This window comes from Spongiibacter marinus, assembly GCF_016906995.1.
Taxonomy (GTDB): domain Bacteria; phylum Pseudomonadota; class Gammaproteobacteria; order Pseudomonadales; family Spongiibacteraceae; genus Spongiibacter; species Spongiibacter marinus.
In genome coordinates this window covers 57,672-115,342 of sequence record NZ_JAFBBD010000007.1, presented here as the reverse complement: position 1 = coordinate 115,342, position 57,671 = coordinate 57,672, and the positions used below count along the sequence as shown (strand labels likewise).

Annotated in this window: 47 protein-coding genes and 1 tRNA gene (2 of these 48 cut by a window edge); 26 read left to right on the top strand and 22 right to left on the bottom strand. The window is 54.5% G+C overall.

The window, feature by feature from the left end:
- The 4 genes in view from rsmA to HNR64_RS11900 are tightly spaced (at most 45 nt apart) and all read left to right on the top strand, a layout consistent with a single transcriptional unit that may run on beyond the window.
- On the top strand, positions 1 to 636 hold the 3' portion of the coding sequence (gene rsmA, locus HNR64_RS11915; RefSeq protein ID WP_204996674.1) for a 16S rRNA (adenine(1518)-N(6)/adenine(1519)-N(6))-dimethyltransferase RsmA. It extends 153 nt beyond the left edge of the window; only the last 636 of its 789 coding nucleotides appear in the window; its start codon lies beyond the left edge, outside the window; the stop codon is at positions 634 to 636.
- 11 nt (positions 637 to 647) lie between these two features.
- Positions 648 to 1,025 carry a Co2+/Mg2+ efflux protein ApaG gene (gene apaG / locus HNR64_RS11910; RefSeq protein WP_027874255.1) on the top strand — a complete coding sequence of 126 codons (378 nt, stop codon included), beginning with the start codon at positions 648 to 650 and terminating at the stop codon, positions 1,023 to 1,025.
- A 7-nt stretch (positions 1,026 to 1,032) separates the two neighbouring features.
- Positions 1,033 to 1,848 (top strand): symmetrical bis(5'-nucleosyl)-tetraphosphatase, encoded by an 816-nt coding sequence (locus HNR64_RS11905; protein ID WP_204996673.1) that lies wholly within the window; start codon positions 1,033 to 1,035, stop codon positions 1,846 to 1,848.
- A 45-nt stretch (positions 1,849 to 1,893) separates the two neighbouring features.
- Positions 1,894 to 3,000 (top strand): tRNA nucleotidyltransferase/poly(A) polymerase-related protein, encoded by a 1,107-nt coding sequence (locus HNR64_RS11900; protein ID WP_204996672.1) that lies wholly within the window; start codon positions 1,894 to 1,896, stop codon positions 2,998 to 3,000.
- Here HNR64_RS11900 and folB read toward each other — a convergent pair whose 3' ends face one another.
- Together folB and tsaD are read right to left on the bottom strand one after the other, a co-directional pair.
- The gene (folB, locus tag HNR64_RS11895; protein ID WP_204996671.1) at positions 3,001 to 3,357 is read right to left on the bottom strand and encodes a dihydroneopterin aldolase; all 357 of its coding nucleotides are present in this window, start codon (positions 3,355 to 3,357) and stop codon (positions 3,001 to 3,003) included.
- A 5-nt stretch (positions 3,358 to 3,362) separates the two neighbouring features.
- Entirely contained in the window at positions 3,363 to 4,394 is a 1,032-nt protein-coding gene (gene tsaD / locus HNR64_RS11890; protein ID WP_204996670.1) for a tRNA (adenosine(37)-N6)-threonylcarbamoyltransferase complex transferase subunit TsaD, read from the bottom strand.
- A gap of 193 nt (positions 4,395 to 4,587) precedes the next feature.
- Here tsaD and rpsU point away from each other — a divergent pair, with 193 nt between their 5' ends.
- The 5 genes from rpsU (at position 4,588) to HNR64_RS11865 (ending at position 9,838) form a co-directional block, all read left to right on the top strand.
- Entirely contained in the window at positions 4,588 to 4,803 is a 216-nt protein-coding gene (rpsU, locus tag HNR64_RS11885) for a 30S ribosomal protein S21 (RefSeq protein WP_027874250.1), read from the top strand.
- Positions 4,804 to 4,934: 131 nt separating this feature from the next.
- Positions 4,935 to 5,381: a GatB/YqeY domain-containing protein gene (locus HNR64_RS11880; protein WP_204996669.1), complete on the top strand. Its 447-nt coding sequence runs from the start codon at positions 4,935 to 4,937 to the stop codon at positions 5,379 to 5,381.
- Positions 5,382 to 5,445: 64 nt separating this feature from the next.
- Positions 5,446 to 7,335, top strand: coding sequence for a DNA primase (gene dnaG, locus HNR64_RS11875; protein WP_204996668.1), 1,890 nt, complete (start codon positions 5,446 to 5,448; stop codon positions 7,333 to 7,335).
- A 123-nt stretch (positions 7,336 to 7,458) separates the two neighbouring features.
- On the top strand, positions 7,459 to 9,246 hold the full coding sequence (gene rpoD / locus HNR64_RS11870; protein ID WP_204996667.1) for an RNA polymerase sigma factor RpoD: 1,788 nt from the start codon (positions 7,459 to 7,461) through the stop codon (positions 9,244 to 9,246).
- Positions 9,247 to 9,307: 61 nt separating this feature from the next.
- On the top strand, positions 9,308 to 9,838 hold the full coding sequence (locus tag HNR64_RS11865; protein ID WP_204996666.1) for a hypothetical protein: 531 nt from the start codon (positions 9,308 to 9,310) through the stop codon (positions 9,836 to 9,838).
- Positions 9,839 to 9,842: 4 nt separating this feature from the next.
- Here HNR64_RS11865 and HNR64_RS11860 read toward each other — a convergent pair whose 3' ends face one another.
- The 3 genes from HNR64_RS11860 to HNR64_RS11850 are packed head-to-tail and all read right to left on the bottom strand — an operon-like array spanning position 9,843 to position 14,328.
- Positions 9,843 to 12,071, bottom strand: a complete 2,229-nt coding sequence (locus HNR64_RS11860; protein WP_204996665.1) for an ATP-binding protein — start codon at positions 12,069 to 12,071, stop codon at positions 9,843 to 9,845.
- Entirely contained in the window at positions 12,068 to 12,439 is a 372-nt protein-coding gene (locus HNR64_RS11855; RefSeq protein WP_204996664.1) for a response regulator, read from the bottom strand. The genes HNR64_RS11860 and HNR64_RS11855 overlap by 4 nt, the downstream gene beginning before the upstream one ends.
- Before the next feature lie 20 nt (positions 12,440 to 12,459).
- Positions 12,460 to 14,328 (bottom strand): adenylate/guanylate cyclase domain-containing protein, encoded by a 1,869-nt coding sequence (locus HNR64_RS11850; protein ID WP_204996663.1) that lies wholly within the window; start codon positions 14,326 to 14,328, stop codon positions 12,460 to 12,462.
- A gap of 169 nt (positions 14,329 to 14,497) precedes the next feature.
- Here HNR64_RS11850 and HNR64_RS11845 point away from each other — a divergent pair.
- The 7 genes from HNR64_RS11845 to HNR64_RS11815 all read left to right on the top strand — a co-directional run bounded on the left by HNR64_RS11845 (position 14,498) and on the right by HNR64_RS11815 (position 24,345).
- Positions 14,498 to 14,574, top strand: a tRNA-Ile gene (locus HNR64_RS11845).
- A 426-nt stretch (positions 14,575 to 15,000) separates the two neighbouring features.
- On the top strand, positions 15,001 to 15,219 hold the full coding sequence (locus tag HNR64_RS11840) for a helix-turn-helix domain-containing protein (protein WP_204996662.1): 219 nt from the start codon (positions 15,001 to 15,003) through the stop codon (positions 15,217 to 15,219).
- Positions 15,220 to 15,233: 14 nt separating this feature from the next.
- A complete protein-coding gene (gene hsdR, locus HNR64_RS11835) occupies positions 15,234 to 17,621 on the top strand; it encodes an EcoAI/FtnUII family type I restriction enzme subunit R (protein ID WP_204996661.1) in 2,388 nt (795 codons plus the stop codon).
- Positions 17,622 to 17,646: 25 nt separating this feature from the next.
- A complete protein-coding gene (locus HNR64_RS11830) occupies positions 17,647 to 19,626 on the top strand; it encodes an N-6 DNA methylase (RefSeq protein WP_204996660.1) in 1,980 nt (659 codons plus the stop codon).
- A complete protein-coding gene (locus HNR64_RS11825; RefSeq protein WP_204996659.1) occupies positions 19,619 to 20,188 on the top strand; it encodes a hypothetical protein in 570 nt (189 codons plus the stop codon). The genes HNR64_RS11830 and HNR64_RS11825 overlap by 8 nt, the downstream gene beginning before the upstream one ends.
- The gene (locus HNR64_RS11820; RefSeq protein ID WP_204996658.1) at positions 20,178 to 21,086 is read left to right on the top strand and encodes a Kiwa anti-phage protein KwaB-like domain-containing protein; all 909 of its coding nucleotides are present in this window, start codon (positions 20,178 to 20,180) and stop codon (positions 21,084 to 21,086) included. The genes HNR64_RS11825 and HNR64_RS11820 overlap by 11 nt, the downstream gene beginning before the upstream one ends.
- 55 nt (positions 21,087 to 21,141) lie before the next feature.
- A complete protein-coding gene (locus tag HNR64_RS11815) occupies positions 21,142 to 24,345 on the top strand; it encodes an RNA-dependent RNA polymerase family protein (RefSeq protein ID WP_204996657.1) in 3,204 nt (1,067 codons plus the stop codon).
- 16 nt (positions 24,346 to 24,361) lie between these two features.
- Here the strand turns inward: HNR64_RS11815 and HNR64_RS11810 are convergent, their stop codons facing one another.
- The 8 genes from HNR64_RS11810 to HNR64_RS11775 form a co-directional block, all read right to left on the bottom strand.
- Positions 24,362 to 25,525 (bottom strand): helix-turn-helix domain-containing protein, encoded by a 1,164-nt coding sequence (locus tag HNR64_RS11810; protein WP_204996656.1) that lies wholly within the window; start codon positions 25,523 to 25,525, stop codon positions 24,362 to 24,364.
- A gap of 1 nt (position 25,526) precedes the next feature.
- Entirely contained in the window at positions 25,527 to 26,150 is a 624-nt protein-coding gene (locus HNR64_RS11805) for a hypothetical protein (protein ID WP_204996655.1), read from the bottom strand.
- Between the two features lie 104 nt (positions 26,151 to 26,254).
- Positions 26,255 to 27,553: a TniQ family protein gene (locus HNR64_RS11800; protein WP_204996654.1), complete on the bottom strand. Its 1,299-nt coding sequence runs from the start codon at positions 27,551 to 27,553 to the stop codon at positions 26,255 to 26,257.
- 9 nt (positions 27,554 to 27,562) lie between these two features.
- Positions 27,563 to 28,636 (bottom strand): ATP-binding protein, encoded by a 1,074-nt coding sequence (locus HNR64_RS11795; RefSeq protein ID WP_204996653.1) that lies wholly within the window; start codon positions 28,634 to 28,636, stop codon positions 27,563 to 27,565.
- A gap of 2 nt (positions 28,637 to 28,638) precedes the next feature.
- The gene (locus HNR64_RS11790) at positions 28,639 to 31,044 is read right to left on the bottom strand and encodes a Mu transposase C-terminal domain-containing protein (protein ID WP_204996652.1); all 2,406 of its coding nucleotides are present in this window, start codon (positions 31,042 to 31,044) and stop codon (positions 28,639 to 28,641) included.
- 218 nt (positions 31,045 to 31,262) lie between these two features.
- Entirely contained in the window at positions 31,263 to 31,625 is a 363-nt protein-coding gene (locus HNR64_RS11785) for a helix-turn-helix domain-containing protein (protein ID WP_239547827.1), read from the bottom strand.
- A gap of 246 nt (positions 31,626 to 31,871) precedes the next feature.
- Positions 31,872 to 32,600: a hypothetical protein gene (locus HNR64_RS11780; RefSeq protein WP_204996650.1), complete on the bottom strand. Its 729-nt coding sequence runs from the start codon at positions 32,598 to 32,600 to the stop codon at positions 31,872 to 31,874.
- Positions 32,601 to 32,674: 74 nt separating this feature from the next.
- Positions 32,675 to 33,268 (bottom strand): hypothetical protein, encoded by a 594-nt coding sequence (locus tag HNR64_RS11775; protein ID WP_204996649.1) that lies wholly within the window; start codon positions 33,266 to 33,268, stop codon positions 32,675 to 32,677.
- Positions 33,269 to 33,393: 125 nt separating this feature from the next.
- Between HNR64_RS11775 and HNR64_RS11770 the strand changes: the two genes are divergently transcribed.
- The 7 genes from HNR64_RS11770 to HNR64_RS11740 all read left to right on the top strand — a co-directional run bounded on the left by HNR64_RS11770 (position 33,394) and on the right by HNR64_RS11740 (position 42,705).
- Positions 33,394 to 35,007, top strand: a complete 1,614-nt coding sequence (locus tag HNR64_RS11770; protein ID WP_204996648.1) for a sensor histidine kinase — start codon at positions 33,394 to 33,396, stop codon at positions 35,005 to 35,007.
- Entirely contained in the window at positions 35,004 to 35,681 is a 678-nt protein-coding gene (locus tag HNR64_RS11765) for a response regulator transcription factor (RefSeq protein ID WP_204996647.1), read from the top strand. The genes HNR64_RS11770 and HNR64_RS11765 overlap by 4 nt, the downstream gene beginning before the upstream one ends.
- A gap of 181 nt (positions 35,682 to 35,862) precedes the next feature.
- Positions 35,863 to 36,378, top strand: coding sequence for a DUF2939 domain-containing protein (locus HNR64_RS11760; RefSeq protein WP_204996646.1), 516 nt, complete (start codon positions 35,863 to 35,865; stop codon positions 36,376 to 36,378).
- A gap of 238 nt (positions 36,379 to 36,616) precedes the next feature.
- Entirely contained in the window at positions 36,617 to 37,900 is a 1,284-nt protein-coding gene (locus tag HNR64_RS11755) for a YncE family protein (protein ID WP_204996645.1), read from the top strand.
- A gap of 188 nt (positions 37,901 to 38,088) precedes the next feature.
- Positions 38,089 to 39,162 carry an efflux RND transporter periplasmic adaptor subunit gene (locus HNR64_RS11750; protein WP_204996644.1) on the top strand — a complete coding sequence of 358 codons (1,074 nt, stop codon included), beginning with the start codon at positions 38,089 to 38,091 and terminating at the stop codon, positions 39,160 to 39,162.
- On the top strand, positions 39,159 to 42,296 hold the full coding sequence (locus HNR64_RS11745) for an efflux RND transporter permease subunit (protein WP_204996643.1): 3,138 nt from the start codon (positions 39,159 to 39,161) through the stop codon (positions 42,294 to 42,296). Before HNR64_RS11750 ends, HNR64_RS11745 begins: the two co-directional genes overlap by 4 nt.
- A gap of 130 nt (positions 42,297 to 42,426) precedes the next feature.
- On the top strand, positions 42,427 to 42,705 hold the full coding sequence (locus HNR64_RS11740) for a DUF3081 family protein (RefSeq protein ID WP_204996642.1): 279 nt from the start codon (positions 42,427 to 42,429) through the stop codon (positions 42,703 to 42,705).
- A 71-nt stretch (positions 42,706 to 42,776) separates the two neighbouring features.
- On the opposite strand, the gene HNR64_RS11735 is transcribed toward HNR64_RS11740, so the two are convergent.
- The 8 genes from HNR64_RS11735 to HNR64_RS11700 form a co-directional block, all read right to left on the bottom strand.
- Positions 42,777 to 43,172 (bottom strand): PaaI family thioesterase, encoded by a 396-nt coding sequence (locus HNR64_RS11735; protein WP_027874239.1) that lies wholly within the window; start codon positions 43,170 to 43,172, stop codon positions 42,777 to 42,779.
- Positions 43,173 to 43,670 carry a PaaI family thioesterase gene (locus HNR64_RS11730; RefSeq protein WP_051171204.1) on the bottom strand — a complete coding sequence of 166 codons (498 nt, stop codon included), beginning with the start codon at positions 43,668 to 43,670 and terminating at the stop codon, positions 43,173 to 43,175.
- 31 nt (positions 43,671 to 43,701) lie between these two features.
- Positions 43,702 to 44,346 carry an exonuclease domain-containing protein gene (locus HNR64_RS11725; protein WP_204996641.1) on the bottom strand — a complete coding sequence of 215 codons (645 nt, stop codon included), beginning with the start codon at positions 44,344 to 44,346 and terminating at the stop codon, positions 43,702 to 43,704.
- 1 nt (position 44,347) lies between these two features.
- Entirely contained in the window at positions 44,348 to 46,198 is a 1,851-nt protein-coding gene (locus HNR64_RS11720; protein WP_204996640.1) for a putative nucleotidyltransferase substrate binding domain-containing protein, read from the bottom strand.
- A 23-nt stretch (positions 46,199 to 46,221) separates the two neighbouring features.
- On the bottom strand, positions 46,222 to 46,740 hold the full coding sequence (locus HNR64_RS11715) for a hypothetical protein (RefSeq protein WP_051171202.1): 519 nt from the start codon (positions 46,738 to 46,740) through the stop codon (positions 46,222 to 46,224).
- Between the two features lie 131 nt (positions 46,741 to 46,871).
- Positions 46,872 to 48,605 carry a sodium:solute symporter family protein gene (locus HNR64_RS11710; protein ID WP_204996639.1) on the bottom strand — a complete coding sequence of 578 codons (1,734 nt, stop codon included), beginning with the start codon at positions 48,603 to 48,605 and terminating at the stop codon, positions 46,872 to 46,874.
- Between the two features lie 15 nt (positions 48,606 to 48,620).
- Entirely contained in the window at positions 48,621 to 48,890 is a 270-nt protein-coding gene (locus HNR64_RS11705) for a DUF4212 domain-containing protein (protein WP_204996638.1), read from the bottom strand.
- Positions 48,891 to 48,986: 96 nt separating this feature from the next.
- A complete protein-coding gene (locus tag HNR64_RS11700) occupies positions 48,987 to 50,282 on the bottom strand; it encodes a DcaP family trimeric outer membrane transporter (RefSeq protein ID WP_204996637.1) in 1,296 nt (431 codons plus the stop codon).
- A gap of 206 nt (positions 50,283 to 50,488) precedes the next feature.
- Here HNR64_RS11700 and acs point away from each other — a divergent pair, with 206 nt between their 5' ends.
- Positions 50,489 to 52,450, top strand: a complete 1,962-nt coding sequence (acs, locus tag HNR64_RS11695) for an acetate--CoA ligase (RefSeq protein WP_204996636.1) — start codon at positions 50,489 to 50,491, stop codon at positions 52,448 to 52,450.
- Between the two features lie 149 nt (positions 52,451 to 52,599).
- Positions 52,600 to 53,250: a response regulator gene (locus HNR64_RS11690; RefSeq protein ID WP_204996635.1), complete on the top strand. Its 651-nt coding sequence runs from the start codon at positions 52,600 to 52,602 to the stop codon at positions 53,248 to 53,250.
- Positions 53,251 to 53,343: 93 nt separating this feature from the next.
- On the opposite strand, the gene HNR64_RS11685 is transcribed toward HNR64_RS11690, so the two are convergent.
- The gene (locus HNR64_RS11685) at positions 53,344 to 56,892 is read right to left on the bottom strand and encodes a NahK/ErcS family hybrid sensor histidine kinase/response regulator (RefSeq protein ID WP_204996634.1); all 3,549 of its coding nucleotides are present in this window, start codon (positions 56,890 to 56,892) and stop codon (positions 53,344 to 53,346) included.
- A 197-nt stretch (positions 56,893 to 57,089) separates the two neighbouring features.
- Here HNR64_RS11685 and rapA point away from each other — a divergent pair, with 197 nt between their 5' ends.
- Positions 57,090 to 57,671: the beginning of an RNA polymerase-associated protein RapA gene (gene rapA / locus HNR64_RS11680; protein WP_204996633.1), read on the top strand. The gene runs 2,292 nt beyond the window's last position; 582 of the gene's 2,874 nt are visible here — the first part of the coding sequence; it begins with the start codon at positions 57,090 to 57,092; the stop codon falls past the right edge of the window.

Below are 57,671 nucleotides of genomic sequence, written 5' to 3'. Positions count from 1 at the left end.
GCCAGCGGCTGCCAACTGCATGTTATTGAGCTGGACCGGGATTTGATCCCGATTCTGGAAGAGAAGTTCGCAACCCGCGACAATTTCCACCTGCACGAAGGCGACGCACTCAAGTTTGATATTGCCGCGCTGGCTGGCGATGAACCGCTACGGGTGGTCGGCAACCTCCCCTACAATATTTCAACGCCGCTGATCTTCCACCTGCTCAGCGCCCAGCACCGCATTACCGACATGCACTTCATGCTGCAAAAAGAGGTTGTTGACCGCCTGGCCGCGCAGCCGGGTAGCAAGGCCTACGGACGGCTCGGTATCATGGCGCAGTATTACTGCGAGGTAGAGGCCCTGTTTGATGTGCCCCCCGAGTCGTTTTCGCCGCGCCCCAAGGTGATGTCCTCCATTGTTCGGCTCACCCCACACAAAACCCTGCCCTGCCCGGCAGACGACGTTAACGTCTTGCAGCGGGTGCTCAGAGAGGCCTTTACCATGCGCCGCAAGACGCTGCGCAACAACCTCAAGAACACCCTCAATGACGAGCAACTGCAAGCGCTGGGTCTCAACCCCGGCGCTCGCCCCGAGACACTCCAGTTGGCAGACTTCGTCGCCATTGCCAATTACATTAGTCGCAACCCCGTTTAATCAGGACCCGCATGCCAGACAGCAACCCCGTACACATTCAGGTTGAAAGCGAGTTTCTCGCCGACCAATCCGCACCGGAAGAATCGCGCTACGCCTTCGCCTATACCATTACCATCAACAATACCGGCGACGAGGCCGTGCGCCTGCTCAACCGCCACTGGATTATCACCGATGGCGACAATCAGGTTCAGGAAGTGCAGGGCGAGGGCGTGGTCGGCAAACAACCACTCATCGAGCCAGGCGAGTCCTTCAGCTACACCTCGGGCGCGGTTATCGACACCGCTGTCGGCACGATGGAAGGCAGTTACGAGATGATCAGCGCCTCTGGTCGGCGTTTTATTGCCCCCATCGGCATCTTCTCCCTCGCCCAGCGCTCGGCGCTGCACTAAGTCCCCCGTGGCGCGCTACGCAGTTGGAGACTTGCAGGGTTGCCTACAGCCACTGCTGTGCCTGCTCGATGAAGTTGCCTTTAACCCTGCCCGCGACGAGCTTTGGCTCGTTGGCGATCTGGTCAACCGCGGCCCCGACTCGCTAGACACCCTGCGCTATCTGTACCGCATTCAAGACAGCGTAAAGGTCACCCTTGGGAATCACGACCTCCACTGCCTGGCGCTGGCCCGCGGCTTCACTCAAAAAGGGCGTCACCCCAGCCTGGAGGCCTTACTCAAGGCTCCAGAACTCGCCACGCTGATGGACTGGCTACAACAGCAGGCGCTGGTGCTGCGCAGCGATGACGGGCGCTATGTCATGAGTCATGCCGGGATACCGCCGCTATGGAGCACACAGCAGGCACTTGCGCTGTCGGCAGAGCTGGAAAGCACCTTGCGCAACCCCACTGAAGCGGCCCGGTTTTTCCACCACATGTACGGCAACGCACCCGCCCTCTGGCACGACGACCTACAGGGCCATGACAGACTGCGCTGCATTACCAATTACCTGACCCGCATGCGAATTTGTAGCGAGCAGGGTGAACTGGAACTGACATTCAAAGGCGCGAGGCAGGACATCCCGCCGCCCTACCGCCCCTGGTTTGAATGGCCGCAACCGGCGCGCACCGAAATACAACTATTCGGCCACTGGGCCGCGCTGGAAGGCCGCACCCACAACCCTAACATCATTGCCTTAGACAGCGGTTGCGTCTGGGGACGGCACATGACGCTGCTGAATATGGAGAGCGGCGAGTATCACCGCTGCGACTGCCCCAGCCATTAAGCCCCCACTTCCCAGCAGCCAAGAAATAGCGGAGTATGCCACCCTATGGACATCTATTTAGTCGGCGGCGCAGTCCGCGACGAACTGCTGGGTTACCCCTTCCATGAACGCGACTGGTTGGTGGTCGGTGCGACGCCCGAATCCTTGCTCAAACAGGGTTATGAGCAAGTTGGCAAAGACTTTCCGGTGTTTCTACACCCCGAAACCAAAGAGGAGTATGCGCTGGCGCGCCGAGAGCGCAAAACCGCCGCGGGCTATCATGGCTTTCAGTGTGAATTTGGCCCGGAAGTCTCCCTTGAAGACGACTTATTGCGCCGCGACCTGACCATTAACGCCATCGCCAAAAGCGCTGCCGGCGACATTATCGACCCCTACAATGGCCGCGAGGATATTGAGCGTCGCCTGCTTCGACATGTTTCACCGGCCTTCAAAGAAGACCCCCTGCGTATCTTTCGCGTAGCGCGCTTTACCGCCCGCTACGCCCACCTGGGCTTCACAATCGCCGATGAAACCCGCGCGCTAATGCGCGAAATGTCGACGCCGCAAGAGCTGCAGGCCTTAAGCCCGGAACGCATACTGGTAGAGATCAACAAGGCGTTAAGTGAACGCACACCCTCCGCCTTCTTTAACGCTCTACTGGACTGCCAGGCACTACCTACCTTGTACCCCCAATGGGCCTCCAGCCTGGACCGCGACCTGCTCGATGCCCTGGACACATCCGCCGGCGCCTCACTCCAGGGCCCTGAGGTCCGCTTTGCGCTGAGCTGCAGCAGGCTCGACACCACCGCCTGTACTCAATTGTGCAAACAGCTCCACGCCAGCAAAGCGGCCAGCCAATTGGCACAGCTCGGCGCGAGCTTGCTGCCACTCTCTACGGCACTGGGCAGTCAGCCCAGCGCAGAGTGTATGTTGGCGATACTGGAGAAGCTGGACTATCTGCGACGCCCACAGATATTGATGGAATTTTGCCAGCTTGCCGACCTGCGCGGCGAAAACGGTGACTACCTGAATTTACTGACTCAAGCGGCTGATAGGTTGGCGAAAATTAACGCTCAAGACTTTATCGCTAAGGGGATAACCGGCGCCGCATTGGGCAACGCCCTGAGAAACGCCCGACTGGACCAGTTGCAGCAGCTTCTCAACGAGGCTTAATCAGGCGCGATCACCGCGCTCGATCACAATGCCAACTTCCTCGGCGTAGTGCAGCGCGTCGGGCTTGGCTAACCGCAAGCGCAACCACGGCACACCAAATTCTTCGCGCACCAGCGCGGCGCAGCGCTCAGCGAGGGTTTCCACAAGTTTGAATTCACTGCCGCGAATAAACTCGCACAGACGTTCGCTTATGGCCTGATAGTCCAGCGTCAAGGCAATATCTTCGGAGGCCGCGGCAGCGCGGATGTCATAGCCCAGCTCAAGATCCAGAATCACGGTCTGACGGTGCGCGCGCTCGTAGTCGTGGATGCCGATAATGGTATCCACCTGCAACCCACGCACATACACAGTATCCATGACGACTAGCGCTCCAAACCCGGCAATTCATTCATTGGCCAACGCGGCTTAACCTGCACCGCCAGCGTTTCGCTCTGCCCCGCCAACAGGCGACAACAACCGGCATAAGCGATCATTGCACCATTATCGGTACAGTAAGCAGGGCGCGGATAATACACAGCTGCGCCAATTGTCGCCAGCCGCCCTTCTAAACGCTCACGCAACGCGGTGTTGGCACTCACTCCGCCGGCAATCACCAGGCGCTTCAAGCCCTCCTGCTTCAGTGCACGCAGGCATTTAATCGTCAGCGTGTCGACCACAGCCTCCTGAAAAGCGGCAGCAATATCGTTGCGATCGCCGTCGCTTAGCTGCCCATCGGCACAGCACTCGGCCACGGTATTTAAGGTGTAGGTTTTCAGGCCACTAAAGCTGAAATCTAAACCGGGGCGATTGACCATTGGCCGGGGAAAGGTAAAGCGGGACACATCACCTTGAGCAGCGGCCTTCGCCAACTGGGGGCCACCGGGATAGGGAAGGCCGAGCATCTTCGCGGCCTTGTCGAATGCTTCGCCGGCGGCATCGTCCAGCGACTCGCCTAACAAGCGATAGTTACCAATGCCATCCACACGAACAAGTTGCGTGTGACCACCAGACACCAATAAGGCAATAAAAGGAAACTCCGGCGCGGTGTCCTCTAGCATGGGCGCCAATAAATGCCCTTCCATATGGTGTACCGCCAATGCCGGCACGCCCCAGGCGTACGCCATTGCGCGCCCGGCGCAGGCGCCCACCATCAGTGCGCCGGCAAGCCCTGGGCCAGCGGTATACGCCACAGCATCGATATCGCTGCCACGCAAATTGGCGCTATCCAGCACCTGTCGCACCAGCGGCAGCAATTTGCGAACATGGTCTCGGGACGCCAATTCGGGGACGACACCCCCAAATTCCGCATGCAGCGTAATCTGGCTATAGAGCGCATCGGCCAACAAGCCCCGCTCACTGTCGTAAATCGCCACACCTGTTTCATCACAGGAGCTTTCTAGTCCCAGTACCCGCACAGCCTACCTATTTGCTCCACCGATTGAGCGCGCATGATACTGATTTCCACACAATGGCACCAGATAAGGCGCTTTTTACTTTGCATTTTCACAAATGAGCGTTTAGAATTCTGCGCCCTTGGAGTGCTACCTTTAGTTATTGGGTGGACCGATTAGAATTCATTGCCAAATATTATCAGGACAGGTTTAACGAATGCCTTCAGTCAAGATCAAAGAAAACGAGCCCTTTGATATCGCTCTGCGCCGCTTCAAGCGCTCTTGCGAAAAAGCCGGTGTACTCGCTGAGGTTCGCCGTCGCGAATTCTACGAGAAGCCCACAGCGGTTCGTAAGCGTCAGGCTGCGGCGGCGGTTAAACGCCACGCGAAGAAAGTCTCTCGCGAAATGAAAAAACAGCAACGCCTCTACTAAGTTGCTCAGCGGGTGCGGCAAGCACCTGCTTTCAGTGCGACAACGCGCTACCATAAATGGGCGGCTAAAAGCCGCCCGTTTTTGTGCCTGACACATTTACCTATTCCGCCCCACTGCAGAGGACTGACACCATGAGCCTTAAGCAATCGCTGACTGACGCCATGAAAGCGGCTATGCGGGCGAAAGAGAAAGAGCGCCTGGGCGCTATTCGCTTGGTACTCGCTGAATTCAAGCGTATAGAGGTGGATGAGCGCATTGAGGTCGACGACGCGCGCGGCCTGGCCGTGCTCGACAAAATGTGCAAACAGCGTCGCGACTCCATCAGCCAGTATGAAGAAGCCGGGCGCACAGAGCTTGCCGAGCAAGAGCGCTTTGAAATGGCCATCATCCAGGAATTCATGCCCGCGCCGCTCAGCGACGAAGAGCTGGACGCACTGATCGATAAGGCTATTGCCGACAGCGGCGCGGACTCCGTCAAAGCCATGGGCCAGGTGGTCGCACTGGTCAAGCCCGCCGCCCAAGGCCGCGCAGACATGGGCAGCGTGAGCCGCAAAATCAAAGAGCGGCTCAGCCAGTAATCGCCAGCTGGCTAGCCGAGCACGTGCCTGCTAGGCTAGCCATTCCGCCTTCGGAATAACGCCAGTGGCCGCAAAAGGACGCATCCCGCAATCTTTTATCGACGACCTGTTGTCGCGGGTGGATATTGTCGATGTTATTAATCGGCGCGTATCGCTAAAGAAGACAGGCCGCAACTACACTGCCCGCTGCCCGTTTCACGAAGAGAAAACCCCCTCTTTCAGCGTTAACCCCGACAAGCAGTTCTACTACTGCTTTGGCTGCGGCGCGGCCGGCAACGCCATTGGCTTTATCATGGACTACGACCGCCAGGACTTCCCCTCGGCGATCGACAGCCTCGCCCACAGTGCAGGCCTGGAAGTCCCCCGCGAAGAGCTTAGCCCCCAGCAGGCACAGCGCCAGCAGCGCCGTAAAACGATTTACGACGCCATGGAACAGCTGGCCGCGTTCTACCAAAACCAGCTGCGCCAGCACCCTCAAGCCCAACGCGCCGTCGACTACCTAAAACAACGCGGCCTCAGCGGGCAAATCGCCCGCGACTTTGGCATCGGCTTCGCACCGCCGGGCTGGGACAATGTACTAAAGAGCTTTGGCAGCAACGACGAGTCACGCCAACAACTGCTGGATGCCGGCATGCTGGTGGAAAAAGAGGACAGCGACAAAGTCTACGACCGCTTCCGCGACCGCATTATGTTCCCGATCCGCGACAACCGGGGCCGCGTCGTCGCCTTCGGTGGTCGCGTACTGGGCGACGACAAACCCAAGTACCTGAACTCTCCGGAAACCGACATCTTCCACAAAGGCCGCGAGCTCTATGGCCTCTATGAAGCCAGGCAGTACAACCGCCAGCTCGAGCGGGTGATCATTGTCGAAGGCTATATGGATGTGGTCGCCCTCGCGCAGTACGGCATTCGCTGTGGCGTGGCGACCCTGGGCACCGCCAGCAATAGCGACCATTTGCGCACCGCCTTCCGCTACTGCAGTGAAATCGTGTTTTGCTTCGACGGCGACGACGCCGGCCGCCGAGCGGCGTCGCGCGCGCTGGAAAATGCACTGCCCACTATGGAAGACGGCCGCCGCATTCGCTTTTTATTCCTCGCCGAGGGCGAAGACCCCGACGACACCGTCAGACGCGTCGGCGGCCCCGGCTTTGAAGCACTGATCGCCCGCGCCGCACCGCTGGAGGAGTACTTTTTTGACGCCTTCAACGACCGCCTCGACCCCGCCACCCTCGAGGGCAAAGCGGCACTCGCCAAGCTCGCCACACCGCTGCTGGTTCAATTGCCAGACGGCGTGTTTCGCGAGCTTATGTTCGATGAGCTGGCCAAACGCAGCGGTCTGAGCCGCGCCGCACTCGACAAATTGCGCGAGCGCAGCGAGGCAGAGGCCCAGAGCACCGCGCAACCCGGTACCGCTGACGAAACGCCCTCCCCCGAACAGCGCCAACCGAAAAACACGGACACTGAGCGCCTGCTCGGCAGCCTGCCAGACAATAAGCGCGACCCGGCGCTGTTCGCACTGGCTATGCTGCTGTACGCCCCAGGAACCATCGCCGCCTCCACCACCGCACTGAAGGCCGCGCCGCCCTCGCGCACGAGCGAGCTGCTGGAAGAAATATTATCCCTGCTGCAAAAACGCCCGGAGTCCTCCACGGCCATGCTGCTCGGCCACTGGCACGGCCAGCCGCAATATTTACTGCTGACCGAAGCACTAAAAACCATCGAACTGCTGGGCGCCACCCTGGATGACCAGCGCGCCAAAACGGCTTTTTTTGACACCCTCAACTACTTCGAGGAGCGCCAGCGCGATCGCGACCTAAAAGCCCGCCTGGAGAGCCTTCGCGAGCGCGACGAAGTCGACAAAGGCCCCGACGGCAACTACGCTGAACTCAGTGATGACACCAAAGCTCAGCTCAAACACGTACAGCAACTGCTGGCCAATAAACACCAGCGCTAAGCAACGGCGGTAGAAATAGACAGGCAATTCTGAACAGAGCCTGTTTTTGCTGGTCGTAGACCATACAGCTGAGGTATAATACGCGGCTGTTTTTTCACCTGCACCTACGAGTATTTTGCAAGAATGAATGATTCCACTCATCAATCGCGCCTCAAACAACTCATTGCCAAAGGCAAGGAGCAGGGATACCTGACCTATTCCGAGGTTAATGACCACCTTCCCGAGGACATCTCCGATCCGGATCAGGTTGAAGAAATCATCCAGATGATCAACGACATGGGCATCCAGGTCTTTGAGCATGCGCCGGATGAAGACACACTGATCATGACCGGCGGCGACTCCTCTGACGACATCGCCGCCGCCGAAGCTGCCGCCGCACTGGCCGCGGTGGAAACCGAAACGGGGCGCACCACCGACCCTGTTCGCATGTACATGCGCGAAATGGGCACCGTCGAGCTGCTGACGCGCGAAGGCGAGATCGTTATCGCCAAGCGCATCGAAGAAGGCATCCGCGATGTGATGGCCGCACTGGCCTACTACCCAGGCATCGTCCCAAGCGTACTGGCTGAGTACGACAAAGTTGCCGCCGAAGAGCGCCGCTTGGGCGATATCATGAGCGGCTACCTCGACCCCGCTGACAACGTGCCCTCGCCGCAGGCGCAGGCCGCTGCCGCAGCAGAGTCCAGCGATGACGATGAAGAAACCAGCTCTGGCCCCGACCCAGAAGAGGCTCGCGTCCGCTTCACTGCCTTGCAAAAACAGCAAGACAAAGTCGAGAAGAGCATCGCCAAACACGGTCGCTACAGCAAGCAAACCGCGAAAGAGCTGGCGGCACTGGGCGAACTGTTTAAGTTCTTCAAACTGACGCCCTCCATGTTCGACCCGCTGATTGAAGAAGTGCGCACCACGCTCAGCTCAATTCGCGCGCTCGAAAAAGAAATTATGCTGATCTGCGTGAAAAACGTCGGCATGGATCGCAAGGAGTTTATCCGCAGCTTCCAAGGCAACGAAGCCAATGCTGACTGGGTGGACGAGCACAGCAGCAAATACCCGGCACTGGCCGACTACAAGCCGACGCTGGCGCGCATCCAGTCGCGCATTGCGGCCATTGAAGAGCGCCAGGACCTGACAATTTCCGACATTAAAGAGATCAACCGTCGCATCTCTATCGGCGAGGCGCGAGCGCGTCGCGCGAAGAAAGAGATGGTTGAGGCAAACCTGCGTTTGGTTATCTCTATCGCGAAGAAATACACCAATCGCGGACTGCAATTCCTTGATCTGATTCAGGAAGGCAATATCGGCTTGATGAAGGCCGTAGATAAATTCGAATACCGCCGCGGCTATAAGTTCTCAACTTACGCCACCTGGTGGATTCGCCAGGCGATTACCCGTTCAATCGCCGACCAAGCGCGCACTATCCGTATTCCTGTGCACATGATCGAGACCATCAACAAGCTAAACCGTATTTCTCGGCAGATGCTGCAAGAGATGGGCCGTGAGCCGACCCCAGAAGAGCTGGGCGAGCGCATGGAAATGCCTGAGGATAAAGTTCGCAAAGTGCTCAAGATCGCCAAAGAGCCGATCTCCATGGAAACGCCAATTGGCGACGATGAAGACTCGCATCTGGGCGATTTCATTGAGGACACCACGATCTCCTCGCCGGTAGACTCGGCCACGGGTGAAGGCCTGCGCGAAGCAACCAAAGATGTATTGGCAGGGCTTACCGCCCGCGAAGCCAAGGTGCTGCGCATGCGTTTCGGTATCGATATGAACACCGACCACACTCTGGAAGAGGTTGGCAAACAATTCGATGTTACCCGTGAGCGGATTCGTCAGATTGAAGCCAAGGCACTGCGTAAACTGCGTCACCCTACGCGCTCAGATCATCTGCGCAGCTTCCTCGACGAGTAAAGCTCTGTAGCGGCGGCTCCTGCGAGCCGCCCTTGTCAGCCCCGAAAACAGCGGAAGAACGATGTTAGCTCGCACATTACGCCATGTTACCGTTTGCCTGACGCTCGCTATTACCGCTTGCGGATCAACGCCGGAAGAAGCACCCGCTCCGCCAGTTATGGATGAGCATGCAGTGCAAGTAAAGCAGCTGGAAGAGGCCCTGCAAACCGCAATCAACTTCGTCAACAAAGGTCATTTTTACGTGGCCGAAGACCAACTCAGCACCCTCGCACATGAGCCGCGTAACGCCACCCGCATCCGCCAGCAAGCACTGAGTTATCTAACTCTGCTTTACCTGAACAAAGACAACCCACGCGCCAGCACCTCGCGCGCCACCCGCAGCCTCGATCAGCTCAATGTGTTGCATAACGGGCGTCAGAACGAACAGACCGTGTTGTTTGAAGCACTGGGCTATGCCCTTGAAGCTCGAATTTTGCTGGAGCAGGCCCAGCGGCAGGCAGACATTTCTCAGCAGCGCCAGCAACAGCTTGAGCAAGAAATTCAAGCCCTGCAATTGGCCTTGGACAAGCTCCGCCAGCTGTCGCTGCAATAACGCCCTACTGCCCCGCGCGTCGTAAATAAAGTGCCAACTGCTGCTCGAGTACACTGGTGTCTTCTTCGGTTCGCGCAAGCATAATCGGCACAGACCGCCACTGACCGCCTCGCAGCTCTGACAAAAACTCACCAACGCCTTGCTCGTCGGCATGTGGCCCCACCACAAATAACTGCCACGGCCGCTCCGCCAGCATACTGCGAGCCTGTTCAACCGACTCGGCTTGATACACTCGCCAATATTGCGCACCTGGCGACTTGGCGATCACCTTCGCCAACACTCCGCCCTGCTCCAACAGCATAAGGTTCCCGGCCGCGCCCGCAGGAATCAGCTCGCGCACCGCCGCCGTCAGTTCGTCGCGCTCCACAGGCTTCACCAGATACTCATTGGCCCCCAGCAGCAGGCCGAGGTCGCGCTCGTTCAACATCGACTGCATGAGCACCGGCACCGAGCTCAGCTCTGCGTCGCTGCGCAGCGCATGCAGCACTTGCCAGCCATCCATAACCGGCATCATCACATCGAGTACAATCAGGTCCGGGCGCTGCTGGCGAGCCTGCGCCAAGCCATCTGCACCGGAGCTAGCGAGGCGCACACCGTAGCCCTCTCGCTGCAGGTGGCGGCGAACAATCTCCTGAGTATTACTGTCGTCATCAATAACCAGCACATCGGCCAATTCCTCACCGACCACTGCCGCCTGCATCGCGCTGCTTTGCTCACCGTTAACAGGCAGTTTAAGCAAAAAGCGACTGCCCTCCCCCTCGCGACTCTCCGCACTCAGGCTGCCGCCCAACAGCTCGGCAAATTTGCGCGAAATGGTTAAGCCCAGGCCTGAGCCGCCATATTGTTTCGTTGTCGACAAATCAGCCTGCACAAACGCGTCGAAGACTTTTTCCAACTGCTCCTGACTCATACCAATGCCGCTGTCAGAGACTTCAAAGCACAACTCGTCGGGCGCCTCTTGCTCAGCCCAGACTTTCAAGCGAATATCGCCGCCGCGGGTGAACTTGGCAGCGTTGCTCAGCAAATTCAGCAACACTTGGCGCAGGCGCGTAACGTCAGTGCGCAGCGGTGTTTCCTCGACGTGATAACTGCAGTGAAGGCGGTTATTATTTTTTGCGACCAATGGCTGAGCGGTTACCTCAACATCGCGCAGCACCGAGGTGAGTTCCACCGTCTCCCAAAACACCGCCATGCGGCCGGACTCGATCTTGGATATATCCAGTACATCGTTGATCAACGTAAGTAAGTGCTTACCGGCCAGCTGCACCTTCTCTAAATCCGCTTGAAGCTGCTCGGCCGGGAGCTGGGGGTCGTCCTCGATCTCCTCAAGCAACATCTCCGAATAGCCAATAATCGCGTTCATCGGCGTGCGAAGCTCGTGACTCATATTCGCCAGAAAACCGCTTTTCGCCTGGTTTGCAGCATCGGCGCGACGGCTGGCCTCGCGCACCCGCGCCATGGCATTGCGCAGGTTGGACGCCATCTCGTTAAAGGAGGTTGCCAACTGGCCGAATTCGTCATGCCCCATATCCGCAATGCGGTAGTTAAAGTTGCCGCTACCCCATTCAGCGGTCCCTTTCTGCAATTGGCGGATAGAGCGACGGGTATAGCGCGTCATGTAATACCCGAGCACGAAGGTCACGATCAGTGCCAGTAAAAACACCGCCAGCGCCACTTTGTTAGTGAGGCTAACAATGTCCTTCAATTTGGCATTGATCTCATCAGAGCGAATAAGGAGCAGGAGTTCGTTTTCGCTCAGCTGACGGCTGATGCGCAGGTAATACTCCGCCAACTCACTGGGGGCCTGCAGGGCCTCGGCATCGCGGTCACCGCGCTCTGTCGCCATCACATAGCGCTGCCACCCATCCAGCAGCGTATCCACGCGCAGCGGCGCAAAATCCTCAGGCCGCATAAATTCCTTCAGGTCGCGACTAAGCTGGCGCTGCAACGCGCGCAATTGCTCAAGGGCCTGCAAGATCTCGTTGCGCTCATCTTCGCTCAATTGCTGGTTGGCTGCAGACTGATTAAGCGCTTCGACCACGCGCATTTTTCGCTGCAGGCCGTAGAGCTGCTGGCTGAAGGCATTCATTTCTGCCTGGGTATTGATCACGCTTTGCAGCAGCCAGACATTACGGCGGCGGCTATCGTTGCCCCACACCTGCACGAGTACGCTGCCAAGAGACAGCAGCAAAATTGCGACGAATGAAAAGGTCAGGCGGCGTGTAAAACTCATTCGCCGGACCCGAGTAAGGCATCAATCTTCGAGAGTAAACGCGGCAGATCAACCGGCTTAGTATCGTAGTCGTCACAACCGGCCTCCATTGCCCGCATCCGGTCGTCGGCCATGGCATGAGCTGTGAGCGCTATTAATGGAATGCCCTGCAGCGCCGGATCGGCCTTCATTTCTCTGGCCACCTGCCAGCCATCCTTAACCGGCAAACTCATATCCAACAGCAACAGGTCCGGCCCATGCTCCCGGCTCATATCAATGCCTTGCTGGCCATCTACCGCAAGCAATACGTCGTAACCGCGACGCTGCAAACGCCGGCTCAGCATATCCCGGTTCATTTCATTGTCTTCTACCAACAACAGGGTGGCCATATCACATCTCTTTAATCGGCTTACTTAGCGTCGCGGCTATCCAGCGCCAACAACTGCGCGTGCAAACTGGGGTTAACGGTCATTCTTAATTCGTAGTTTCCCGCCTCTTGACCGACAATCTTGCCGTACAGAGAGAGCGTATCGTCGGGACCAAACAAACAGACATCGACCGGCAATTGCAACGCTGTATCGCAGGCCACTAACAGCGCATTATCGCGACAAGCGTGCAGGCTTACCGGGAGGCGCTCAGCCCCCAAACGCTTATCCACCAGCACGCTCATATGCATTGCTATCGGTTGCGCATACCGGTGCCAGGGCTCGTCTCTGCCCTCCAGCAACAGGTCATAAGGCAGGCCAACACCCAGCACTTCGCTGAGCTCCAACGGCTCATCGAGCCCCTTCACCGATACGCTAATGCGCTTGCCGCACAGTACTTCAACACGGCTAAATGCCAGGGTGCTGGGCGATGCGAGGATCTGGCCAGCAGCCGTGCAAGACTCAATACGCGAGGTCAGGTTCACATTGTGCCCCACCACACCGTACTTACTGCGCAACTCGGAACCGATATTGCCCGCAATAACATCGCCGGTATTCAAGCCGATGCCAATTTCAATCGCGGGCAGGCCCTCGGCCACATTGCGCGCATTCACCTTAGCCATTCCCTGCTGCATGGCCACTGCGCAGGCCAGCGCTCGGTCGGCGTCGTCATCTTCCCGCAGCGGCGCGCCGAAAACGGCCAGAATGCCATCGCCAACAAACTCATCCACCGTGCCGCGATAGGCTTGGATCACCTCAGTCATCACCGCCAGATAGTTGTTCAGCAGGCTTACACAGCGCTCCGGCTCCAACTGCAAACTAATGGTGGAAAAGTCGCGAATGTCAGCCATCAACACCGTCACACGGCGACGCTCGCCACCCAGTGTCAGCCCATCGTTGTCATCCAGCAGGCGCTGAACGATCTCATCAGATAAATAGCGGCCAAAGACTTTGCGGATAAACCGCTGGCTCTTCTCCAGCTCGGCAAGATACTCCCGCTCGCGATCCTGCCAGGCCTTGCGCTCCAGCAGTGCCGACACCCTGGCGTTCAGCAGCGTGGCATTAACGGGCTTGATCAGGTAATCACTGGCGCCAGCATCGATGCAATGAATCGCGCCAACTTCATCCTGCACACCACTGATCACCACCACCGGAATGCGTCGCAGCTCCTCATCATCGCGAATTGCCTGCAGTACCTCGTAGCCATTCAAGCCCGGCATCACCAGGTCCAGTAACACGAGGTCAGGCCTGGCGCTGCGCATAACCTCCAGGCAGCGCTCGCCACTCGCCGCCTCCACCACCAGATAATCCTGGCGCTGCAATTGCTGTGCGATAAGCTCTCGTCCACTGTCGTTATCATCAACCACCAAAATCGTCGCCGGCTCGGCGCTCCGCGGCCCTGACGACAAACCTCGGCGAAAGCTCTTAAATATTGCCGAGACCGGATCCGTATCATCGCTTTGCTGGTTGGGGCGGCGGAATTTTTCCAGCGCTACATGGAATTGTCGGGATAAGTCAGCAATTTCTCGCAATGCCACTGCCTGCGGTGCATCGTCGGCCAAGTCATCCAATACAATTTCAAGGTAGCCTTCAACCACGCCGATATGATTGCGCTGGTCGTGGCGAAGCCTCGCCAATGCAGTGTCGTCATCGTGTTCGCCAGCAGCGCTGAGGGAAGCCTCCAGCGCTTGCAGAGCACCGACCACTCGCTCCAGATCTGCCAGCACATCGGGCTGGCCCTGCAACTCAGCAACCACCGAGGACAAGCGGCTGCGCATCGCCGCCAAAGAGGCATACAAGCTTTGGCGAACATCGTCCAGGTACGCCTTCTCTATGCGTTGTTGATCTTTCAAAATAGACTCCGCGCCAGCGTGGTTAGGCCAATTATGGCAGCACCGCTGTAAAATTACACAGAGAATAACGCCAGCGCACGACTGTCGCTGGCATTGCAGACAAGGCCTCTTTATAATGCGCGCTTGGTCAAAAGCCGGCATCAAAGGCGGCTTGGCAACCACCTTCCTAGGGCCCGTAGCTCAGTTGGTTAGAGCATCCGACTCATAATCGGCAGGTCGACAGTTCAAGTCTGTCCGGGCCCACCATCCTTTCCAATCTCTTTAGGCAAGTGGTATTGAAACCATAATGTGGCCGCTTTGGCCAGGTTATGCTTCCATAGGTAAGCAGAATTGGCCGCACGCCAAATAGCAAAACCCTCTCGCAACAACCTCCTCTCAGCACCTATTCACAGCAACCTAAACCTGCGCCTGCGATAGTGCCTGTACGCATTACCACGCGACTCTTGCCTCCCACTATTCTGCCGTGAAATATAAATTACGCACGATTACGCATGGTTTGCGTAATTACGCATATGGCGCGTAACTCCGCGTAATTTGGAAATTCTTTATCCTATTTTTAAAAACCAACCCCACATAATTCAACTTCAACTCACAGAATGCTAGGCAAATATCAAAGTCATGGTATGCTCCTTTGGTATTCTGATAACTTGATTACCAGCCAGAGGCACAGCCATGATCCGCTGCCATCTCGCCCGCATGATGGGCGAGCACAAGATGCGTATTGCCGACGTTGCCAGAGAAACGGGGCTAAGCCGTGCCACGGTAACTCTGCTCTACAAAGAAACGGCCCAGAAAGTGGATCTGGAGGCGCTTGATAAGCTTTGTGTGTTGTTCAACTGTGATGTTGGCGATTTGCTTGAGCGTTCAACTAATAACCAGGCATCAGCCTAGCCAAAGGAGTGGAGATGACCAATAAAAAGAGATTGTCAGAACGCGACATCTGCACAAAGTTTATTACTCCTGCTCTAGAAAAAGCTGGCTGGGATCTACAAAAACAAGTGCGGGAAGAAGTCGGCTTCACTGACGGGCGTATTTACGTAAAGGGAAATCTGTCAGTGCGCGGAAAACGCAAACGAGCGGATTACATCCTCTATTACAGGCCAAACATTCCTGTTGCAGTGATCGAGGCCAAGGACAATACCCACTCAGTAATGTCTGGAATCCAACAAGGATTGGATTACGCCACGATTCTGGATATCCCCATGGTTTTCAGCAGCAACGGTGATGGTTTTTATGAGCATGATCGTACTGCGTCCAGTGGTAATGTCGAACGTGAACTCACCTTGCATGAATTCCCTTCGCCAGACCAACTGTGGAAGCGCTACAAGCAATACAAGGGCATTGAAACGCCTGACGCAGAGCGGATAATCGCTCAAGATTATTTTTTCGATGGTACCAGCCGCAGCCCACGCTATTACCAGCAAATCGCCATTAACCGCACGGTAGAAGCTATCGCAAAAGGACAGCAACGTATCCTGCTCACCATGGCTACCGGTACCGGTAAAACGTACACAGCTTTCCAGATCATCCACCGACTTTGGAAGTCTGGAGCAAAGAAACGCATTCTATTTCTTGCCGACCGCAACGCACTGATTGACCAGACTCGACGCGGCGATTTTCGTCATTTCAAAGACAAAATGACAGTTATCAAGCATAAGAAAATAGATAAGTCCTATGAAATTTACCTTGCCCTCTATCAAGGGCTCACTAATTACGATGAAGACAAAGACGCCTATCGAGAATTCAGCCCGGATTTTTTTGACCTCATCGTTATTGACGAATGCCACCGGGGCAGCGCCTCGGAAGATAGTGCTTGGCGCGAGATTCTCGACTACTTCAACACCGCTACCCATATCGGCCTGACTGCGACACCAAAAGAGACCGAGACAGTTTCCAGCACCGAATACTTCGGCGATCCAATATACACCTACTCACTCAAGCAAGGCATACAGGACGGCTTCCTCGCTCCCTACAAGGTGCTGCGCGTGGGGTTGAATGTCGATCTGGAAGGCTGGCGACCTGAAGCAGGAAAAACTGATAAAAATGGCCAGCTGGTGGATGACCGTATCTACAATCGCAGGGATTACGACAAAAACCTAGTGATCGACGAGCGCACCGCCGCAGTAGCCAACAAAATCACCGAATACCTGAAACGGACTAACCGTTTCGACAAAGCTATCGTGTTCTGTGTGGACATCGACCATGCCCAGCGAATGCGGGCTGCACTAGCGAACGCCAACGCCGATCTAATGGCACAAAACCCCAAGTACATCATGCAAATTACCGGTGACAACGAGGAAGGTAAACGCGAACTGGACAACTTCATCAACCCGGAAGAAACCTATCCAGTGATTGCGACCACCTCCAAATTGATGACAACTGGGGTGGATGCGCAAACTTGCAAGTTGATTGTACTCGACAGCAATATTGGCTCCATGACCGAATTCAAGCAGATCATTGGTCGTGGAACCCGTATCAATGAGGAATTCGGAAAAACCTTTTTTACTATTCTTGATTTTCGCAATGTCACCGATCTGTTTGCAGATCCTGCGTTCGACGGCGATCCAGTACGAGTAAAAGAACTCGGTGACGACGATGAGTTTGAAACTCCGGAAGAGGAACTGGGAGAAGGCGAAACCATCCGAGGTGATGAAGGGGAGGAAATCATCTTCGAGCCACCCCAAGGAGCTCCGCCCATTATTGATGGTGGCGACATCATCAACGAACCACGCCCAAAATATTACGTCAATGGTGTTAATGTCGCTGTATTGAACGAGCGGATTCAGTACATGGATGGTAATGGCAAACTGATCACTGGCAGCTTGAAAGATTACACACGCCAAAAAGTGCGTGAACAGTACCATACATTGAACGACTTTCTCAATAAATGGCATAGCTCCGATAAGAAGCAGGCAATCATTGATGAGCTCACCGAACAAGGAATTGTGCTAGAGAACCTGAAGGAAGCCATTGGCAAAGAAATGGATATATTCGACATGATCTGTCATACCGCTTTCGACCAGCCACCACTCACTCGCGCTGAACGCGCAAAACAGGTTAAAAAACGCGACGTGTTCACCCAGTACGGCGACCAAGCACGAAGAGTGTTGGAAGCCCTACTGGACAAATATGCCGACGAAGGTATCGAAAACATTGAAGATATCAAAGTGCTCAAAGTTAATCCATTTGACCAATTCGGAACCCCAACAGAAATCATCAACTTGTTTGGCGGCAAGTCTCAATATTTGCATGCATTAACCCAGTTAGAAAAAGCCCTTTATCAAGCGGCTTGATGTTTAAAAAAAGAGTAATGATTTAATGGCAAACGTATCAGGCATCGTAAAAACAGCCCGCAACATCATGCGCCAGGACACCGGCACGGGCAGCGACGAACTGCGCATTCTGCAATTGGGCTGGATGTTGTTTCTGAAAATTTTCAGCGATAAAGACAAAGAGCTGGAGCTGATGGACGACAACTACTCTTCACCCATCCCACCTGAGTTGCACTGGGATGAATGGGCAGGTGACGATGAAGGCATGACAGGCGATGAGTTGTTGCAGTTTGTAGATCGCAAATTATTCCCCACGCTGTCCGAGATTGACCTATCTACTGCAAATCGTCGTGCCGTGCTTGTTCATGAGGTTTTTGCCAACAACTACAACTACATGAAATCTGGAATCCACCTTCGCCAGGTAATCAACAAGCTGAATGAGATTGACTTCAATAACAGCAAAGACCTTCACTTGTTCGGGCAAATTTACGAAACCTTTTTGAGTGAATTGCAAAGCGCAGGCACCTTGGGCGAATTCTACACACCGCGCGCTGTTACTCAATTTATGACAGAGATGGTCAATCCCACACATAATGAAACTATACTCGACCCCGCTTGCGGAACCGGGGGATTTTTAACAGCAGCAATAGAGCATTTAAAAGCATCCGCCAGAAATGTTAAAGAGCGCGAAGCCATTGGCCATAATGTTCGTGGCTGGGAATACAAGCCGCTGCCCTACATGCTAGCCAATACAAATCTGATTTTGCATGACATTGTTACTCCCAATATTCAATTCGGCGACTCACTGCAGCGGCCTTTAAGCGAATATACGCATAAAGATAGAGTGGACGTAATCATTGCCAACCCGCCCTTTGGTGGCGTCGTCTCGAACAATAACGAAAATAATTTCCCGCAAACCTTCCGCACCAAGGAATCGGCAGACCTGTTTCTAATTTTGATAATTCAACTGCTCAAGGAGGGTGGCCGGGCCGCCATTGTATTGCCTGACGGCTCACTCACCGGTGATGGTGTTAAGCAGCGTATTCGCCAAAAGCTGCTTGATGACTGCAATGTCCACACGATTATTAGACTACCCAATTCTGTTTTCAAGCCATACGCCACAGTTGCTACAAATCTCATTTTTTTTACCAAAGGAAGCCCCACAAAAGAGATTTGGTATTACCAACATGTTTGCCCGCCAGATATAAAAGCTTATTCAAAAACAAAGCCGATTAGCAATGAAGATTTTGTTGCAATTCGGAAGTGGTGGAATAAGCGCACTGAGGGAGACTATTCATGGCGGGTATCTATCGACGAGATCAAGGAAAGACAATTTGATCTAGACATCAAAAACCCGACTCGAGTGAGATCAAATGAGGGGTCAGCGAAAGATTATATCGATACGATAAATGAAGACCTGAAAGAGATTTCTGACGAAGTTAAAGATATATTCGATTCATACTTTAAGCTAACCAACTCAACAATTGTTGAGCTAGGTCAGATATGCAAGGTGGAGAAGGGTCAAACAGGCATCACGAAGGCCATACCAGGCGACTATCCTTTAGTTACGACCGGAGAGGAAAGAAAATGGCACAATGAATATCAACTGGATTGTGAAGCTGTATGTATACCAATAGTTTCATCGACGGGTCATGGCCATGCCTCAATTAAAAGAATCCACTATCAGCATGGTAAATTTGCGTTAGGGAACATATTGGCAGCAGCAATACCGAACGATCCTTCAGTCGTATCTGCGAAGTATCTATATTTTTATCTGAACAACTTTAAAGATGATGTTGTGGTCCCTCTAATGAAAGGAATGGCCAATGTCACGCTTTCGATTGGCAGCATCAAACAGATCAAGGTCGTTTTGCCGTCAATTGAAGATCAAAATAGATTGGTCGTTCTAATGGAAAAATGCGAAAAACTGCGTAACACACTCGCCAAGTCCGTGACTGATTCAGAATCAATGATTAAAACAATTATTAGCGAAATAATAGACACTGACTGGATGGATTATGCTTAATAAAGCAGCCAAACTAGCGTTAGTTTCCACCTCTTTAGCGCCGATTTTTCTCACTCTGTGGTTTGTTGAGCTTAGCAATGCGTGGAAATCCACGCTGCCGTGGTCAGATAATGTTGTCGCCCATTGGATGGCTGGAGGCAGCTATTTGCTTGCTGCATTGATACTGAGCGTACTGTGCTTTGCGCTGGTTTGGCTGGCAGCATCGCAACATGGCCTGGAGCGCTTACCTGTCAAAATTAAGGCCGTGAAGACCGTGGATAAAGAGATTGTCGGATTTCTTCTGGTCTACCTGCTGCCGCTAATCAACCAGAGCCAAAACACCATCAGTGTTCCGGTGCTGGTGTTTATCGCGGTGATCTTCTTTTTTATTGTGTACAACTCCCACGCCTACCATTTCAATCCCTTGCTGGGATTTTTTGGTTACCACTTTTATGAGGTAACAATTGACGGCGATATCACCTATGTGCTGATCACTCGCCAGAACATTACTGACTGCAAGAATGTTTCGCAGGTGGTGCAACTGACTGAATACATGATCCTGGATGCCAATCATGCCAAATAGCAATAACCCAACCAACCTCTTTGCAATGGTCGATGACAACAACACTCCCATCCGTCGCATCCCACTGACAGCACCACTCAGCGCCGAACTAATGCAATTGTTCGCAGGGCAACAAGCTGCGCTTTTGAGCGACAAACAGCCGATTGAGTTTACCGGCAGCTACAATGTCGATGAAGGTGAAATATTCACCATTTCTAACTACCCACTACCTCCCGAAATTGGGCAAGCCATTAGTAATCCACTGACCAGCCCTGTTTTAAACCTTGATACCGAGACGCACAGAATAAAAGCTTTGTTTAGCGGTACATGGACAGCCGTAAACAAAACTGTCAACTTTCAGGTTTTTGATGCGGGAAAACTGCTTTCTAATCGCTGGACGTTGGTTGGACTTCCCATTCATGCCGGAGATACCTACAAACGCCTTGAAGAGCCCGGCCTGATACTGCAAGACAAGCTCACTGCCAGTTTCAGTAATAGCACTTTGCATTTCACTTCCTACCACAACACCAAACGCTTTCTAGACTTGGCCGACTATTACCGTGAAGCCACCGATACTGACCTAGACGCCTTTGCCGATACCGAGCTGTTCGCCTTTGAGGACGAAGCAAGCTTTAAAGACCACGCTGATTCCATCATCCGCAAGAAGATCGCCTTACTTCAGAAAAATGAAGTTCTAAAAGATATAACCGTCACCGATATTCAAACTGTCGCCAATAACTTCAATGCAGAGCTTCCAGAAGAGCATCATATAAGTATTAAAGTAACTGACGACGGTAAGCTTCTGATACCAAGCGATAAGAAGCAATTTAAGGAGCTGATTAGGTTTCTAGACGAGGATTACGTCACTGCTCCGTTGACGAAAAGGAAGTGCCTGACAAACTCGAAACAGTATCTTTGATACTTAAGCGCAAGACGCCGACTCCTTGAGAGTTTCTGATTGGGGAAGAACAACAATGCCTTATAAAGCAGTATTCGATGGTTGGCATTCGATCGGAATTGAAGATCTGCTCGTCGCATACCGAAAAGCCAAAGCCGACTGTTTTTTCGAAAACACCTTCCCCACCGCGATTAAGTTTGCAGAATACGAACAAGACTTGCTGGCAAACCTAAATGGCCTGCTAGACCGATTGAAGAACAACTCAGGCTTTGAAGACGACGAAGAGTTGCTTGGAGATTTTCGATTACTACCAAAGAAACTATCAACTGATAGAAAGCCAGATCGCAGTGAAAATGGTCATGTACATTTCTCCAAACCTGAACGGGCAGTCGAAAGCCTATTCAAAAATTACGATGTAACGCCTGAATTCCGGATTGTGGGTGACTTTCCGGTCGATACTCATATCATTTCAGCCTTGTGGATCAACATGGTTGGCCACAAGTTTGATGCCAAGCTCGATGATAGCTGCTATGGCGCCCGGCTAAAGCGCATCCGAAACGATGAACTATTCGCAGAGAACGATGATAAGCCATTCCATATTAGCTCCATTGGCTCGTTTGTACCCTATTTTCAGCCCTATCAAAAGTGGCGAAGCGATGGATTAAAAGCCATTCGTGATGAGCTGGAAAAGGATCGCGACGTAATTGCGGTTTCTCTCGACTTGAAGAGCTACTACCACTTTATTGACCCGATGGCGATTTCTGGTACAGCGTTACTTGAAGCACTTGATCTGGAGCTGACAGTTGAAGAGAAGGCCTTTACCGAACAACTCGCAAGTTTTCTATGCGGCTGGGCTGAAGGTGCAGAAAAATTCGGCCAATCCGTTGGGGGCAAGAAAGCTAAGATAAACGGAGGATTGGTGATCGGCCTGACGTGCAGCCGTGTTATTTCCAATGCTTTACTTCACAGGTGGGACAAGCTTGTTCTGGAAAAACTAGCGCCGATTCACTATGGCCGCTATGTAGATGATATGTTCTTGGTACTGCGTGATACGGGCACGATCACCAATAGCCTAGATCTGATGAACATGGTTCAGTTCAGAATGGGCGAAAACTACATTTCACAGAACGCCAAGAGCGATAAGGTTTGGGAGATTAATCAGGGATCTGATATCCAAGGCGAGACCAGAATATCGCTTCAGTCTGACAAGCAAAAGTTATTTGTATTACAAGGGCGCGCAGGCCTTGACCTACTGGACAGCATCGAAAAGGAGATATACGAACTTTCCAGCGAGCACCGTCTAATGCCGTCGCCAGATCAATTAGAGCACTCGACGGCAGCCAAGGTGCTCTCTGCTGCGGGAAACGTGGGCGAAAATGCAGATACATTGCGTCGGGCCGATGGCTTGACTATTCGTCGGCTAGGATGGTCACTACAGCTGCGTCATGTTGAAACCCTGGCTCGGGATCTGCCACCAAATCAATGGAAGGAGCAGCGCGAGGAATTTTATCAGTTTGCCCATAACCATATATTGCGGGCAGACAATCTCTTTGCACATTTTAACTACTTACCAAGACTACTCGGCTTTGCAATCAGCATGAATGAATGGGAGCAGGCTGAGCAAATAGCAGTGAAGTCCTATCGAGCGATCGATACCTTAGCTTCTGAGGTCGGCAGAGGAAAAACGGTTCGTATTAACGGATGCGATGCTAAAGTATTAAAAGACCTTTGGGGTTATATCAAAGGTACTTTAACTTGGCTGTTTATTGATGCAGCCACTCGCTACCATGATCCCAGCAAACTATTTCTGGGAGAACGTTCAAGCAAGAAGAAGCGCTTAGCAGATCTCTTTCTGAATCAAATTGTGGCAACTCTAACTGATTTTGAGACGCTGCTGGATTTGCGCTTTGATGTGGCTGATTTCGAAAATAAAGCACCGCTTGTTGCGTCAGCAGATCTTGCGAAAGAGGCTTATAAGTACATTTTGAATAGCCAGTCTGCTGAGAAGCTGGTTGGTAAACGTGATACTAAGAAAGAGAAGCAAATTCTGAAGTTGCTCGGCAACGCCGAGCTTCTCGACGTGGAGATATTTGAACGGTTTATCAACTCTACACGCAAAACCAGATTAGGCAAGGTAACCAGAGGGCAGAAGAAAAATGACAGCTACCTGCCTTATCTTTTCCCCACTCGACCTCTATCTCCGGCTGAAATATCGGAACTAGCCCCCGAATGTGTTGGCTTGCCTTCCGCTTCAGGCAAAACTCCAGGCTTCAGCCCAGCAGTAACATGGGCTAAATATACTCAAGTTTTGCGTGGCGTTTGGATAAAACCCACTCTTCTTGCAGCGGAACAAGACGCCAACGAGAAGAAAGCAAAGCGACGCAAAAAGTATCTGAAAATTGGCACTGACAGTAAAGACAAGGTGGTGGTTGCATTAACCAACCTGCGTACCGAAGACAGCGATTGGGCGGCTACCGCATGCAATAAACCGAATTTAAGCCGCAAGCGTTACCAGAAAATATCCAAATTGGTTAACGATGTATTAAAGCTGAATCCGAGGCCGGATTACGTCCTTTTCCCAGAGCTTTCAATTCCGTTGCGCTGGCTGAATAGCATTGCCGCCAGACTTAGTGCGGCGGGTATTAGTTTAATTGCAGGAACGGAATATCGGCATAGCGGAGGAAACAAGATTTTGAGTGAGGCCGCCTTGGTTTTGGCAGATAACCGACTCGGCTATCCAACCTTTGTAAAAATATGGCAACCCAAGCTTGAGCCAGCCGTTGGCGAAGACAAAGACCTCACGGTGAAATTTGGCAAGGAGTGGGATCTTTCTAAAAAATCACCGAAGCCAATTTATATTCATAACGGCGTTAACTTTAGTGTCATGGTTTGCTCAGAACTGCAAAACAGCAAGGCACGAATTCGTTTCCAGGGTGCAGTTGATGCCCTTATGGTGCTCAGTTGGAACAGGGATCTGGATACTTTCGCATCCCTGATCGAATCCGCTGCACTGGATGTTCATGCTTACACCATATTGGTAAACAACCGAAAGTATGGCGATAGCCGCGTTCGATCACCTGCCAAAGAGAGCTTCCTGCGGGATATTGCCAGACTTAGAGGTGGGGACAATGACTTCGTGGTTGCTGCGACCTTGGATATTGCAGCACTCAGAGGATTTCAAAGTCGCGCTAAACGCTGGCCAGAAGAAGGCGACAAATTTAAACCAGTGCCCGAAGGATTTAGAATATTGGGCGACAGGCGAAAGCTGCCGCCCAAGTAGTAAGATTCTTCTGAGGCTAAGTCACCAGCTTTAAACTTGGTCGCTTATTTTGAGAGATATTACTGTGTGATCTTCCGCTCAAGACGTTCAACATCAAACCAAAAGTAAGCTCGTCCAGCTCCTCCGGCTGGATGAGCAGTTCTCTCGCAACATCGGCTTTGGAAATACCGTCCTCTCGCAAGCTAGCAAATACCTTTTTGAGCACTTGCGAAGTCTCAAAAGGTGACGGCTCCGGCTCATGATCCCGCCCTAGTTTGGCTAGATCAATACATAGCGTTCGATAGGTCCAGTCGGTTGTCAGGTTGAGAGAATGAAGCCGATAGTTAAGCGCGGCGGCAGAAACATTCCAGTATTTTTTATGAGAGACGAGACTTTTTAAAGTCGCCGATCTCGGCGCATTTGCCAGAACACTCCTGCGCGGCATTAAAAAGGCCGACGCGAAGGCATTAGCCTCTTTCTCAGCTTCTTGCCCTTGGGGAGCACCGTGACGATGCATAACTAAATGGCCGAGTTCATGTGCCGCATCAAAACGGCAACGTTCTGCTGTTTTCTTGGTGTTGAGAAACACAAAAGGAATGTCGCCATACCACATGGAAAAGGCGTCAACTTCTCTGGCATCAACAGATAGCGAGAAGACACGCACACCCTTAGCTTCAAGCAGTGCGATCATGTTTTTGATTGGAAGTTCACCTAAATCCCAGTAGCGGCGGAGCATTTCAGCGGCCGCTTCCGGGTCATTGCCATGCCCCCCGCTTGGGTATTGGTCTCCTTCAGACGATTGCTGACCTTTATCCTTTTTTGCCCTTTCATCCAAAGAGATTCTGTAATCCTCTGGAAAATCCGGCACAGGCAAATCAAACTTGTTCTCAATCCATTGGTTCAAAAGTAACGCAACAGATCCCGCAGAAAGCGCAATGTCTCTTTGGGCAGCAGTCATTTTGGTAAGCGCACGAAAGCTAGCCACCTCAACAGGTAGCTCTTCTACGTCATCAGCAAAGAAAAATTCGACCGGAAAACGAAGTGCGTTCGCGATCTTTTCAATAGTCTGGCTTTCAGGCACGGTTTGACCGCTCTCATAAGCAGTAATCGACCGATCTGTTACACCCACTTCTTTCGCCAATGCCCGCTTTGTTAGCCCTCGGCGCTTTCGCGCGAGAGCAAAACGAGTATTGTTAAACATGTTATGCCTTCTTCTTGATAGGTACTTCTATATCCGGCAAATCAGGTGCTTGAATTTCGATTGAATCATCATCCAACGGCATGCTCGGTAAAATAATGCGCTCTTTCCAGCCATTGATTTTGCCGTTGGAAATGCTGGATGGCAGGGAGAGCTCGCAACGCACTTCATCAGTAGCTAAATGCATCAGCAATACCCAGGTTGTAAGGCCTTGAACTTCTTCAATTGCAGGTAATAGCTCACTGAACATGTCCAGCTGATTGTTCGTTTCAACGGCTTCAGCCGTGTTCACACCCTTAGGGCACTTATTTGAAGGCGTCGCCCCGATCATGCCGGTTGCTTCATCGCCAGTAGTAACGACGATGGCCAAACCTGCTTTCTGGTTTACCGATAGTTCGTAGTTGCCTTTATCCTCTTTGACCCAACCATGGGGGATAAGCTGTTCTCTCAACACGGCTACGGCTTCTGCCCACATAAAGAACCCGCGGGCTATTCTTGGGTGATTACTCGTTGTGCGAGATCGTAAAAGGTAACCTTGCCATACAGACTCTGTAAGCGCTGCCATCGGGATACCCAGCTGGGATAACCGATCCAGGGCATTTTCTTCAGTGTGTAGTTGGTCGTTCATTCAGCTTTCTCCGGGATGAAGCTTAAGTCTTCTGGTTTTTATACCTCAAATGAGGAGAAAAAACAAGAAGAGCATCCATCCTCCCCTCTGAATCTACTGGTAGATTACCCGGCTCCCACCTGTATCACCCCGTATGCGGTCTGAATGGCATTCTTCAGCACCCACTTGGGTAGTCCTGTTTCCTCCTTTAGCACCCGATACGCCTCTTTGCGAGACCGGGTGTGGTCCGAATAGCGCTCCGCAATAAAGAACTGGAGTGCCGCAGCCTGGGCGCGGTAGCGCCTGGTCAACTGTTCCCGCTTTTGGTAAGCCTGCGATTTCTCAACCACTTGCCGCACCAGGCTCGGAAACCGGTATTCCATGTAACCCACCGACACGTTTGCCAACCTTGCCAGGCGCTTCAGGCTTGGTGGGATCGGCTGCGTTTCGATAATCGCTACTATCTTTTGGTATTCCTGCTTGTGATTCCTGACGACTTTCTTACGCGGTTTGATCTGAGTAGGCAGCTCTTTTAGCGTCGAAGGTTTATAGGGCAACTGTATCGCCCGGTAGTTGGAAGACAGTAAGTCATAGAGAGATACATTCAGCAGGTAAGCCAATCGCCTCACGGTGATCAGTCGCCAGAACCTATGTTGATTGCGTGCATACTCAGCCATCAAGAGCTTAAGATCAGGCGGCATGCTGTCATCTGATTTCATGCTCTCCGTGAATTCATTCAACAGGTCAGCGACAAACATCTTGCAAGAGCCAAAGCTCGTCTCGCTTTGGCCTGCCCGAGCAGCCTTCGAGAATACGTCTAGCAGGTCATGAGACATGCACGCCCATGATGGCTGTATATCATCAGCAGTCAGGGTTTTCGCCCTTTCTGCCAACGAATGTCCACACTTCCCACACCAGCCAATGCAAGTATCAACGTGCATGAAAACTTGCTCACTCCCACAATTTGGGCAAGTGCCGACTAAAGGCGTTCTGTGCAACGGGCAATGAATCACTGCGGCCATGTGCCAGAGCTGTTTGATATAGCGCGGTGCACCCACCTGTGACATCTCTGCAAAGCATTCCGGACACCAGCGGAATCCGCCAATCTCGGTACTGATCTGATAGACCTGTTTATCCAGAAAATGCAGTGGCCAGCAGAACAGATCCTGACCCATAGCCTCAGACAATTGGACCCGCAATCGCTTAGAAAAGGCATTCACTCGCGAAAGGGTTTCAATCCCTGTGCGGCCCCCAAGGCCAGGGCGGGCTGTACGCCCACTCTGGCCTGATGCCTCGAAGATACCGGACAGCAAAGTACCAGCAGAGACACCGTGTTCATATGCCAGCCGCAGGACGTAGGACGAGAGCGACTCGACGTCTGCCGTCCCTTGCCCAAGTATCGGCAGCGAGAACAGTTTAATCATTGCATCACCTCATACCCGGTTCTCGGCCTCAAACCGCTTGGCTTTGCGCTGAAACGGTTTGGCTCCTGGTTTGCGTTTTTTACCGGTTGCTATTCTTGGCGCTTCCGCTTCAACAGCCGATTTCAACGCGGAGCAAGGCGAAATACCTAGCGTGGTTTCACCGGTTAGGATTTCGTCGGCAATGGAGTACAACTGCATCGGGGATTTCATGGTCTCCTTGATCAGTGCAAGATCGACCTTTTTCTGGCGAGTCGCAGCTAAGGCTGAGGCATGGTACAGCCAGGCTCTCACCAGGCCGATACACCCGAAGGTGCCTTGATACAGCAGCTCGGCGCAGTCCACCAGGCTGGGCAGGGATTTGTCTAGCTCTAACACTGCATCATAGTTCGTTAATATCCATAGAAACTCCGCCAGATCATGTTCGGTTTGATGGTACCGGGACAGGTGGATATCGTACTTACGGCCTTCCAGGTGCGAAGAGCGGTTAATTGCCTCCAGAATCGGGTAGGTGCCCGCAATCACTAATACCACGTTGGCTTTCTTAGCCATGGACTTCAGGGCATCCATCACACCCACGGCAGCCATGGTTTGTTTGCTCACGTAGCGCATGTGTTGGGCTTCATCGATGATCAAAAATCGCGTCTTACGTTGAATCAGCGCTCTGATAAGCGCCCGGTTCAAGGTCTTCTCGCGAGCTCGTTCAATGCGGGATTCCACGGTGGCATCTCCCCAGCCATCGGCAAAGCACGATGAATAAAAGGGGTGCCGCACAATCTCCAATGCCTGCAAGATAAAGGATCGGAAGGTAAAGCGTGCATGGGCGTCATCGTTGACCAACTCTATTGAGACGATCGGTTGTTCGTCGCCCTGTCCATGCCCGACACCACAGACGGCATCTCCCAATTGCCTGAGTAGTTCGGTTTTGCCTGCTCGGGTCGGCCCTACAATAGAAATGACTTCTCCCGGCATGGCCGTGGTCATCAGCACAAAGGCTTCTGCAAAGGCCTGCTTCCAGTTTCGATGGGGAATTTTGAAGTTGAGGTTCGTAACGCGGGTAATATCGATGTTATTCAACTCATCCATGATCAAGCACTCCACTGCTGAATGTTGATGGGGCGCACTGTGGCGTTGGCTAATTGGCTGAATAGACTTTCGGTGTTATCCGGCTCACCCTCGGGAATGGGCACCTCCAGCACTGGGGTGGTTTTGGTCTGCTCCTTGAACTCATCCAGTTCACGAATCTTTCTGACCAACTCTAGGTCATGTTGCTCACTGATTTTTTCTCTGAGGCCAAACGCCTCATGCTTGATCATGCCTTCCACAAGCTGGTGAACTGCACATTTGGCCGAATATGCGTTGATACCGGAGCTATAGCAGGGCTCCCATTTATCCTCTACCCGCGCAAAAATCAGGTTGGGATTCTCCGGGTCGAGCCGCACATCCACCTTTTTCTTGCGACCATTCAGCTTGCGTAATGCCGGGGAGTAGTACCAGATGTTTTTGATGTTGATGCCGCGCTGGTAACTAAAGCTGTACTTCTTAGTTTCCACAGCAGTCACGGTGATGAACTCAGAATCGTAGTTAATGGATTTGGCATAGAAGGGATACAGCTCGGCCCCCTCCATAAAAGCGACCTCGATTGAATTGGCTCCCGTTCCCCGGCATTTGTTTTCGCGCCATTCACAAAATGCCCAAAGTTCCTGATAGAAATCCACCGGCTGGAGTATCGCGGCTTTCTTCGGTGCCTTGCTGCCATCAACGGAGCGCACTTCTTTGTAATCAGCCAGGTTGCCGGGGCGTTGGCATAGCCACTGCTTCACAAACTCACCAAAGAAGCCCTCCATTTCCCCGCCAAATTGCGGGTATCCAGACGGACGCAGGCTGAGTATCAAGCCGTAGTGGGCCATGAAGGATGCCAGGTATACCGACTTAAAGTCTGGACCTCGGTCTACGATGATTTCTCTCGGCAGTTTGCCGTGTCTGCGCACACAGTCACGCATGACCTTGGCTACAGACCGACGCGATGGGGAGCTGAACGAGATGGATAACCCCAGAATTTTGGACGTGGCAAGATCCACCATGGCCGTTACCCAAGGACGCTCTACATAGACTTCACCCGTGCGGGTAAACACCACGAGATAAATATCGGCAAGGTAGTGGTCAATTGCCGCCCTTTGCCAGGGAATACTGGCCTTTAACCCGCGCTTTTCTGGGTCAGTTGGTGCACCCATCGCATTGCGCTTGCGCTTACCACCTCTGGCTTCGCCAATCACTTCACCGGGGATCTGCTCAAGACGGGTCGTAAAGGTTTGGCGCGAGACAGGTCGAAACTGCGGGTGAGTATCCAGCGCCAGGGATTTGTAGCGCATGTACCCCCTGTATATGGATAAGCCCTGCTCGTGAATGTAAGTGCCCATTAGGAACTCCATTAAGAGCTCATCGACGACTGCGGGAATCTTGCGGTTACGGTTTCCGCGAAGATGTATCATCGGGATCAGCGATTGAAATTCAGTCAGGTTATTCTCCTGCCCGATTCTGAGTTGATGCTTCCAGCGGCGGATGCTGCGGCTGGAGCGCTCGGATTTTATTTTGTCTAACCTGGTGATAGCTTTCTCTGCGGCTTCTAAGGTCGGTATCAGCGTTAAGTCACTGTGCTCAGACAATCCATCCCAGTACACCCGTTGCTTGTTACGCAGCTCAATAGCGTGGTCAAGCAGGTCTTCATTCAAAGAAACCAGACAGTTTCTGGAATCGGCTAACCGGTGCTGCTTCAAATCGGCGGCCAACAGCCCTCGATCAATGGCGTGGATGAGCGGCGTCATATCTTTGAGCTTTAACTTTACCCTTAGATCATGAAGCGTCATCGCGAATGCATTGTGCATCAGCTTGGTTAATCGCTCCTCATCCAGAACCAACTCGGCTTCGTGCGTTCTGGAGAGGAGCAACTGATCCAAATTCTCAACCAGAAATCGATCCTCCTGGCTGTACGCATACACCACGTGCTCAAGACCCAGTTCGGCAAAGGCCTTCCGTGCCGGCTCAAACACAATTTCACCCGACTCATAGCGTTTCCAGTCTTCTGCTTTACTGACAAGAAACTCGTTCACCTCAGTAGATGCTTTTACTTCCACAACCTTCGGGCCATTCCGGGTGAGGATCAGGGCATCTGGGGTGTAACCTCCCCAGCGTTTGATCCCGTTCTTGATAGTCTGTTGTATCTGTATTGGATCGGGCTGATCCAAGGCGCAAATAACGTCATCGTCGAACTCGCACAGGGTCAAGAACGAGCGTTCCGGTGAGCGGCTCTCAGTGGAGTAGGTTTTGCCATTTAGTTTTCGGCTGGGCACAAAGGAAACTACATTGCTTTGCGCATGAGCTCCCACCATCCTTGATGGATTGATCCAGCTCTGGCGAATGTAGTCGATGGCAGCCAGCGACAGGTTGTGGCCGCTACGATAGAGGTAGTCGTGTAATTCATTTTCAGTATGCATAGGTATCCCCTCGCCGGGGCCGGATGCGCGTTTCTCTAGGCGCAACCAAGCCTCGAACATGATTTCGTGAAGTTGAGGGCTTGACGGTCGGGGACTTGAGAGAGATACTTTGGTTACCACACCGGAGTAACTACTCCCGAAGAAGCCGAAAGCAAGCCATTGTTTTCGGTTTTTTCTTTTCTAGATCATGGATTTAGCTCCTCTATTGGTTAGCGCTGTTACCGGTTCGCCCCGCCAAGGCGCAGGGCATTGGTCATAATGGCCAATTCTTCCCCACTCAAAGAACCAAGCCTCTGTCTGAGTTCCCACAAAAAGGCATACTCCTCCAGGCTGACGCTTTCCGGGACACGGAAAACGCGCTCAGATGGACCAATGGAGGATGTTAGGGAATGGGTTTCTTCAGGGGAAAGTTCTAGTGCGTCGATCAGCTTGTGCATGACGGCTTTTGAAGGTGGCCCTTTCTTGCCGCCTTCCATCGCGGAGATATAGCAAGGCTGAACGCCAATACGTTCTGCCAGCTCTCGCTGCTGGAGTTTTCGGCTACGTCGTAATTGTGAGAGGACATTACCAAATGGTGTCATCACTTCACTCGATCCAGTAATTTTTAAAAAGATTATTGGATCAAATAAAGCGAGTAAAGAATAATAGAGAAAATTTCTCTATATTTTTCAATATGTTAATAAATATTGCAGTTTCTCGGCTGGAACCGATTCAAAGTGCAATTTATATTGCACTTTCGGCGGCCAAGATATGGTTACAAAATGCGGACAAGTTATGATTGCAGAATCACAAGCGCCCTGTTAAAGCTTGCGACTCACCCAAATACGCTAGTGAATTGCTCTGGACACATGCAGACGAAAATTGTGCTGATCCGCGGCGTCTGACGCGCCCATCAAATAGCTCGCGGTAATGGAGAAGCCTGCCGCTTTAACTTTAAGAATGGGGCCTATTTGGTGGTCTTGCTCGTTGTAGGCGATCACGCCGCTGTCGTAGTTAAAATCGTTAAAGGCTTCTACGCCCACGCGCATGCCCTGCCAGGGCGCGGTAATCTGGCTGCGCGCTTCCAGCAACGTTTCATCGTCGGCATTGCTGCCAAACTCCTTACCCACCAGCAGGTTCGCTCTGAACTGCCAGCCATTGGTAAAGTCCCATTTTCCCGTTGCGGCAACGCGGAAGCGATCGGGCGCATTGCCATTGGCACCCAATTGCAGCTCATAACGCAGCGCGGCATCCCAACCGGCATGCTCGCTTTCCAGCAACTGCTGCTGTAGCTCCAGCCTGCTGTAGTCGAAGGCGAAATCTTCACCGGCATCTTTGCTTTGAGCGCTGATAAAGCGCAGCCGCCAAGTGTCGTTAAAGGCATGCTGTAGGTGTACGCGCTGGCTGAATTCACCGGCACGCGAACCGTCAGCGGGTACATGACTGGCGCGGTATTCGGCGCTGGTGTCACCGCGCTTTACATCGGGACTAAACACCGACGAGGTGTTGGCATATATCGACGTACTCGCGAGTACACTGACGAGCAAAAAACTAAGTTGGGGGAGTTTACTCTTCATCACGTCACCGGTTTCGCTACTTGAAACACCCCGCATAGCAAGTATGCGGGGTGGCCTGGGTTGCTAGCCTCTCATTAGCCGCTGTGAGGCAGCGAGGAGTGATGCACATTGATGCGCAGGTTGCCGTCTTCATCGCGAACATAGCCAAAGGTAAATTCCACCTTCACTTCGTCGCTCGCGCCCTCGGGCGTGAAGAAGTAGTTCCCCATCGCTACCGCCGAGTCGGAGTCGGTAATGATTTGCTGCTCGCCAAAGCGCACCTTCGACCACGGCTTGATAGCGAAGCCCTTGTCTTCTTCTATCTCACCGCCTACAAAGTAAGACAGTGCACCACCGAAGCTGTCGCGGAACTGCTGATCGCTGGCGAGCGTCGGCTTGAACAGCACTTCAGATTTGCCGTACGAGTACAGGCTGCTGATGTGCTCACTGGCGCGGGCAGCGTAATCACCACCTTCTTCATAAACATCGCCAATCGCTACGATGCCGTCACCCCAGGCCTTTTGCGCGGCCAGAACATCCGCTTTAGAAATTGCCGCCGAGTTTTTATAACCGGCCTCTGTCTGGCTACAGGCAGTTAATCCCAGCGCGACTGATCCAACGATCACCGCGGTAGCCGCTTTGGCAGTAAAGCGCCCTTTGCCCAGTTTGTTAGATTTCATGGTTTTCATCGTTCATCTCCAGATGGTTTAGTAACACGCTCGGCGGTCATTGCCGCGCCTCGAGATGAATATTAAGGAGAGTTCGATGAACTGCGCCTGTTCAGAAGATGAACCGAACATGAACAGCGCCGCGTATGAAAACACCAAGCCACCGGGAACGTGCTATCGTTGTGTTCATGACTTATCGATCAAAAATTGGCGTCGTCGTCGCGTTTTCAACGCTTGCGGTTTTACTGGCCGCGGTCTTGTCTATTTGGTCGGTTAAAGCCACCGACCGCCACATCCATCAAGCCAACCTCGCACAAGACTTACTGAACGAACACTTGCAGCTTTCTGTTCATACGTATCGGCTTTTCAAACAACTTACCGACGAAGTGCTATTGGGCAGCACGGCCAACCAGAGTGTGGTGCGCAACAAGCGTCAAGCGATCGCGGAATCGCTGGGCAAAATTAAAGCACTGGAGATAGAACAGCGCGACGCAATAGGCGAGGAATTTGCACCCGGTGCGGTAGAGGACACCGTAGAACTGGAACAGCTTATCGACCTAATCATTCGAGACTTTACGTCGGCACTGCAGTTACCGCCCAGCTCCGAACGCTCACAGCGCGTTGACGCGATCCTGGAGGAGCGCATTGACGTTGGATTTCGCGAACAAGTGAATGCAGCCCTGGCACGTCAGCGCTCGGTCGTTGCGCTGATGAACAACCGGATTCAAAGCGTTCACTCTCAAGCCCTAGGCGTTGCCGTTGGGCTGGTACTGATTACTACCGTGCTGGGCCTGGCAATGGCATGGGTATTGGTGCGAGGGATTGCGCGGCCGCTGGATACCCTAAACCACGCGGCCAACCTTTGGATCGACGGAAAATTTGACTACCGCATTCCATCCACCCCCGATGCGGAGTTCAATCAGATCAGCACCAATTTCAATACAATGGCTGAGCGCCTCGCCCGATTTACCGCCCAGCAGGCACGCACCGAGCGCGAGTTGCAGGAGGCCGTGGATTCCAGAACGCGAGAATTGATGGAGGCCAACCAAGCGCTGGAGCGCTCAGACAATGTGCGGCGGCAATTTTTCGCTGACGTTAGCCATGAGTTGCGAACCCCACTCACCGTCATTCGCGGTGAGGCACAGGTTGCACTGCGTGGCGACTCCAGAACCAAAGCAGACTATCAGGATGCCCTGGCCATTGTGCTCGAGCAGTCTATCGGCCTCAGCCGACTGGTTGACGACATGTTATTTATCGCCCGAACAGACGCCGAGCGAATTCGCTTAATGCGCGAAAACGTGGCGCTTAATGCGCTACTGGAAAGCGTGGTCAAAGAGTCGAGTGTGCTAACGGCCGATAATCACGTCGCGATACACACAGACCTTGACCCTGCCATTCCCGATTTACTGCTCGACCCGGCAAGAATTCGTCAGCTGTTGGTAATTCTCATCGACAATGCCCGACGCTTTAGTCCCTCACAGGGATGCATTCACCTACAAACAAAACGCGAAGATCAAGGCGTTGTAATCACCGTTGAAGATCAGGGGCCGGGCATCGACCCTCAGGAATTGCCCTATATCTTCGACCGTTTTTTCCGCGGCACCTCAGCCAATAGTCGCGACAACAGTGAAAGTGCAGGGCTCGGTTTGGGCCTGGCAGTTGCCAAAGCGATCGCACTGGCCCACGGCGGTGATATCCGGGCAGACAGCCACCCCGATAGCGGCACGACGATGACCATCACCTTACCGATACGACCATGAAGCTGTTAATTGTTGAAGACGACAAACGACTGGCGGCAATGATCTCGCGAGGCATGTCCTCGGAGGGTTATTCCTGCTCGATTGCGGAAAATGTGGCAAGTGGGCTCGCCGCCGCAACAGACGTGGACCTTATTATCCTCGACCGCATGCTGCCAGGTGGTGATGGCGTAGAACTTTGCCGTCAGCTGCGCGCCAAAGGCAACCGTGTGCCGATTATTATGCTCACTGCGCTGGCCGACGTGGATGAGCGCATCGACGGCCTGCGCGCCGGCGCCGATGACTACCTGGGAAAACCCTTCGACTTTGAGGAGCTGCTTGCGCGCGTGGAAGCACTGGTGCGACGAGCCGCCCCCCAGGTTGAAAGCCCCAATCTGCAATGCGGAGACCTGTCCATTAACACCGAGGAACATACCGCGCAGCTGCGCGGGGTGGACGTGCCCCTCACTGCCCTGGAATTCGACCTTCTTAAATTGTTAGCCCGCCACCCCAACCGTTTTTGGTCCCGTGAACGAATCATGAGCCGCGTGTGGCCCAGCACAGCGGAGCCCGAAACCAATGTTGTTGATGTGTATATCAGCCGACTGCGCCGAAAGCTCAGCGCAGCGGGCGCGACGTCCATCATTGAGACCCGGCGCGGCGTGGGCTATCGCTTGCTCAGCCCGGTAAACGACTAGGGCGTCTCCCCAACCGCTGTTCAGCCATCGCCATCTTCGCGACTCTCACGGCATTGCCGGGAACTGGCCAGAGTCGTGCCGAAACGTATCTTTGTTTACAATGCGCGCCCCGTGCGCAAATCAGCCAGGCAGGAAGTGGCCAGGCACTGATGCGAGCGCCGCGTGTTTTAATGGAGCCCCCATGAAGAAAGTTGTCGTCCTCGCGCTCATGTTCGCTGCGTATGTCGCCGCATCGCCCTACCTCACCGCATACCAACTGTTCACGTCTGCAGAAAACAAGGATGCCGAGGCGCTGGCCGAAAACATCGAATTCCCAATCCTGCGGGAAAACGTAAAAAGCCAGTTAAACGCCTCCCTTTCGCAGCAGCTCGCCAGCGCGGGCAATGACAACCCCTTTGCCGCCATGGGCGCCGCATTTGGCTCGGTGGTCGTGAATTCTATGGTGGATGCGTTCGTCACCCCTGAAGCCATTGGCCGCATGCTCGACACCAACGAGGGCCAGCAAGCCAAAAGCCGCGAGCAACAAGAGGCGCAAAAAGCAGAATTCAGAGAAAAGTTTAAAGACGCCAAATTGGCATACGCCGCCTGGGACACCTTCCATATCACGCTGCATGAAGGCACTGCAGAGCAAGGCATTTTCGTGTTAAGCCGACGCAACCTGGGCTGGAAACTGACCAATATTATTATGAATTTTTAATGCCATATAAATTGCTAAGCCTGCGTATACAAACCCGCCTTTGCTCCTGCTTTAATCCCACCCAACCTGGCTCTTGACCCCGGAGCCAGCAAACAAACGGGGCACCCTGCGTTAGCGGCTTGCCCTGGTGACAACAGGCGAACTGTCACCAAGGCGACAATTACACACCGCCCCTTTTGATATGATTCAGCCCGAGAGCGCGATTGCTGCGCCTGACTAATAACTAAAGGGTTTCATCATGCGACTGTTTAAGACTTTGCTGCTGTCATTGCTGGTGGTGGTTGCCATCGCACTGCTTCTTCTCTCCCGGCCGTTGAGCCCCGTAGGCCCGCAGCTGGCGGCAAACACGCCGGTCGACCCCGACACCACCACGCTGCGCAACGCCGTTGTTGTCGGCAGCAACTGGGATGGAACGGCCGAAGTTTTCGACCCGGAGACCTTTGACGTGCTGGCGCGTTTTAACCTAGTGCCGGATATCGACGAGCGCTTCGCCGAAATTAATGACAGCCTTTACCGCCGCATTGCCGCGCGTTTTATTCGCCACGTCATTGGTGAAGGCAACGACCAGTTGGTCGACGACTTGTTTCCATCTAAAGATGGCCGCTACCTCTATGTGTCGCGCCCCAGCCTTGCCGATGCCATCGCCCTGGATGTGCTGACCGGGAAAATTGCCTGGCGCACCAAAGTAAAAGGTGTGCGTTCCGATCACGCAGCGCTGTCGCCGGATGGCAGTATTTTCCTGATTTCCGCCTCAACCGGGGGCGTTGTACACGCCATTGATACCGCCACCGGCGAGATCGTCGACAATTTCTATCCCGGCGATCAGCCCCATGAAAGCAATTACTCCAAAGACGGCCAGCGCATTTATCACGCTTCGATTGGCCGCGTGTTCGTCCCCACCACGTCTGACTGGCTGGATTGGCTGAAGGGCGAGCGGCGCTTTGTGATAGCCGACGCCAACAGCTACGAGGTGCTCAACACCATTGATATGCGCGAAAAGCTCGAAGAGTACGGCATGGACTGGGTGGACTCAGCAGTGCGGCCGATGGCGGTGATGCCCGATGAGAGCTTTGCCTACCTGCAAATCTCTTTCTTTCATGGCTTCTTCGAGTACGACCTGAAAGCGCACCGCATCACCCGTCACATCGACCTGCCAGTGCCGCCCCAAATCGCCGCCCTGCCACTGCACAAATACCAGCTTAATTCCGCCCACCACGGGCTGGCGCTGAATCACGCTGGCACCAAGCTCTGCGTCGCGGCCACCATGTCCGGCTATGCCGCGATCGTTGATCGGGAAACCTTCGAGTACAGGACCGTTACTCTGTCAGAGCAGCCGTTGGGCTCAAAGCCGTATTGGTCAACAGAAAGCGAAGACGGCAGACACTGCTATGTATCCAGTAGCGAGCAGGACCGCGTGGTCGTCATCGACTTCGAAACCGCCGAACAGGTCGCCAGTGTGCCCGTCGGCAACCATCCCCAGCGCATTCGCACCGGCCAGCTACTACTCGCCAACCCACAATAACGCCGCTGCCGCCAATGCCCGCTCATTGGCGGCAGCTCAAGCACAGCGATTCCCTAATAGCCGGAAACCGCTCTCCGGCTTCCGCTCACCCCTTCTGGCCCCCGTTTGCAAACGGATAATTAATTCACTGGTAATTTATATTGTGAAGTAAACAGGTATCCTCTCCCCCTTGAGGAAGAGGACGAACAATGAATATAAAACCGTGGCTGCTGCTGGCAATCGTCAATTTTCTATCCGCCTGTTCCGAGCCGCCACCGCCCGTGCCCGAGCCTGCCGTTGAGCAGCTATCCGTCAACGTAAAACGCTTCCCCGCCGTCCCCTGGTCTTACCCACTGGAAACCTCCGGAGTACTGCAGTCGGCGGAAACCGTCGATATTGCTGCAGAGGCTGCCGGCGTGGTTACTAAGGTTCTCGTCAAAGAAGGCCAAGCGGTTCAGCAAGGCCAGCTGCTCATGCGCCTGGACAACGAGAAGCAAAATTTGCGTGTCGAGCGCGCCCGTGCCATTCGTGCCAGCAGTGAGGCCGACATGGATCAGGCGCAGCGGCAATGGCAAAAATTCAGCCAATTGCGAGAAACCGGCGCGGTCTCTGATGACCAGTTGGACAATGCGCGCTCCCACTACGACGCGCTGAAAGCACGGTTTCAGTCTGCGCAAGCGGAGTTAGAGCTGGCACAGCGAGAACTCGCCGACCGAGATATACGCAGCCCGATAGCGGGTGTGGTTGACGGCGAGCCCATCGAGCAGGGCGAGCGCGTACAACCGGGGCAGGCACTGATCGAGATTCAGGCCCAGGAAGCCCTGCAAGTCATCACATGGGTCAACCAGGCCGAAGTGAATCAGCTAAAGTTGGGCACCCCCGTGGAGGTGCGCAGCGATGCCAGCAATAAGGTGTACCGCGCCAGAGTAGAGGCGATTGCCCAGTCAGCCCACCCCCGCACGGGAAACTTTGAAGTAAAGTGCCGCCTGTCCGACGCCGATGTGCTGCTTAGAGAGGGCATGTCAGCCAGTGTGCGCATAGACGTTGAAAGCAACCGTAAAGTGCTCTTTATTCCTCGCACAGCCGTGGTCGACAGACAGCGTAAGGCGGTTGTTTTTGTGGTCAACCAAGGAATCGCCGAGCGCCGCGAGCCGCGCTTTGGCCTACCCAGTGGCGACGAGATTCCGGTGTTGTCTGGCCTCGATTCCGATGAAATGCTGATTCTTTCTCCCCTGGAACTGATTACCGACGGGCTAGCCGTTACTGTCGAGACTCAGCCATGAAGTCCTTTTACGCTTGGTTTATCGACCGCCCCCTGATCGTCAATCTGGTGATGATTATGGGCATTTTGCTGGGTTTTTACAGCCTGCAAACCGGCGCCATTAAAAGTGCCCCCGACCTGTCCAACGGCCGCTTTTCCATCACCACGCTGCGGCCCGGCGCCAGCGCCGAGAAAATGGAGCTCAGCGTTACTGTGCCGCTGGAGGAAGAGCTGGAGTCTGTCGACGGTATTCGCGAACTGCGCTCGAATAGCGCCGAAGGCATGTCGCTGATTCAGGTCAACGCCGACCCCGAGGCGGATAAGGCGCAGCTGGCCGAAATGGCCAGAGACCTGCAGCGCGCCATAGACCGCGCCCAATCCCGACTGCCGACAGACCTGCTGGAAAAACCCTTGCTAGTGGAAGCCAAGTCAGCAGACTTCCCTGTGGCCATAGTGATGCTGTACGGCCAAGCGCCGGAAGCCACGCTGCGCAAACTGGCGCGCTCGCTGCAAGATCAATTGCGCTCGCTTCGCAGTGTGCGCGGTGTCGACCGCCTGGGCTATCGCGACCGCGAAATCCATATTCAACTCGACCCGCTGAAACTGGACCGCCTTGGCGTGTCCTACGCAGAAATAGAACGCGCCATCAAAAGCCGCAATGTCACTGAAACGGGCGGCTCGCTGGCCTCCTTTGTCGGGGAACAAGACATCGTTGCAGTGGGCGAGTTTAGCGAACCCAAAGAAGTCGCCTCGGTGATCGTCCGCAGCGACGGCTACGGCAACCACTTGCGAATAAAAGACCTGGCAAAGGTGACCGAGGGCTTCTCCGAAGCCACCGTCTCGTATTACAAGGGCGGCTTGCAGGGCATTGTGCTCACCGTTCGCGCGCAGGCAGACAGCAACGACCTGACGCTGTCGGAAGATATTAAAAGCCTGCTCAATACATTTAGGAAAACCCTGCCCAGCACCGTGCAGTTATCGGTCGTCGACGACGGCGCCGATATTACCAAGGTGGTGATCTCGACTCTGCTGGACAACGCCATGCTGGGCGCGATCCTGATCACCTTAGTGCTGTTATTCTTCTTCCCCTGGCGCTCGACCTTCTGGGTTGTCGTCGGCATACCCGTCGCCGTGCTGCTCGGCATCGCGCTGATGCCGATCTTTGGCGTGACCTACAATACCGTCGCCTTCGTCGCCATCATTCTGATGCTCGGCCTGCTCGTGGATGACGCCATTGTCACCAGCGAGAGCATCTACAGCCACTTTGAATCAGGCATGTCGATTCGAGACGCTGCCGTGAACGGGGTAAACAGTGTTTCCAGCCCGGTTATTACCGGTGCCTTAACCACCGTGTTTGCCATGATGCCCCTGCTCCTGATCGGCGGGGAAGACGCCAAGTTTATGTGGGTGATCCCGGCAACCGTCGTGCTGATTATTCTCGCCTCGCTTTTCGAGTGTTTGATTTTACTGCCCTCCCACATCGCCGAATCGCTGAAACGCGCCGAGGCCGGGCGCGACAAGGCAAGCTGGTTTCGCCATGTGCAACACTTCTATGCCGCCACCCTGACGCCCATGCTGAGGCGACCCATGATCGCCATGTCGGGTGGGCTGACACTCTTTTTCCTGTCCATCGTCATGCTCTCACACTACCTGCAGTTTGAAAGCTACCCCGACACCGATGCCACCGACATCGTCATAGGCATTGAAATGCCCGCGGGCACGACTATCGATACCACGGCCGCCGTGATCAACCGCATTGAGCAACGCGCGCTGGAGACCATCCCCGATGGCATTATCACCGGCCACTTCTCTGTTGTTGGCGAATGGAGCGACCCAAACAGCAACGATATGATTCAAGTTAAATCTCCGTCGCTGGGTAAAGTGCAACTCACCCTGGTGTCCGGACGACACCGGGAGCTGAGCGCCGCCGAAATTCGCGACCGCCTCAAGCAACTACGACCGGAATTTACACAGGCGATTCGTTTCGTTGTGGAGATTGATAATGAGCAGCCGCCGGTGGGTACGCCGGTTGAAGCGCGGGTGATTGCCCACTCCGATGAAGTGCGCGGTGAGATTGCCGACGCGCTGATGGCCTGGCTGAGCGAACAGCGCGGTGTTACCGAGGTATGGACCAGCTACACCCCCGGCAAAAACCTGATCGAACTCAAACTGGATTATGCCGCAACCGCCAATGCCGGCATCGCAGTCGCGGATGTCACCCGCGCACTGCGCATTGCCTACGACGGTCTGCTGGTCGAAGAGTTGCAAACCGTCGAGGAGCGCATTCGCTATCGCCTGGAGCTACAGGACAAATACCGCAATGACATCAATGCATTGCGCTCACTCACTGTATTGAGCCCAAGTGGCGAGCAAGTGCCACTGCGCAATATTGCCCAATTCCAGGTGCGCCAGGGCCAAGCGGTTATCGCCCACTACGGCGGTCGCCGCGCTGAAACCATCCGCGCGGAGGTGAACCGCGACCAACTGTCGGTGGTGGGCATCAATCACCGCCTACAAGCCTGGTTAGATGAAAAACAATTTGCAGCAAAATACCCGGGAGTCCGGGTTGAGTTGGGCGGCGAACTGGTCGCGCAGGCCGAAACCGCTGAGTCGATGGGCACCGGTCTGATGATTGTACTGGTCAGCATCTTTTTCCTGATGGTGTTGCTGTTCAATTCCCTCAGTCAGCCTTTGATTATTATGGCGGTCATCCCGCTGGCCTTTGTCGCCGTGCTGATCGTGCTAACCCTGCACGGTTTCGTGCTGGGCGTTTCGGCCATTGTCGGCTTCCTTGGCTTGGCCGGCGTGCTGGTGAACAGCTCACTGGTTCTGGTGGATAAAGTGAATAAGCTCCACCACCAAAGTGGGCAGCCAGGTGCGATTGTTGAGCGCAGCGCCATTGCCGAAGCCGCCGCCGTAAGGCTGCGCCCCATCTTAATTACCGCCCTTACCACCAGTGCCGGGCTCGGCCCTGCAGCCTACGGTATCGCCGGTGCGCACCCCACCCAGACGCCGATGATCATGGTGATGTTCTGGGGCGGGATTGTCGGCGCGATCACCACCCTGTATACCGTGCCGCTGATGCTGGCCATCGACAGCGATATACGCCTCTGGTGGCAAACCCAGCGCCAGCGGCGCAGCAATGCCGCCCAGTAGCGCTACGCCAGACGCCGCGTTTGCTCGCCAGCAACGCGATGCGGCACGGCCTGATGGACAGCAAAGCCGGTAACATCCGGCCCTTCGCTTCGCGACGTATTAATACTGAACGACGAAAGGGCGACTTCCCATGGAAAAACGCAAGTTCAGGCCAGCCGAGCTGTTACGCAGCTTTGAATTGGTTCAGCAATACGGCGTGGCGAGCAGTGTTGGCTGGGGGCGGGAATACGGCCCCATCAAGGTGAGTTCAGGGATCGATGGCTACACCATTACCCTGGAAAACCGTCGCGCATCGGTTACCGTTAATTTCCACAATACCCTGTCTTTTAGCACCACCGACCGCGCCGCACTGGAAAGCCTGCACCGGGATATTGCCAACGTCAGCCGGGCGCTGAACGAGGTTGCGTAGCATCGCCGATAGCACGCTGCACGGGTAACGGCGGCCTGGCTTTTGCCCGGCTCGCCTCAAACTCACGCGCGTTAGTCTTTTACTAAGAACTGCGCCCGCGCCTTGGCAATGGGACGACCTGGGTCATCCTGCCAGGCAGTGATACTCACATTGATCATTTTGCGCCCAAAAAATACCAACTCGCACCGGCAGAAGGTTTCTTCAAATTTTCCGGCGCGCACGAAGTCCACCGCAAAATCGACGATCTTAGGCGTACTGTCGCTACCTCCCTGACTCAACACATGAATCATCGCTGACAGTTCCATAAAACCGGCGATGGCACCGCCGTGCAAGGCAGGCAGAGTCGGGTTACCAATATTGCTTTTCCGCGCTGGCAGTAAGAAGCAGCCGTCTTCGTTGATCATTTGGATGCCCAGCGTTCGCGCATAGGGCACGCGGTCGATACGCGCTTGAAAATCGTCTGTCATTTACGCCCCTCCCTCTGTCGCTTCGGCACGTCGAAACTCTCGGCGCATCTCCTCAAACAGCGCTGACTCCATTCGGAAGAAATTACCTACCGCAGAGGCAATCGGATGTTGAACATCACCGTGATGGGCAAGAGCGCGGGTAAATATCACGCTCTCACTAACGCGGTACACCTCGGCATCGGCAATCACGCTTTTGCCCGGCGTCGCCGCACGCATGTAATCGATGCGCAGGTCAATCGTGGGCGTCATGCCCAGGTCATCAAGGGCAGTGGCCGCGGCAAACCCGCAGCAGGTGTCTAACAGCGCGGTAATAGCGCCGCCGTGAAGCACTCCCGTATCGGGGTCTCCAATTAGCGATTCTCGATAGGGCATACTCATTTGCACGTGGTGGTGCTCCACGGCCTCGACAGCGATACCCAAGGTCGTGAAATGATCGCCGGGGTTCGACTGCAGTACCACATCCACAAAGCGACGTAACTCTTGAAGGTCCAGAGCCATACCAACTCCCATTACAATTCAGCGCGGCAGTTTACCGAGACTTAATCGCCAAAAACAACTCGGCCGTTGCCAAAGCATCACTGAGTGCATTGTGAGCGGGATAAGCGGGCAAATGGTAGTGTTCGCGGCAGTCAGCCAGGCGCAGCTCGCCGTTGCGAACCGGTTGATGAGCGCGCTCACGGCGGCCGTGTTCAATTTGCAGGGTGTCAACATAGGGCAGCAGTAAAGGTGCCGCCAGGTGCGTTTGGCAAAGTGCGTTGAGAAAAGCGATATCCAGCTCAGCGCAGTGAAACAGCAACACTCGGCCGGAGGCGGCTTTGAGCAGCGCTTGCAACACCTCCGCCGGGGGTTCACCGCCTACCCGGTCGCAATCGCGCAGTTGGTGGATAACGGCACTTTCGCCTACAAGCGATTCAGCGCGTAAAAGGTGGTGACGCGCCGCCGACAGGTCGATCTCGCAATGAGTAATCGGCACCCAGCCAATACTCACGACTTCCCCTGTGCTTGGGTCCAGCGAGGTCATTTCCAGATCGATTGCGAGGTAGGCGGCATCTCTGGCGGGCGACTGCCAACAGGGCGGTGACAACTGCCAGCAGTCGCGCAGCGCGCGCGCGGCACGCCGGCGATACTGATAGCGTTTAAATTGCAGGCGCAGCGCCTGACAGAACGCCGACATGTCAGTTACCCGCTCGATAGCGCAGCTTGATAATATCTTCGGCCTGATGAACCACTCTGAATGCCTGTTTTAAGTGGCTGCGCTGCAACCGGGTAAGCTGGCGGGGATCGCAGTAATTATCGGGCTCGTCGCCAGCGGCAATTTGCGCGGCCTGCTGTTGCAAACGGATGCCATTGATCAAAGTAAATGCATCCTCAAGGTTGCGACTATCTGCCAAGCTCATCTGACCGGCGCGCGCCAGTGCCTGCAAGCGCTTGTGGGTATTTACCGCGGGGATACCGTTGGCCAGCGAATGCAGCCGGGCGAGCTCTATCACTGGCAGCACGCCGCGTTTTTTCAGATCAAGGCTGTGTTGGTGTTCGCCGCTACGCTCCAGCAGAAAACGGCCAAACATGCTTAGCGGCGGCGAGCTTGCCAGAACATTCTCTGCCAGCGCGGCAAGGAAAATGGTATTGCGCTGGCTGTGGGCCAACATATGTTGCTGCAAGGCCTCAGCCAGGCTGCGGCTGCCGGCAATGGCGCGCAGGTCGAAGAAAATACTGATGTGCATCACGGCACTGGCGCTGGGGCTGGTCATCCAGCCGTCGACCATCGCCTCCCAATCGGCGGCGCGCTTGCGCCACTTTTCCGACTTGGCCATCACGTCACCCGGGCAGTAGTCATAGCCGCAGTCATTAAGCCCAGCGCAGACAAAGTCGGCGAGTTGCGCAAACCACGCCATGTCGTCGTCGGTTGCAGCATTATCAATCAGCAAACCGTTGTCCTGGTCACCACCGAGTAACTGCTCGCCCCGAGCCTGGGAGCCAAAGCCCAGCCAGCAGTAGTCGCAGGGAGCGGGGCCAAGCGATTGTTCCGCAAGGTCGATAAGCCGCCGCGTCAAGGCATCACTTACCGCGGTTGTCATTTGCGTAATCTGCGTCACCGGCGTATCGGCCTCTACCCATTGGCGGAACAGGTTCGGCAGACGCGCTAATTGCTCCTGAAGCGCTGTAAGACTGCTCAACCGCGATACCCGCTGCACAAAGTAGATCGGGTCGTCTTCCCTTGCCACGTTGACATCGGAGGTGGTCAACACACCGAGCAGCTGTTTTGCCTCGCCCAATACCGGCAGGTGGTGCACGCCGCGATTGGTCATCTCCAACACGGCATCGAAAAGTGTTGCATCACTTGCCAGGGCGCAGGGGTTCTCGGTCATGATGCTGGCCACGGTTTGATCGGGCGATAGCCTCAGGGCCAATACGCGGCTGCGCAAGTCGCGGTCGGTGACGATGCCCAGTAGGGTTTCATCGCGGGTCACAAAGGCCGAGGACACGCGGCGCTCGGTCATTGCCTGTGCGGTTTGCGCTATCGATGCCTCCGGGGCAACTTCGAGCGGCTGTTGACTCATTACTGAGGTAACCGGCTGCATTAGAAACGACGGCTGGCCGCGAAAGCGCGCGGCGCGACGCAATAGCCGCTCACTGCGCGCATGGAAAAAGCGGTCTATATGGCGATGTTGGCGCCGCAAACTGCGCAACGCATCGTCCGGCAGGCGGTATATCAAGCAATCTTCTATGGCAACGAAATAGCGCGACTGTGTGACTTCGCCGTCGCGACTGTGGCCATTCAGGGAAAAACTTTCCCCGCTCTCAAAGCGCTGCAGTAAGCCGCTCTCTTGCTGTTCATCAACAACGCCGCTACGCAGGATATACAGGCCGTCACCATCCATCGCACTAAAGCGGTGATGGCGTCGCACATATTTGATACGGAGCTGACGAGCAACGTCTTCCAGTGTCTGTGGGTCAAGGCTATCAAAGGGCAAACATTCGGCGAGAAAATCACTCACCAATGCCAGCTCTGCTTTATCACTCATTTTCGCCCCCTGGATCGAAAGTGCTACTGCTGGCCGCCGCGAAAATCTCGCTCAAAGCTGGTTTGGTAGACGGTGAATTCCAGCCCTGTTTGACCAAAGTACTGTGCGCCATCGGCGGTCGCCACGACGCGCAGCTGTGGCGCCTCGGTCGCAGGTACTGAGGTGCGAATTAACCAGACCTTGCCATCGGCAGATTCGGCTTCCATATCCATAGGTGGGTAATCCACGGCACTGTCCGGAGCAATGGAAATTTTAGCGCCCTGCAAGGGAAAGGCAGATTCTAAACGCAGCTTAATCACGTGCTCACTGCGAAACTCCGGCCGTAGCGTCAGTGCAAAGTTGCCGTTCTTGAGGGTGCATTCGCCACTCTGATATCGGCATTTAGACATCGCAGCCAACTTATATACCGCGCCTGCTTCGGCTTTATGGGGCCGCTCGCTAACCATTCTATCGACACCAAAATAAGCGATGATCGCCAAAATCGGCGTAACAATTAATGCGGTAATCGTGTGTTTGCTGGTAAGAATTGATGTCGCACTCATTGCGCAGATCCCTTGTTATTGTGTGTTCGACTTTTACTATCATCCTTGGTCGAATGAATTTCCATACTCGTCGAGGAAAAAAAAAGCAGGCCCCTGACGGTGCCTGCTTTGTATCGACCGCTAGTGTCGGCTTAGTGATCCTGCGCCGCACTAACACCAACAGGAACGCGGATGTGCTCAACAAGTTCCTGCACTTCTGCTGGCGGTGCTTTGGTCACTGCAGACACCGCAAAGGCAACCGCAAAGTTCACCACGGCACCCACTGCACCAAACGCGTTGGGTTCAATGCCAAAGAACCAGTTCGCTGGCATATCGCCCAAGAAGGCGGTGCTGGCCACGAACATAATGCCTTTGTGCTGGAACACGTAGAACAGGGTGACACCGATACCTGCTATCATCCCGGCAATAGCGCCTTCTTTGTTGATGCGGCGATTAAAGATACCCATCATCAACACGGGGAAGATCGAGGAGGCCGCCAAACCAAAGGCCAGTGCTACCGTACCCGCCGCGAAATCAGGTGGGTTGAAACCGAGGTAGCCCGCAAAGCCAATCGCACCTGCCATGGCAATTCGGCTGGCTCTAAGCTCTGCTTTTTCGGAGATATCAGGCATTAATACGCCTTTCAACAGGTCGTGGGAGATCGCCGATGCAATTGCCAGCAACAGACCCGCCGCAGTAGACAATGCTGCTGCGAGACCACCCGCTGCCACGAGTGCAATAACCCAGTTGGGTAGCTTGGCTATCTCAGGGTTTGCCAACACCATGATGTCGCGATCGACTTTGACCATTTCATTGGTCTCCGCACTCGCGGTGTATTGAATGCGGCCATCACCGTTTTTATCTTCGAACTCAAGAAGACCGGTTTTTTCCCAGTTTTTAAACCACTGTGGGCGCTCTTCGTAAGCAAGGTTTTGTTCAGCACTTGGCGGCGCAATGGTGTTGTGCAGATTCAAACGTGCCATGGCTGCCACTGCCGGCGCAGTTGTGTAGAGAATGGCAATAAACACCAGTGCCCAACCCGCTGAGGTACGCGCATCTTTTACTTTAGGCACCGTGAAGAAGCGGATAATGACGTGGGGCAAGCCCGCCGTACCGATCATCAGCGACAGGGTGTACACAAACATATTCAAGGTGCTGCCGCGAACATTGTTGGTGTAGTCGGCAAAGCCCAACTCGGTAATCACCTGGTCCAAACGGTCGAGCAAGTATACGTCGGTACCACTGATCGTGCTGCCCAAGCCAAGCTGCGGGAAGGGATTGCCGGTTAAGTTAAAGGAGATGAAAAAAGCGGGAATCGTGTAGGCCAGAATTAACACACAGTACTGCGCAATCTGCGTATAAGTAATGCCCTTCATGCCACCGACAACGGCGTAGACAAAGACAATAGCCATACCCACCAGCAGGCCGACTTCATAACTCACTTCCAGGAAGCGCGAGAAGGCAACCCCTACCCCTTTCATCTGGCCGATAACGTACGTCACCGAACAGATAATCAAGCAGACAACGGCAACGATACGCGCAGTCCTTGAGTAGAAGCGGTCGCCAATGAACTCAGGTACCGTGAACTTGCCGTATTTACGCAAGTATGGCGCCAGGAACATGGCCAGCAGCACGAAGCCGCCCGTCCAACCCATTAGGAAAACTGAGCCGCCGTAGCCCATATAGGCGATCAGACCGGCCATTGAGATAAACGACGCCGCGCTCATCCAGTCAGCGGCAGTTGCCATGCCGTTAGCAACGGGGTGAACACCACCGCCGGCTACATAAAAGTCTTTCGTCGAACCGGCGCGCGCCCAGATGGCGATGCCGATATAAATGGCGAAGGTAAACCCCACCACAATATACGTTAATGTTTGAAGTTCCATGATGGCTGCCTCTTATTATGCGTCGTCATCTACGCCGTATTTACGGTCGAGATCGCCCATTTTTTTTGCGTAGATAAATGTCAGTGCCACAAAGGTGTAAATTGACCCCTGTTGCGCAAACCAAAAGCCCAATTTGAATCCACCCAAGCGGATGGCATTGAGCTGCTCTACAAACAGGATTCCGCATCCATAAGACACGATGAACCAGATCACTGACAGCCAGAGCATCAACGTGAGGTTTTCACGCCAGTATGCTTTCGCCATTTCTTTCGATTGAAACGCCATTGTTATTCTCCTTTATTCGTCTGAATCACGGCGACATACTCTTTATGCGCTTTGTTGTCGCCGCAAACCATTCGACTTTAGTCAAGAGCGGGACGCTCAGAACACGTACTTCACACTAAACTGCAAGCGATCCAGCTCACCGCTGTCGTCGCCGTTAATGCTGCCTTCAATGTGTTTTTCGCCGTGGATCAGCTCAGCGCCCAGGGTAAGTGCCTTAACCGGCGAATACAGCAAGTTGGCGTGAGCACTGCGGTAAGCGCTTGGCGTACCAGCGGGCGCGTTGCTGGGCTGGTCGGCTTCGCTGGCTGACAACACAAAGCTGCTGCGCCACTTGGGTGCCCAGAAGTGGCGGTAGGCGATAAAGCCACCCACGGTGTCCAGCAGATCGATATCGCCATTGCTTTCAATGTAACCATCGCGGAAGCTCTGCAAACCCAGGTAGCGGCCGAGGTTACCGGCGTTCAGCTGGAATTTGAGGTCATCCTGACCCAGCTGCCATTTACCCGAGAAACTCACCCCATAACCGATCTCGCTTTCGTCACCTTCAATGGGTTGCGCAAGGTTATTGGTAAAGTTCTCTTTGTAAGCAATCTCACGCAGCACCGTTGCCACGCTATAGCTCAGGTCGCCTGACTTACCGTTATAACGAACAACGACATCGGGCAGACTGTTGTTGTCAAAATCACCGCCGCCCGCGGCGCCACTAGTGCCGCCATAGAGCCCAGTGGACGGGTTTTCCACAGCAACCATCAACGAACTGCCATTCCCCATACCGTGGGTCCAACGCAACTGCGCCTGGCGCTCAAATACTGTGGCCACCGGGCCAACAAAGTCCAGGGTCTCCGGCAGGCTCGCCACGTTAAAGAAGGTGCCCCAGGTTTGACCGGCAAGGAAGGAGCTGTCTTTGTCGTACTGCCAACTTACAAAGGCATGGCGAATGCGCGATACCGCAGAATTACTGAGTCGCTCATCGCCGATTTGGTTAACACCGAAGTCCATCTCTACATGAGTGGAGATGGTACCGGCATCGGTCTGCGTCGCCGTTTTAAACCAAATGCGCGAGTACGTGGCTTGCATATCGAAATTGGCATCGCCTGATTCACCGCCGATGGGAATAACGGAAGGCACGAGGAAGTCATCGCCGACAGCCGCCAAGGCTCTTTCACCACCGCTGTATTGGCTCGCCATAGCATCAAGTTTTATATAGCCACCAAACTTGAAGCTGGTATTGGTCGACGCCTGCGCCGTGGATTCAGCCAGCGCTGCTTCTAAGCGCTGCACGCGCTGCTCCAGCGACTCAGCGGAAACGGAACCCGCGGCAACGGCCAGTGGCAGTGCCGCAAGAGCAGGTAGATATCGAGATGCGAAAGTGCGCTTTTTATTGCTTTGCATAAGAGTGTCTCCCGGTTGTTTTTATGTGTCACTAGAGGTTATAGGCCGACTTTGCAAAGCTGCGTATTAGCCATTAGTCAAATATCGACGAAAGTCTAAGAAGGGAGGGATCAGCCGCTCGACCAAGGTCTAATAGCGAAAAAAGCGCTCGCGGAGAATACTGTGTGACATAACAAGAACGCACACCTTGAACCGAGGGCACAGCCATGACAGAGCAACGCTACCCCATCAAAGAGTCGATTCGCGAGAATGCTTACATCTCTGCAGACGATTACCAGGCCATGTATGAACAATCGGTCAATGACCCCGATGCGTTCTGGAAGCAGGTATCGGAGCGAATCAGCTGGCACCAGGCACCGAGTAAAATAAAGAACTGCAGTTTTGATAAAAACGATCTTTATATTAAGTGGTTTGAAGATGGCGTACTCAATGCCTCTGAAAACTGTTTAGACCGACACCTCAGTGAGCGCGGCGAAAAACTCGCGCTGCAATGGGAGCCCGATGAAGAGGGCCAAGCCTCACGACAATTCACCTATAACGAACTTCATCAAGAAGTCTGCAAACTCGCCAACGGCCTGAAGAGCCTGGGCGTTAAAAAAGGTGATGTGGTTACTCTTTATATGCCAATGGTTCCGGAAGCCGTTTTCGCGATGCTCGCCTGCGCACGCATTGGCGCCATGCACTCGGTGGTTTTTGCCGGCTTCTCGCCAGAAGCGCTGGCAGGACGCATTAGCGATGGTCAATCGGCATTGGTAATCACCGCCGATGAAGGTCGTCGCGGCGGCAAAACGGTTCCCCTGAAGCAAAACGTCGACGAGGCCATAGAACTGTGCTCTCCGGCCTGCGTTGAAAAAGTTCTGGTGCTCAAGCACACCGGCGCCGATATTCACTGGCGCGCCAACCGCGACGTGGAATACCACAGCCTCGTTGAGCAGCAATCACCCGTTTGCCCTCCCGAGCCGATGAACGCCGAAGATCCGCTGTTCCTGTTGTACACCTCTGGCTCAACCGGTAAACCCAAAGGCGCGGTACACACCACCGGCGGCTATATGGTGTACACCTCTCTGAGCCACCATACGGTGTTCGACTACAAAACTGATGAAGTCTACTGGTGTATGGCCGATATCGGCTGGATCACTGGGCACAGCTACGCGGTATATGGCCCGCTCAGCAACGGCGCCAGCTGCATCATGTATGAAGGTGTTCCCAACTATCCCGATTGCGGCCGACTGGGCCGGATTATCGATAAATATCAGGTGAACACCTTGTACACCGCACCCACCGTGATCCGCGCACTGATGGCCAAGAGCGAGGAAGCCACGGCCACCAACAGCCGTGCGTCACTGCGCCTGCTCGGTACCGCCGGAGAGCCAATCAACCCAGAGGCCTGGGGCTGGTTCCACGACGTCTTTGGCGAGGGCCGCTGCCCTATCCTGGACACATGGTGGCAGACCGAAACCGGCGGCATGATGATTGCCCCGATGCCGGGCGCCACAGAATTGAAGCCCGGCTCAGCCACTCAGCCGTTCTTCGGTGTACAACCAGCACTGCTGGATAACGACGGAAACGTATTGGACGGCGCCACCGATGGCAACCTGGTCATTTGCGACAGCTGGCCCGGGCAAATGCGCACCATCTTTGGCGACCACCAGCGCTTTATCGATACCTATTTCTCCACCTTCAACGGCTACTATTTCAGCAGCGACGGTGCCCGCCGCGACGCTGATGGCGACTACTGGATCACAGGCCGCGTGGACGATGTGCTCAATGTCTCTGGTCACCGCATGGGTACTGCTGAGCTGGAAAGTGCACTGGTTGCCCACCCGAAAGTGACCGAAGCCGCCGTGGTTGGCTTCCCCCATGAGATCAAAGGCGAAGGCATTTATATCTACGTTAGCCTGCAGCAGGGCGAGCAAGGCGACGACGCCCTGTTGCAAGAGTTGAAGCAGTGGCTGCGCCGCGAAATCGGCCCGATTGCCTCTCCCGACGTGATTCAGTGGGCCGACGACTTGCCTAAAACGCGAAGCGGCAAGATCATGCGCCGAATTCTGCGCAAGATCGCGGCCAACGAGTACGACGCCCTGGGCGATATCTCCACGCTTGCCGACCCCTCAGTTGTTGCACGGCTTATTGAGGGACATCAACACATCAACGAAAACGCTGCGTAAACTGAATGTGCAGATGCGGGGTGGTGACTCTCTCCTCCACCCCGAGAAGCCGGGTCTTTACCACAGGCTTTTCCTAAGCGCTTGCCCCGCACTGCGGGGCTTTTTTATACTGGCCTAATCGAAAAACAATAACGGAACAATGAGGCCCCATGACCCAGCGATTTCTGATCGCCGACGATCACCCGCTTTTCCGCTCGGCCATGCGCGGTGCCCTGAGCGCGAGCTTTCCGACTGCACGCATTGACGAGGTCGGCGATATCGGCAGCCTTCAACAGGCCATCGACGAAGACAGCGATATCGATCTACTGCTGCTGGACTTACATATGCCCGGCGCACAGGGCTTTAGTGCCTTAGTCCACCTGGAGGCCCAGCACCCGGAAATACCGATTATGGTGGTGTCTGCCTCTGAAACCGAGGAAGTGATGTGCCGCGCCATTGATTACGGCGCCAGCGGTTTTTTGCCCAAGAGTAGTTCGCCAGAACAGATCAGCACCGCCATTGCACAAGTGCTACAAGGAGAGCGCTGGCTGCCGGAAAATGTGCGTTATCAGCAAGCCAGCAGCAGCGATGAAAAATCGATCGCCGAGGTCGTGGCAAGCTTGACGCCTCAGCAGTTTCGCGTTGCCAGTTATTTGGTGCAGGGACTGCTGAACAAGCAGATTGCCTGGGAGCTGAATGTCACCGAGGCCACGATCAAAGCCCATATTACTGAAATTTTTCGCAAACTCAGTGTGCATTCGCGAACACAGGCCGTACTGATGCTGAGCCAGTTAGACGTGAACATCCCGGCAGTGGAATAAACACTGCCAGAGGTGACTCAAAACAAAAAGCTCTGGTCATGCTTTTAGCATACGAAGATCAGTTCAGCTTATAAAATATTCGCAATGCATTAACTATGCTCCCCTCGCCATTTTACGCATTAAGCCACGCAGCGCCGCCGGCTTAACGGGCTTAGCAAGGAAGCGATAACCCGCATCGATGACCGACCGCCGAACCGCGTCACTGTTGTCGGCACTGATAACAATTGCCGGCAGCGACTTGCCCCAGTGATAGCTCAGGGTTTGCAATAACTCTAACCCCGTCTCACCGCCGTCCAAGTGATAGTCTGCCAGCACAATATCGGGCGGCGTATCCAACGGCCACTGACTCAATACATCGCTAAGCGATGCACCGGCAAATACGCGGCACTGCCACTGCGCCAGCAGGCTCTGCATTCCCGCGCGAATCGCCGCTTCATTGTCCACGCACAGCACCGTTAGCCCCGCGAGTTCTGACTGCAGGGCCTCTTCGGCGACTGTAGCAGCTTCGCTCGCGGCAACCGCATTAACGATAGGTACCGTGATAGAGAACACCGTACCGCGTCCGGGAACAGAAACCATGCTCAAGTCATGCCCTAGCAGGCTACTGATACGGCGAACAATCGATAAACCCAGTCCCAGGCCAGCTTCGGTTTCACGGTGAGCGGCGTCGTTTGCGCGCTCAAACTCGTCAAAAATACGTTGCTGATCCTGCTCTGCAATACCCGGTCCGGTATCGAGCACCTGAATACTCAGTTGCGCTCCCTGTCGCCGACAACCCAATAACACCGTACCCTGCGGGGTGTATCGCAGGGCATTACTGAGCAGGTTTTGCACTACCCGGCGCAGTAAGTGGCGGTCACTGCGAACCCAAAGCGAACAGGGTGCAACGCGCAATGTCAGGCCACTGCGCTGAGCAATCACCGAAAACTCACGGCCCATGGTGTCGAGCAATGACTGTATGGCAAAGCTTTCAAGCTGGGGCTGCATTCTCCCGGAGTCCAGGCGCGCAATTTCGCGCAGGGAGGTAATCAGGGTTTCCGCGCCGGCCAGTGCTTCGTCAATGTGTTTCACATCGCTGCTTAGCGAACTGGCGCCAGCCGCCTGCTCTTCCACTTTGCCCGACAACGCGGCGGTGAAAAGCCTGGCAGCATTGATGGGTTGCAATAGGTCGTGACTGGCCGATGCCAAAAAGCGATTTTTACTGGCGTAAACGGTATTCAATTCCCGCTCAATGCGCGCTCGCGTGGCGTTTTCCTCTTCCAAGGACTGATTCACGGTCTCTAGCTCGGAGGTTCGAGCTGCCACCCTTTCCTCCAATTGCGACTTGGCGGCTTCCAGCTCGTTAAAGATTCGCCGGTACTCGCTAATATCGGTATAGGTGGTTACATAGCCACCATTGGCCATCGGGGTGCCGCAAATTTCAATGACCAAACCATTGGGTAGCAGGCGCTCCAGGCGATAAGGTTTTGCCCCCTGCAACAGCCCCAGGCGCCGCCGAATGGCCGCATCAACATCGCTATCGGCGTCGTGCAAATAACCGCGCTCGGCATTGTATTGGTAGATCTTGGCAATTGGGCAACCGACATAAAGCAGGCGCTCAGGGAAATTAAACAGGTCGACATAGCGCTGGTTCCAGGCGACCAGGTTGAGGTTACCGTCGACCACGCTAACCCCTTGTGGGATAGTCTCTAACGTGATTTGCAGCAGATCCTGACCAAACTGAATTTGCCGCGAGGTCGTACCGATCAGCGACACAAATTCATCGATATCCAGCGGCTTGCGCTTGGCCAGCAGTTCCAGTGTTCGGTGCGCCGACACCGCGCCGACAATCGAAGCCAGCGACTCTTCGACATCTTTAATAACAAAGCGCGGCACGCGGTCACTCGGCAATAGGCGATGGCCCAGTCGCTGCTCAAAGCGCTGCCACATTCGCTCGCTGCGCCCGTCTCCGAGTAGCGGCACTAACAGGCGGTGAAGCTGCCAGGCATCGATATCAGTGAGTTCCAACTCCGCTTGTAATTGGCGGCGCTCGACCCGCACCTCGGTAAAACTGCGCGCCTGACGCATATCGATGCTGCTAAAACGACAGCGCCGGGAGATCAGCACCATTAGCAAGCTGTTGACGGCCAGACTCCAAAACACGCCGTGACTCAGCGCGTCACCAAAATCAAAGCCCATCAGCGCTTCCGGACGCAGCCATTGCCAGCCCATCGGGCCGCTGCTCACCACACTGTGGCCCTGCCCCAGCACCGCCGGCAATAGCAGCGTGTAGGCCCATAAAAAGCCACCGGCTAGCAGGCCAACCACTACCCCCTTGGCATGCCCCCGATTCCAGTACAGGGCGCCGATAATACCGGGCAACAGCTGCGCTGCGGCGGCGAACGACAACAAACCAAGTGAGGCGAGGCCGCCGTGAGCACTGAGCTGCTGCTCCAGCAGCCAGGCAGCAAACAGTACCGCCGCAATGGCAATGCGCCGCACTTGCTGCAACCATCGGGCGTTGATCTCGTGCCCCTGACGAAAGCGCTGCCAGAGCGGCACCAGCCATTCATTACAGACCATTACCGACAAAGTCACACAGGCGACAATCACCATGCCGGTAGCGGCTGACATCCCACCTAGCAGGGCGATAACCGCCAGCTGGTTGTTCCCCATATGCAATGGCAGCGAAACCACCAACATGTCGGCGGTGCCCACACTGGGCAGCAAGCTCATTCCTGCGATCGCAATGGGTGCGATCATTGCGCAAAAGGCCAGCAAATACAGCGGAAAAATCCACCGAGCCAGGCGCATATCACGGCGGCTGTGGTGCTCGACAACCATCACGTGAAACTGGCGGGGCAGGCAAACAATTGCCGCCACAGCCAACAGCATCTGCGTAAAAAAGTTGGTCAGATCCGGTAATTGCGAAAAATGCCCCCAGTGTAATGGGGCCGAGTCACTGCTCCACAGCAAGCCCAGCGCAAATACCCCTACCATGACAAATGCCGCCAGCTTAACGATGGACTCAATCGCTACCGCCGCCATTAAGCCGCGATGTCGCTGCCGCTTCTCGACAACGCGCGTACCAAATGCAACGGTAAACAGCACAAGTATTAACGCCGCGATAAAGCTGGTGCTCCCGGGGTCGACAAATGACACCGTGCCGAACATCTCGCCGGTAAAGCTCTGCGAGCCCACATCTTCGGCGCGCTGGTCCCACAAGTGCTTTACACTGGTCCACGCCTGAGTAATCGCCTTCAATTGCAGGGCGATATACGGCAGGCTCCCCAATACCGCCAGAAAGGTCACCAGCGCGGCCAACAGTTGGTTCTTGCCGTAGCGTGAGCCCATGAAGTCGGCAATCGACGTTACCCGATTGCGGGTGCTCATCACCGACAGGCGACGCAAAAATGGCCAGCCAACCACAAACAGCAAAATTGGCCCGAGGTAAATTGGCAAAAAGCCCCAGCCACTCTCCACGGCCTCGCCCACGGCACCGAAAAAGGTCCAGGAGCTGCAATATACTGCGAGAGACAAGCTGTAAATTAACGGTCGAAAACGACGCGGCCATTCGGCGCGGCGGTCAGCCCACCAAGCGATGAAAAACAACACCCCAAAATAGAGAAAGGCCAGTAGCATGACCCACTGATTTGCTGGCACTGTATGCCTCTTATTCGTTATTGCTGTCGACGGCCCAGTCTACCCCAGCGTTTAAGGCTGCGCATGCGACTAAAGTCTATGGCCGAAAAGTGGCCCTATTCCCGACTTCCCCGGGGCGCCAAGCCTTCCCCTTAGCGGCTGCGACGCGTAAGATGCCTGCCCGAAAATCGCCCGACGAGACTAGACCAAAGCCCGTTATGCCAGAGACTTTTTATCCCGGCCAACGCTGGATTAGTACCCCCGAGCCAGACCTTGGCCTCGGCATCATTCTTGAAGCAGCTAACCGCCGGGTGGTGATCGCCTTCCCCGCCGCCGAGGAAGAGCGTACCTACGCTGCGGATCGCGCGCCGCTGTCGCGCGTGCAGTTTCAGCCTGGCGATGAAATCAATGTGCCCGAACTGCCGCCAATGACGGTTGAGGACGTTCAGGAACACAATGGCTGCCTGGTATATTTTGCCGCCGACAGCAACGGCGAACTGCAGCCCATTCCGGAGCAAATCCTCAGCGCACAAATTCAACTTCACAGTGCGCGTGACCGCCTACTGGCCGGACAGCTCGACCACACCAAACGCTACGAGTTGCGCGTAAGCACGCTTGAACAACGCAATCGCGCCCGCGCCAATCACAGCCGCGGACTGCTCGGCCCGCGCGTCGAGTTACTTCCCCATCAGTTTTATATTGCCCGCAACGTCGCCCAGCGACACCAGCCACGCGTGCTGCTGGCAGATGAAGTCGGCCTGGGCAAAACCATTGAAGCTGGCCTTATTCTTCACCAACAG

Excerpts from the sequence above, each read along its gene's own strand:
- apaG (WP_027874255.1), top strand. The coding sequence starts at position 648 with ATGCCAGACAGCAACCCCGTACACATTCAGGTTGAAAGCGAGTTTCTC.
- HNR64_RS11900 (WP_204996672.1), top strand. The coding sequence starts at position 1,894 with ATGGACATCTATTTAGTCGGCGGCGCAGTCCGCGACGAACTGCTGGGT.
- folB (WP_204996671.1), bottom strand. The coding sequence starts at position 3,357 with ATGGATACTGTGTATGTGCGTGGGTTGCAGGTGGATACCATTATCGGC.
- rpsU (WP_027874250.1), top strand. The coding sequence starts at position 4,588 with ATGCCTTCAGTCAAGATCAAAGAAAACGAGCCCTTTGATATCGCTCTG.
- HNR64_RS11880 (WP_204996669.1), top strand. The coding sequence starts at position 4,935 with ATGAGCCTTAAGCAATCGCTGACTGACGCCATGAAAGCGGCTATGCGG.
- rpoD (WP_204996667.1), top strand. The coding sequence starts at position 7,459 with ATGAATGATTCCACTCATCAATCGCGCCTCAAACAACTCATTGCCAAA.
- HNR64_RS11865 (WP_204996666.1), top strand. The coding sequence starts at position 9,308 with ATGTTAGCTCGCACATTACGCCATGTTACCGTTTGCCTGACGCTCGCT.
- HNR64_RS11860 (WP_204996665.1), bottom strand. The coding sequence starts at position 12,071 with ATGAGTTTTACACGCCGCCTGACCTTTTCATTCGTCGCAATTTTGCTG.
- HNR64_RS11855 (WP_204996664.1), bottom strand. The coding sequence starts at position 12,439 with ATGGCCACCCTGTTGTTGGTAGAAGACAATGAAATGAACCGGGATATG.
- HNR64_RS11840 (WP_204996662.1), top strand. The coding sequence starts at position 15,001 with ATGATCCGCTGCCATCTCGCCCGCATGATGGGCGAGCACAAGATGCGT.
- hsdR (WP_204996661.1), top strand. The coding sequence starts at position 15,234 with ATGACCAATAAAAAGAGATTGTCAGAACGCGACATCTGCACAAAGTTT.
- HNR64_RS11830 (WP_204996660.1), top strand. The coding sequence starts at position 17,647 with ATGGCAAACGTATCAGGCATCGTAAAAACAGCCCGCAACATCATGCGC.
- HNR64_RS11825 (WP_204996659.1), top strand. The coding sequence starts at position 19,619 with ATGCTTAATAAAGCAGCCAAACTAGCGTTAGTTTCCACCTCTTTAGCG.
- HNR64_RS11820 (WP_204996658.1), top strand. The coding sequence starts at position 20,178 with ATGCCAAATAGCAATAACCCAACCAACCTCTTTGCAATGGTCGATGAC.
- HNR64_RS11815 (WP_204996657.1), top strand. The coding sequence starts at position 21,142 with ATGCCTTATAAAGCAGTATTCGATGGTTGGCATTCGATCGGAATTGAA.
- HNR64_RS11810 (WP_204996656.1), bottom strand. The coding sequence starts at position 25,525 with ATGTTTAACAATACTCGTTTTGCTCTCGCGCGAAAGCGCCGAGGGCTA.
- HNR64_RS11805 (WP_204996655.1), bottom strand. The coding sequence starts at position 26,150 with ATGAACGACCAACTACACACTGAAGAAAATGCCCTGGATCGGTTATCC.
- HNR64_RS11800 (WP_204996654.1), bottom strand. The coding sequence starts at position 27,553 with ATGATTAAACTGTTCTCGCTGCCGATACTTGGGCAAGGGACGGCAGAC.
- HNR64_RS11795 (WP_204996653.1), bottom strand. The coding sequence starts at position 28,636 with ATGGATGAGTTGAATAACATCGATATTACCCGCGTTACGAACCTCAAC.
- HNR64_RS11790 (WP_204996652.1), bottom strand. The coding sequence starts at position 31,044 with ATGCATACTGAAAATGAATTACACGACTACCTCTATCGTAGCGGCCAC.
- HNR64_RS11785 (WP_239547827.1), bottom strand. The coding sequence starts at position 31,625 with ATGACACCATTTGGTAATGTCCTCTCACAATTACGACGTAGCCGAAAA.
- HNR64_RS11780 (WP_204996650.1), bottom strand. The coding sequence starts at position 32,600 with ATGAAGAGTAAACTCCCCCAACTTAGTTTTTTGCTCGTCAGTGTACTC.
- HNR64_RS11775 (WP_204996649.1), bottom strand. The coding sequence starts at position 33,268 with ATGAAAACCATGAAATCTAACAAACTGGGCAAAGGGCGCTTTACTGCC.
- HNR64_RS11770 (WP_204996648.1), top strand. The coding sequence starts at position 33,394 with ATGAAAACACCAAGCCACCGGGAACGTGCTATCGTTGTGTTCATGACT.
- HNR64_RS11765 (WP_204996647.1), top strand. The coding sequence starts at position 35,004 with ATGAAGCTGTTAATTGTTGAAGACGACAAACGACTGGCGGCAATGATC.
- HNR64_RS11760 (WP_204996646.1), top strand. The coding sequence starts at position 35,863 with ATGAAGAAAGTTGTCGTCCTCGCGCTCATGTTCGCTGCGTATGTCGCC.
- HNR64_RS11755 (WP_204996645.1), top strand. The coding sequence starts at position 36,617 with ATGCGACTGTTTAAGACTTTGCTGCTGTCATTGCTGGTGGTGGTTGCC.
- HNR64_RS11750 (WP_204996644.1), top strand. The coding sequence starts at position 38,089 with ATGAATATAAAACCGTGGCTGCTGCTGGCAATCGTCAATTTTCTATCC.
- HNR64_RS11745 (WP_204996643.1), top strand. The coding sequence starts at position 39,159 with ATGAAGTCCTTTTACGCTTGGTTTATCGACCGCCCCCTGATCGTCAAT.
- HNR64_RS11740 (WP_204996642.1), top strand. The coding sequence starts at position 42,427 with ATGGAAAAACGCAAGTTCAGGCCAGCCGAGCTGTTACGCAGCTTTGAA.
- HNR64_RS11735 (WP_027874239.1), bottom strand. The coding sequence starts at position 43,172 with ATGACAGACGATTTTCAAGCGCGTATCGACCGCGTGCCCTATGCGCGA.
- HNR64_RS11730 (WP_051171204.1), bottom strand. The coding sequence starts at position 43,670 with ATGGCTCTGGACCTTCAAGAGTTACGTCGCTTTGTGGATGTGGTACTG.
- HNR64_RS11725 (WP_204996641.1), bottom strand. The coding sequence starts at position 44,346 with ATGTCGGCGTTCTGTCAGGCGCTGCGCCTGCAATTTAAACGCTATCAG.
- HNR64_RS11720 (WP_204996640.1), bottom strand. The coding sequence starts at position 46,198 with ATGAGTGATAAAGCAGAGCTGGCATTGGTGAGTGATTTTCTCGCCGAA.
- HNR64_RS11715 (WP_051171202.1), bottom strand. The coding sequence starts at position 46,740 with ATGAGTGCGACATCAATTCTTACCAGCAAACACACGATTACCGCATTA.
- HNR64_RS11710 (WP_204996639.1), bottom strand. The coding sequence starts at position 48,605 with ATGGAACTTCAAACATTAACGTATATTGTGGTGGGGTTTACCTTCGCC.
- HNR64_RS11705 (WP_204996638.1), bottom strand. The coding sequence starts at position 48,890 with ATGGCGTTTCAATCGAAAGAAATGGCGAAAGCATACTGGCGTGAAAAC.
- HNR64_RS11700 (WP_204996637.1), bottom strand. The coding sequence starts at position 50,282 with ATGCAAAGCAATAAAAAGCGCACTTTCGCATCTCGATATCTACCTGCT.
- acs (WP_204996636.1), top strand. The coding sequence starts at position 50,489 with ATGACAGAGCAACGCTACCCCATCAAAGAGTCGATTCGCGAGAATGCT.
- HNR64_RS11690 (WP_204996635.1), top strand. The coding sequence starts at position 52,600 with ATGACCCAGCGATTTCTGATCGCCGACGATCACCCGCTTTTCCGCTCG.